Here is a 47,515-nt window from a genome sequence, read left to right as displayed (position 1 = left end):
GCGGTGTCCAGCCCACCGGCTGCCGCGGTGATCTCAAAACCCCGCTCAGCCACCAACGTTTGCGCCTTGGCGCAACTGCGATGCTCGGCGAACGCCAACTCGGGCTCGGCGTGGATCGCATGCGACAACTCGACGAGGTCGGTGCTGCGCCGCCGCACCGTGTCCTCGACGCGATCCAGCACCGGGGTTGGGGCCATCGTCGCAGTATCTCACCGCCGATGACCGGCCGGCACAACGACTAGCGGGGATCGCCGGCCGCGACGGCCGGTTGCCACTGCGGGGAGCGGCCGAGATGAGCCAGGATGCGATCGAGGTCATCGGCCGGCTCCGTCGACGGGATTGCCGGGCCGAACACCGCGCCCTCGGAGGTGCGGAAGTCTCCGTCGGGCACCACGAACGCCAACGGCAATGCGGCCGCGACGACGTCGGCCGGAAGCTCAAAGGACTGCCCCATCGTGCGAGCGACGTCCCAGCCGTGCACGACGTAGTCCACCAAGTGAAAACCGATCGCCACCGAACCCGGGAAGGTTGCGCCCGGTCCGAATTCCGGTAACGCGAACACCGCATCGGGCACATCGGCGCCGGCGAACGCGTCGATCACGTCGGCAGCGGCCGCGGAATAGGCGCCGGCCGGGTCGGCCGCGATCGCGTCGGCGACGGTGCCGGGCTGCCATATTTCCGGGTCAGCACCGTGTCCGCGGGCGGCGGCGGCAAATCCGCGATGCTGCACCGTCATATGGGCGAGCAGCTCGGCCAGACTCCAGCCGACACACGGCGTCACCCTGGACAGGTCGTCGACGGTGACAGTCGAGACCACCTCAACGGATGCCAGTACGGCGCTTCGGTGGAAGGGGCGAATATCGCTATTCGTATGCATACGCGTATCGTATGCGCTCGCGTATAATCTGTCTACCCTTATCATCAGAACGTGGCGCACAAGGCGACGCGTCCAGACCTCGCGGAGATGCTGGCAGAGTTGGCCCGCCAAACCGTGGCCGCCGAGCTGCCCGTGCTGACCGAGCATGGCCTGTCGATGTGGGGCTACATCGTTCTCACCGCCCTGGATCGCTCGCCGATCCGCACCCAGGCCGCACTCGCCGAGGCCATCGGGGCCGACAAGACCCGCATCATTCCCACCCTCGACGAGTTGCAGGAGCGCGGCTACATCCAACGGAGTCCCGACCCCGACGACCGCCGCGCCCGCCTGCTCCAGATCAGCGAGTCGGGCCGCTCCGTCAAGAACGCGGCGCAGGCGGCCATCCAGCGCGGGGAGGAGCGCTGGCTCGGACAGCTGTCGGCCGGCGACCGGGATGCGTTTCTGCGTGCGCTGCGCCAACTCAGCGGCCGCGGCGCCGATTAGGCTGCCGACTGTGAACGACGGTCCGCCCGATTCCGGGGCGCGCGCACGCACGGCGGCCCAATTCATCGCCGATCGCACGGGGATCACCGAGCATGACGCGGCGATCGTGCTGGGATCCGGCTGGGCGCCGGCGCTGTCCGCTTTCGGCCAACCGACCGCGATCCTGCCGATGGCCGACGTGCCCGGATTCAGCCCACCGTCGGCGGTCGGCCACCCCGGTCAAGTGCTCTCGGTGGGCATCGGCGAGCACCGCGTGCTGGTGCTGGCCGGTCGGGTGCACGCCTACGAAGGGCATGGGCTGCGGCACGTCGTGCACCCGGTGCGGACGGCCTGTGCGGCCGGCGCACGCGTCGTGGTGCTGACCAACGCCGCCGGTGCGGTACGCGAGGACTTCACCGTGGGCCAACCGGTGTTGATCAGCGACCACCTGAACCTGACCGCGCGATCGCCGCTGGTCGGGGCCCAGTTCATCGACATGGTCGACGCTTACGCCGGGCGACTGCGCACGCTGGCCCGTGAGGTCGACCCGGAACTGCCCGAAGGCGTCTACGCCGGGCTGCCCGGCCCGCATTTCGAGACGCCCGCCGAGATCCGGATGTTGCGCGCGCTCGGCGGCGACTTGGTCGGCATGTCCACCGTGCACGAGACGATTGCGGCGCGCGCGGCGGGCGCGGAGGTGCTGGGCGTCTCGCTGGTCACCAATATGGCCGCCGGAATCACCGGTGAGCCGCTCAGCCATCTCGAGGTGCTCGCCACCGGCGCGGCATCGGCCGCTCGGATGGGTTCACTGCTGGCCGACGTGGTCGCACGGCTGTAGCGTGACCCCGGAAGATTGGATCGCGCACGACCCGGACCCGGTGACGGCCGCCGAGCTCGCCGGATGCGGTCAGGCCGAGCTGGCGGCTCGGTTTTCCCGGCCGCTGACATTCGGCACCGCGGGGCTGCGCGGCCCGGTTCGGGGCGGTCCCGACGCGATGAACCTCGCCGTGGTGCTGCGCGCCAGTTGGGCGGTGACGACGGTGCTCGCCGGTCGCGGACTTGCCGGCTCGACCGTGATCGTCGGCCGCGACGCCCGACACGGGTCGGCATCATTCGCCGCGGCGACCGCTGAAGTCTTTGCCGCCGACGGCTTTTCGGTGGCATTACTTCCGCATCCGGTCCCCACACCGGTGCTGGCATTCGCGGTCCGGCACACCGGTGCCGCGGCCGGGATCCAGATCACCGCATCACACAACCCGCCGGCCGACAACGGTTACAAGGTGTACCTGGACGGGGGAATCCAGATCGTCTCACCCACCGACCGCGAGATCGAAACCGCTATCGCCGCAGCACCGTTCGCCGACGAGATCCCCCGGAAGCACGTCGAACCCGTCGACTCCGGATTGGTCGAGCAGTACATCGAGCGGGCCGCCCGGGTGCGGCGCTCGTCGACGGGTCCGGTTCGGGTGGCGCTGACGCCCCTGCACGGAGTGGGCGGCGCGGTGGCCATCGAAACGCTGCGGCGTGCCGGTCTGCTCGACGTACACACCGTCGCCAGCCAGTTCGCCCCCGATCCCGACTTCCCGACCGTCAGATTTCCCAATCCCGAAGAACCCGGCGCCACCGACGCACTGCTGACGCTGGCCGCCGCTGTCGATGCCGACATTGCCATCGCGCTTGATCCCGACGCCGATCGGTGTGCGGTCGGAATACCGACGCCAACGGGATGGCGAATGCTTTCCGGTGACGAAACGGGCTGGCTGCTCGGTGATTTCATTCTGTCGCGCATCGATCCGGGCGACCGTGCCGCCAGCGTGGTGGCCAGCACGGTGGTGTCGTCGCGAATGCTCTCCGCGATCGCCGGGCACTGGGGTGCACAATGCGCCGAGACCCTGACCGGTTTCAAGTGGCTGGCCCGCGCCGACGCTGACCTACCCGACAGCACGTTGGTGTACGCCTACGAAGAAGCCATCGGGCACTGTGTCGACCCGGCGGCGGTCCGGGACAAGGACGGCATCACCGCCGCGGTGCTGATCTGCGATCTGGTTGCGACGCTGAAAGACTCGCAGCGATCGGTGCTCGACGCACTCGACGACCTCGCCCGCCGCTTCGGCGTGCATATCGGTGCTGCGGTGTCGCGGCCGGTGCGCGACACAGACGAGGCCGCCGCGCTGATGCGACGTCTACGGGAGTCGCCGCCCACCCACCTCATCGACTTCGATTCGGCTACAACGGATCTGATGCCACAGACTGATGCGCTGATCTTCACCGGCGGCGACGCCGACACGTCGGCCCGAGTCGTGGTCCGCCCTTCGGGCACCGAACCGAAAGTCAAGTTCTACATCGAGGTCCGGGCCGGTGCCCGTCGGCGCGCCGCCGAGCTGTGTGACCAACTCGCGGCTGCGGTGCGGCGGTGGTAATCAGCGCGGTCCGAACTGGCGATCGCCCGCGTCGCCCAGGCCCGGCACGATATAAGCGGCGTCGTTGAGGCGGTTGTCGATCGCCGCGGTGACCAGTCGCGCGTGCGGCGCTGCTTTCTCCAGCGCCGCAACACCTTCCGGGGCAGCCACCACACACAACACGGTGATGTCGTCGGCGCCGCGGCGGTGCAGCAGCTCGATGGTGTGCGTCATCGACCCGCCGGTGGCCAACATCGGGTCGAGGACGATCACCGGCCGGCCACGCAGATTGTCCGGCAGCGACTCCAAATACGGTGTGGGCAGCGCAGTTTCCTCGTCGCGGGCGACACCCACGAAACCCACTGCCGCTTCCGGCAGCAGCGCGTGAGCCTTGTCGACCATGCCCAGACCGGCCCGCAATATCGCCACCAGCAGCGGCGGATTGGCCAGCCGGGTGCCGGCTGCTTCGGCCAATGGCGTGCGCACAGACACATTCTCGCGTGGCGCATCACGAGTCGCCTCATAGACCAGCATCAGCGTCAGCTCGCCCAGCGCGGCGCGAAATGCCGCGTTGTCGGTGCGCTCGTCGCGCAGCGCGGTCAGCCGGACCGCGGCCAGCGGATGGTCAACGACGTGCACGTCCACAGGTCAATCCCACCAGTCTCAGCAGTCCCTCGGTGAGGGAATGGTGCATTCTCTAACTTGAGAGCGTCCGCGATATCACTCTTGCTGAACCGACCCGTGATATCACCTGCGCCATCATTTCCAAAAAGTGGCGCATGCCCGGTTCATGTTGCAGGTGTGACTCGGGTGTCTCACGCGCCGAAGAAGTTGAAGATGTCGAACCCGTACCCGACGAGGTCGACCAGCGGCTGCGCGGAGATTAGCGGCGCACCATCGAGGATGGCGTCCGGAGCCAACGACGGGATGCTCGCGGTCAGATCGGTCCACGTCGTCAGCAGCGACGTGTCCAGCCCGTTGGTCAGGTCGTAGAGCGAGAGCAGCGAGTTGACGAAGGAGGCCGGCAACTCCGGCTGACCGGCGTCCTGCAGCAGGTCGTTGACCGGCCCGATGAACGTCTGCGCCGCGGCGTATTCCACGCCGGCCAGCATCTGCAGCGGGTCCATCTTGGGGATGAAACCGGCGACGCCGGAAGCCACCAGCTGCCCGGTCGCATCGACTTGCCAGGGCCCGGCAACACCGATCGGGTCGATCCCGTCGACCGGGATGCCGGCACCCGGGTCACCCGGGTTGCCGTAGCCCCAGTCGTCCACCAGCGTCGCGAACGGGCTGAAGGAGTCGTAGAAGAACTGCCCGGCGGGCCCGCCGTCGTACATGAACGCCAACATCGGCAGCGGCGCGGGGATCGCATAGAAGTTGGTGTCACCGATCGATCCGAGATCGATGATGTGAGTGGTGTCCAGGTTCACGCCGGGATCGGGGTCCGGGTAATAGGGGTGCACGGTTTCGATGCCGAGCAGTGCGTTGAAGTCGGCGAACAGGTTGCTGGGGTCCGAGGGAAAGTCGGCCCATCCGTCGTACTCGCCCATGTAGATGTCGGTCGATATCCCACTGAGCGGGGTGGTTTCCAGGCTCATCGGGATGTCGAGGAACGGAATGTGCTGGCCTTCCGGGGTCAAGCTGAAAGCGCCGAAACCGTCCGGGAATTGGAAGCGGTCCAGGATGCCGCCGATCGCGCTGTTGGGATCGCCGAGCAGCGTGACGTGCAGGTTGTCCAAATCCACGTTGGGCGGCGTGTTGTTGAGCAGGTTATCCATCTCCACGGTGGCGATCGTCGCGCTCTGCGAGTAGCCGAGTACCGCGACGTTGTCGCCGTCCTGTAGCGCCGGGACCACGACACCGTTGAGGTCGCCGACCCCGGCGTTGACCGAGTCGCCGAAACCCAGATTGGGCTGGCCGGCATCGCAGACGATCGGGCAGAATTGCTCCGGGGTCTCCAGGCCCTGAAAGTTGTACCCGGAGAACTGGCTCAGGTAGAGCCCCTCGACGCTGTTGAGATAGTCCGAGTCGGGTATCGGGTTCCCGGTGCCGCCCATGATCCAGCCGTCGTTGGCGATCAATGAGACCTCAGCCAGCAGCGCACGCACTCCGGACGGTGTCATCATCACCAAGGCCGTGCCCAGCGCGGCCGCCGAGAACGCCGCACCCAGCGAACGAGACCGCACATGCGTCATCGAGACCTCCCTGTCCGCGGGTGGCACCCCCGACTCCGGCGTGGCTGAATCGTAGGGCTTGCAGGTCACGCCACGCGGTAAAGTCACAAAATTTTCTCAGGAACGCGGCGCGCGATGCCGGCGCGCGCGTCCCGAACAGCCGGCCGAACCGTCCATATACTCCCGCCATGCGAGGCCGACTTGGGCGGAATGGCGGGCGAAATCGAACGGTCAGCCTCTTTGGCGTCCTGATTGTTGCCACAGCGCTGATGTCGTGGCCGACGCCCCCAGATGCTCCGGACAGCTCGTGGGTCGACATCAAGGCGGCCGCCGTCCCGACCCCCGCGCACATCGTCATCGTCGTGGAAGAGAACCGCTCGCAGTCCAACATCATCGGGAACAAGGCAGCCCCGTTCATCAACCAGCTGGCCGCCCATGGCGCGATGATGGCGCAGTCGTTCGCCGAAGTGCACCCGAGCGAACCGAATTACTACGCGTTGTTCGCCGGCAACACGCTGGTCAAGGAAAACGTCTGCCCGGTCAACGCCGGCGACGCGCCCAACCTCGGTTCGCAATTGCTCGCCGCCGGTTACACGTTCGCGGGCTTCGCGGAAAGCCTGCCCGCGCCGGGCTCGGCGGAGTGCCGGGCCGGCAAATACGCCCGCAAGCACGTGCCGTGGGCCAGCTTCACCAACATCCCGAACTCGCGCTCGCTTCCGTTCTCGGCGTTTCCGGCTCCGTCCAATTACGCCGGCCTGCCGACCGTCTCGATGGTCATCCCCAACCTCGACAACGACATGCACGACGGCTCGATCGCGCAGGGCGACCAGTGGCTGTACCAGAACTTGTCGCAATACGCCTCGTGGGCGAGGGCCAACAACAGCCTGCTGATCCTGACCTGGGACGAGGACGACAACACCGCCCGCAACCAGATTCCGACCGTGTTCTACGGCGCCAACGTGCGGCCAGGCAGCTACGACGAGCCGATCAGTCACTACAACGTGCTGTCCACCCTCGAGCAGATGTACGGGCTGCCCAAGCTCGGCTACGCAACGCGGGCCCCCGCGATCACCGACATCTGGGGTGCCTGACCCCGGTCCGGCGCGCGGTCGTCGCTATTGTGTGCCGCATGCCTGCTGACCTCGTGCCTATCCGCTTGAGCCTGACCGACGGTGACCGCTACACCGTGTGGGCACCCCGCTGGCGTGACGCCGGTGACGAGTGGGAGGCGTTTCTCGGCAAAGACGAAGACCTCTACATTTTCGAGACACCTGCCGACTTGGTCGCGTTCGTGCGCACCAATACCGACAACGATCTCGTCGACCACCCGGCGTGGAAAGCGCTGACCGAGGCCAACGCGCACAAGTTGGAGCCCGCCGACGACAAGCACTTCGACCTGGTTGCGGTCGAAGAGCTGGTGTCGGACAAGCCGACCGCAGAATCGCTGACAGCGCTGGCGAACACGTTGACGATCGTCGCGTCGATCGGGTCGGTCTGCGAGCTGCCGGCAGTGATGAAGTTCTTCAACGGCAACCCCGCGCTGGGCACGCTCAGCGGGGGCATCGACCATTTCACCGGTAAGGCCGGGCTCAAGCGCTGGAATGCCATCGCCGACGTCGTGGCGCGCAGCTGGGATGACGTGCTCAGCGCCGTCGAGGAGATCGTCAGCATCCCCAAGGTGGACACCGCGGTGTCCGATGTCGCCGCGGCCGAACTGGCCGAACCGGTCGAAGAGGTCGAACCGCTCGAAGAGGATGGGCTCGGGGCCGCCGACGAGCAGGAGACCGTGGCCGTAAAGGACCCTGAAGATGCCGGGACGACCCATGCCGGTGACGGCGACGTGGTGCTCGGCGGCGACGAGGATTTCTGGGTGAAAGTCGGCATCGACCCGATCCGCATCCTGACCGGCGCGGGCACCTTCTACAGCCTGCGCTGTTACTTCGACGATCGCCCGATCTTCTTGGGGCGCAACGGAAGAATCAGCGTGTTCGGCTCGGAGCGGGCGCTGGCCAGATATCTCGCCGATGAACACGACCACGATTTGTCGGACTTGAGCACTTATGACGACATTCGCACGGCGGCAACCGATGGCTCGTTGCACATCGATATCACCGACGACAACGTCTACGTCCTGACCGGGTTGGCCGGCGATTTCGCCGACGGTCCGGATGCGCTGGATCACGAGCAGCTGGATTTGGCTATCGAGTTCCTTCGCGATGTCGGCGACTACGCCGAGGAGAACACCGTCGACGAGGCGCTGGCGGCCGACCAGCCGCTGGGTCACCTTGCGGCCTATGTCCTCGACCCCGACTCGGTCAGCAAGCCCGCGCCCCCGTACGCGAAGGCGGTACGGGCGTGGGAGGAACTCGAGCGGTTCGTGGAGTCGCGGATGAGGCGCGAATAACGCCGCAAGCCGCCGGCTTCAGAACTTCAGGTGCTGGCTGACGTCGCCGAGCTGATCGACGAACATGGTGCGACTGTCGAACCACCAGACGCCGCCCAGACGGTGAAAGGTGTCCTTGTAGTGCCCGGTCACGATGACCTGTAACGGCAGGGCGGCCGTTGCCTGCGTGACGCAGTAGTACGACGTGCTGCGCGCCGCACCGTCGGTCTCGTCGATCTCGAGCTGCACATTGCTGGTGTTGTGCTTGGTCTTCGGGGTGCCATCCTCATAGATCCGGGTGGCCATCTCATACATCTGCCGCACCCCGGCCACTCCGCTGAATACCGTCTCCGGCGGCCCGTTTTCGACTCCGCAGATGTGCCCGTGCGCGAACAACCCGGCCACTCCGTCCAAATCGCCGGCATCCAGGAGTTCGGCGTAGCGGTAAATCAGGTTGGCGATCTCGCGTGCACTATCGGTCATGTCGAGTCCCAATCGTGGCAGACCTGCCCTGCGTCTCGGTCGTTTTGGGTCGAATCGGCAGGTACCTTTCCCGTCATGGGTGAACTCGACAACACCGTCGCCGTCATCACCGGCGCGGCGCGCGGTCAGGGCCGCAGCCATGCCGTCGCGCTGGCCAAGCAGGGCGCCGACATCATCGCGGTCGACATCTGCAGCGATGTCGACGCGATCCCCTACCCGCTGGCGACCAAATCCGATCTCGAGACGACCGTACGGCTGGTGCAGGAGGCCGATCGCAACGTGGTGCCCGTCGTCGCCGATGTTCGCGAGCTGGCAGCGTTGGAGGCCGGCGTGCAGGCCGGCATCGACGAACTCGGCGACATCGACATCGTCATCGCCAACGCCGGAGTGGTGGCGATCGGCGACCCGGACGCGCGCGCCGAACCGGTATTCACCACCATCGTCGACACCAATCTCAAGGGTGCCTGGCACACGATGTTGGCGACCGTGCCGTCCATCATCCGCAAGGGACGGGGTGGGTCGGTCGTTTTGGTCAGCTCGTCGCAAGGCTTGATCGGTCGCGGCGGCGACGGCAGCGCCGCGATGTTCGCCTACGCCGCGTCCAAGCACGGCGTGGTGGGCCTGATGCGCTCAGCAGCGAATGCGTATGCACCACATAAGATTCGGGTCAACTCGGTCAACCCCAGCGGTGTTGCGACACCGATGATCATCAACGACTTCGTGATCAACGGGATGACCGCGAACCCCAACCCGGCCGTTTCGCAAACTCTGCTGCCCGACGTTCCGCTGGTCGAGGCGCAAGACGTTACCGAAGCGGTGCTGTGGCTCGTCAGCCCGCGGGCCCGCTACGTGACCGGCATAGCGGTGCCCGTCGACGCCGGCCACATCGTCATGTAGCCGGCCGCTACCCCACCAGCACGGCGTAGCGCGGTTTGATCACCTCGTCGATGATCGCCAGCCGCTGATCGAACGGGATGAACGCGGACTTCATCGCATTGATGGTGAACCGCTGGAGTTCAATCCAGCCGTAGCCGAATGTGTCGACCAGAACCGACATTTCACGAGTCATCGTCGTATCGCTCATCAGCCGGTTGTCGGTGTTGACGGTCACCCGGAATCGCGCCCGGGCCAACAGGTCGAACGGGTGCTCGGCGATGCTGTCCACCGCCCCGGTCTGCACGTTGGAACTCGGACACAGCTCGAGCGGAATCCGCTTGTCCCGCAGAATCGACGCTAGCCGACCGAGGTGTACCGCGCCATCCCCGGCAACCTCGATATCGTCGGTGATACGCACCCCGTGGCCCAGCCGATCGGCGCCGCAGAACGAGATCGCCTCCTGAATGGACGGCAGTCCGAACGCCTCACCGGCATGAATTGTGAAGCGGGCATTGTTGTTTCGCATGTACTCGAACGCATCCAGATGCCGGGTCGGCGGGTAACCGGCCTCCGCGCCGGCGATGTCGAAACCGACCACGCCCTTGTCGCGGAACCGGATCGCCAGCTCGGCGATCTCGCGGGACACCGCGGCGTGGCGCATAGCGGTGACCAGGCAGCGCACCACGATGGGACGCCCTGCCGCGGCGGCCGCCTTCTCCCCGTCGACGAAACCTGCGAGCACCGCGTCGGTGACGGCGTCGAACGACAGTCCGCGGTTGATGTGCAGCTCGGGGGCGAACCGCACTTCGGCGTAGACCACCGAGTCGGCGGCCAGGTCTTCCACACATTCGTAGGCGACCCGGTGCAACGCCTCGGGCGTCTGCATCACCGCGACGGTGTGCGAGAACGGTTCGAGGTAACGCTCGAGCGATCCGCTGTGCGAGGCGGTGCGAAACCACCGGGCAAGTTCGTCGACGTCGGTGGCCGGCAGGCCGTCGTAGCCGGTCTGGCCCGCGATGTCGATCACGGTCGCCGGGCGCAGGCCGCCGTCGAGGTGGTCGTGCAGTAACGCCTTGGGTGCCCGCTTGATCGTCTCCGGGCTCGGTGGCGTCGTCATCGGGTGATCCGATCGATGATCAGTGGCCGCCGGACCGGCGGCGCATCGGTGACGGTGAAACCCGAATCCAGCTCGGCCATCGCCGGCTGGAAACGTTCCGGAGTATCGGTGTACAGCGTGAACAGCGGCTCACCAGCTGCCACCGGACATCCGGAACGTCGGTGGATCCGGATCCCGGCCCCGGGCTGGACTTGTTCGCCCGGACGGGATCTGCCCGCTCCGAGCCGCCACACCGCCAACCCCACCGCCATTGCGTCGATATCGCCCATTGTGCCGCTTCGGGCGGCGGTGACGGTGTCGGAGTACTTACCAACCGGCAACGGTACGGACAAGTCCCCGCCCTGCGCGGCGATCAGTGCGCGGAACCGGTCCATCGCGGTCCCGTCGCGCAATGTCTGCTCCGGATCCCGCCGGTCGATACCGGCGATCTCGATCATCTCGCGAGCCAGTCGCACGGTCAGCTCCACCACATCGGGCGGGCCACCGCCGGCCAATACCTCCAGCGCTTCGGCGACTTCGACGGCGTTGCCGACGGCCGCGCCCAGTGGACGATTCATGTCGGTCAACACCGCACAGGTCGGCAGCCCATGCTCGGCGCCGAGTGCGACCATGGTTTCGGCCAACTCGCGACACAGCGATTCCGAACGCAGCAGCGCGCCGGAGCCCACCTTGACGTCGAGCACCAGCGCACCGGCCCCCTCGGCGATCTTCTTGCACATCACCGAACTCGCGATCAGCGGCAGCGATTCGACGGTGGCGGTGATATCGCGCAGCGCATAGAGTTTCGCGTCGGCCGGGGCCAGCTGCCCGGCCGCGAAGATGGCCGCGCCGACATCGCAAAGCTGTTGACGCACTTGCTGGCTGGTTAGCTGCCCGGTGAAGCCGGCGATCGACTCCAGCTTGTCCAAGGTGCCGCCGGTGTGCCCGAGTCCGCGGCCGGAGGTCTGTGGCACGGCGCCACCGCACGCGGCGATCACCGACACCAGCGGCAGCGTGATCTTGTCGCCCACCCCGCCGGTGGAATGTTTGTCGACGGTCCGCAGCGGGCTGCCGCCACGCCGCAGGTCGGTGAAATCCATCCGCTCCCCCGAGGCCACCATGGCCGTCGTCCAGCGTGCGGTCTCGCGGTAGTCCATGCCACGCAGGAACACCGCCATCAGCAGCGCCGACATCTGCTCGTCGGCCACCCGCCCGTCGGTGTAGGCGTCGATGATCCAGTCGATCGCGGTGTCCGACAGCCGACCCCCGTCGCGTTTTGCTCTGATCAGCGTCGGTGCATCGTGGCGGTTCATCCGCGGCCCCGGTGGTAAGTCGCGAGGTCATCCGGACCGAACGCGTCGGGCAGCAAGTCGCCGAGCCGCCGGGGCCCGTCGGGGTGATCGATGAGCAAATCCGGTCCCCCGTGCTCCAACAACACCTGACGGCAGCGGCCGCACGGCATCAACAGTGCGCCGGCGCCGTCCACGCAGACGAGTGCGACCAGCCTGCCGCCACCGGTCGAATGCAAAGCGCACACCACGGCGCACTCAGCGCAGAGACCCAGGCCATATGAGACATTCTCCACATTGCAGCCGGTGATCATCCGACCGCTGTCGACCAGCGCGGCGGCGCCTACCGGAAACTTCGAATATGGCGCATAAGCACCGTCTGCTGCTTGGATTGCTTTGTCCCGCAGCTGTTTCCAGTCAACCGCGGCGGGCACGGCCCCGATACCCCGTGTGATCGCAATGCATCCGACTACCCCGTTCAGTCCCATTCAGTGTTGGCTAATTCACAAGGCCAGCCTAGGTTCTGCGCGGACGAAAGCGGCGCCGGACACGAAGCGGCTGATTTGACCGTAAGAATGGGACTAAATTAAGTAGCCCACTGCAGTGACAGAAGTGGAGACGCTGATGACGACGACGACATCTGCGAATCCGGCCAGGCCGGACGGATCATCGCGCACACGGCGTCTGCGCCGCACCCTCTATCGGGGTGATCCGGGGATGTGGTCATGGGTGCTGCACCGCATCACGGGTGCGACCGTCTTTTTCTTCCTGTTCATCCACGTGCTGGACACCGCGCTGGTCCGGATCAGCCCGCAGGCCTACGACGAAGTGATCTCGACCTACAAGACACCGATCGTGGGCTTGATGGAGCTCGGGCTGGTGGCCGCGGTGCTCTACCACGCGCTCAACGGCATCCGGGTCATCTTGATCGACTTCTGGGCACAGGGCCCGCGCTATCAACGGCTGATGTTGTGGACGATCGGCGTGATGTGGCTGCTGGTGATCGTCCCGGCCGCCGTCGTCATCGCCGTCCACATGATCGGGCACTTGCGATGAGTTCCCCCGATCTTCAGCTCGGCCGCGGGAAGCTCGCGCCGATCCGGCAGCGCAGCCACGACCGCCCGGCCAGCCTGGACAACCCGCGCGCCCCACGCCGACGCGCCGGCATGCCGAACTTCGAGAAATACGCCTGGCTGTTCATGCGGTTCTCCGGCATCGTGCTGGTGTTCTTGGCGCTGGGGCATCTATTCGTGATGCTGATGTGGCAAGACGGCGTTTATCGGATCGACTTCAACTACGTTGCGCAGCGCTGGCATTCGCCGTTCTGGCAGACCTGGGACCTGCTGCTGCTCTGGCTCGCGCAGCTGCATGGCGGCAACGGCCTTCGCACTATCATCGACGACTACAGCCGCAAGGATTCCACTCGCTTCTGGCTGAACACCCTGCTGGCATTGTCGATGGTGTTCACGTTGGTGCTGGGAACCTATGTGCTGTTGACGTTCGACCCGAACATCGGAGGCTGACCGGTGATCAGCGAACACCGTTACGACGTGGTGATCGTCGGCGCCGGCGGTGCCGGCATGCGGGCGGCCGTGGAGGCCGGACCTCGGGTGCGCACAGCGGTTTTGACGAAGCTCTACCCGACCCGCAGCCACACCGGTGCGGCCCAGGGTGGCATGTGCGCGGCGCTGGCCAACGTCGAAGACGACAACTGGGAATGGCACACCTTCGACACCGTCAAGGGCGGCGACTATCTCGCCGACCAGGACGCGGTGGAGGTCATGTGCAAGGAAGCCATCGACGCGGTGCTCGACCTGGAGAAGATGGGGATGCCGTTCAATCGGACTCCTGAAGGCCGCATCGACCAACGCCGCTTCGGCGGGCACACCCGCGACCACGGCAAGGCCCCGGTGCGCAGATCCTGTTACGCCGCCGACCGCACCGGCCACATGATTCTGCAGACGCTGTACCAGAACTGCGTCAAGCACGACGTGGAGTTCTTCAACGAGTTCTACGCGCTTGACCTCGCGCTCACCCAGACCCCCAGCGGCCCCGTCGCCACCGGCGTGATCGCTTACGAACTGGCCACCGGAGAGATTCACATCTTCCACGCCAAGGCCGTCGTGATCGCCACTGGCGGCTCGGGCCGGATGTACAAGACCACGTCCAACGCGCACACCTTGACCGGCGACGGCATCGGCATCGTGTTCCGAAAGGGACTTCCCTTGGAGGACATGGAATTTCATCAATTTCATCCGACCGGCTTGGCCGGTCTCGGCATCTTGATCTCCGAGGCGGTACGCGGCGAAGGCGGCCGGCTGCTCAACGGCGAGGGCGAGCGCTTCATGGAGCGCTACGCGCCGACGATCGTGGACCTGGCACCCCGCGACATCGTCGCCCGCTCGATGGTGCGCGAAGTGCTGGAGGGCCGCGGCGCCGGCCCGCACAGGGACTACGTCTACATCGACGTCCGCCATCTTGGTGCGGATGTGCTGGCCGCCAAACTGCCGGACATCACCGAATTCGCCCGCACGTATCTCGGGGTGGACCCGGTCACCGAGCTGGTTCCGGTCTACCCGACATGTCACTATGTGATGGGCGGTATCCCCACGACCATCACCGGTCAGGTGTTGCGGGACAACACCGACACCGTGCCGGGTCTGTACGCCGCCGGCGAATGCGCATGCGTATCGGTGCACGGCGCCAACCGGCTGGGCACCAATTCGCTGTTGGATATCAACGTTTTTGGTCGTCGCGCCGGAATCGCCGCGGCCCATTTCGCGAAAGGCCACGACTTCGTCGACATGCCGCCGAACCCGGCGTCGATGGTGGTCGGCTGGGTCGCCGACATCCTGTCCGAGCACGGCAACGAGCGGGTCGCCGACATCCGCGGCGCGTTGCAGCAGACGATGGACAACAACGCCGCAGTGTTCCGCACCGAGGAGACGCTCAAGCAGGCTCTTACCGACATTCATGCGCTCAAAGAGCGGTATTCCCGAATTTCGGTGCACGACAAGGGCAAGCGCTTCAACAGCGACTTGCTGGAAGCAATCGAGCTCGGCTTCCTGCTGGAGCTGGCCGAAGTCACCGTCGTCGGTGCGTTGAACCGCAAGGAAACTCGCGGCGGCCACGCCCGGGAGGACTACCCCAACCGCGACGACACCAACTACATGCGCCACACCATGGCCTACAAACAGGGCAGCGATCTGCTCAGTGACATCCGGCTGGACTTCAAACCGGTGGTGCAGACCCGTTACGAACCCAAGGAACGGAAGTACTGATGAGCTCGGATGTCTCGGACGTCCCGACCGTGCCGGCCGGAGACCCGCCACTGCCACCGATAGCCGAGGGCTCGGTGATGGTGACCCTGCGGATCTCCCGGTTCAACCCGGAAAACCCGGACCAGTACGCGGATTCCGGCGGGTGGCAGAGCTTCCGGGTGCCCTGCCTGCCAACCGACCGGCTGCTCAACCTGCTGATCTACGTCAAGAGCTACCTGGACGGCACCCTGACCTTCCGGCGGTCCTGCGCGCACGGCGTGTGCGGCTCCGACGCGGTGCGGATCAACGGCAAGAACCGGCTGGCATGCAAGGTACTGATGCGCGACCTGCTGCCGAGCAAGCCCAAAAAAGGGCTGACCGTCACGATCGAGCCGATCCGCGGACTGCCGGTGGAAAAAGATCTGATCGTCGACATGGAACCGTTCTTCGACGCCTACCGCGCGGTCAAGCCCTACCTGATCACCGGCGGCAATCCCCCGACGCGGGAACGGATTCAGAGCCAGACCGACCGCGCCCGCTACGACGACACCACCAAATGCATCCTGTGCGCGGCGTGCACCACCAGCTGTCCGGTGTTCTGGACCGAGGGCAGCTACTTCGGCCCCGCGGCCATTGTCAACGCGCACCGCTTCATCTTCGACAGCCGCGACGAGGCCGCCGCCGAGCGACTCGACATCCTCAACGAGGTCGACGGGGTGTGGCGCTGCCGCACCACGTTCAACTGCACCGAGTCCTGCCCGCGCGGCATCGAGGTGACCAAGGCGATCCAAGAGGTCAAGCGCGCGTTGATGTTCACCCGCTGAGTTTCCTCGGCGAGCAGTCGCAGAATCGCACTGTGCGGGCCCTGAGCGTGCGACTCTGCGTCTGCTCACGGGGCTGTGTCACACATTCGCGGGTCGTCTCGTCTGATGGATATGACACCGAAAACCCGCATCGAACCCTTACCTCCGAAACGGGCCAACTGGCTGATCCGCGTCATGTACCGGTACGCCAAAGGGCGTTTCGGCGAAGTTCCCGAGCCGTTCGCGGTGACAGCTCACCATCCGCGCCTGCTGGTCGCCAACGCCGTGCACGAGACGATGTTGCGGTCGGCGTCACGCAAGCTGCCTGCCAACGTGCGTGAGCTGGCAGTGTTGTGGACCGCGCGCACGGTGGGCTGCTCCTGGTGTGTTGACTTCGGATCCATGCTGCAGCGTCTCGACGGCCTGGACGTAGAGCGGCTCCAGGACATCGACAACTACGCCACGTCACCGCGATTCACCGACGATGAACGAGCCGCCATCGCCTACGCCGATGCGATGACCACCGATCCGCACACCGTCACCGACGAGCAGGTCGGCGATTTGCGTCGACGCTTCGGTGACAACGGCGTGATCGAGCTGACCTATCAGATCGGGGTGGAGAACATGCGCGCCCGCATGAATTCCGCGTTGGGCATCACCGAGCAGGGTTTCAATTCCGGTGACGCATGCCGGGTTCCGTGGCTCGACGAGACCGCAACGGAGAGCCGGTGAATTTATCGGGATTGGCGATATCCCATAGCGCGCAGACCTTTCCGTCTCGCACTGTCACGGCCGTGATCCGCGGCAGCATCTCACGGTACCCGTCGGTGGCGGGACAGCCGGCCGTGTAAACACCGAGTTCGCCATTGACCAATGCCAGCGCAGACTCCGAAAACATCGACGGGCCGTAGCGTTGCGCAAGACCGAACATGAACCGGACCACCTTGTCCGCCCCATGGATCACCTGAACCGCCGTGGGCGCCTTGCCATTCGAATCGCCGGCGAAGCTCACGTCGGGATGCAGCAGCGCTACCACGGCTTCCAGGTCGCCGACGGCCATCGCGGCCATCAGCCGGCCGACCACCTCGTTGTGCGAGGGGTCAGGTTCGGGCGGCGGCGACGCAGTGACGGCCTTGCGGGCCCGCGACGCGAGCTGGCGGGCGGCGCTCTCGGTTGTCCCCAACACGTCGGCCACGTCGGCGAACGGCACCGCGAACCCGTCGTGCAGAACGAACGCGACCCGCTGATCGGGAGACAGGCGCTCGAGCACCACCATCGCCGCAAACCGGGCGTCCTCATGGGCCACCACCACCGACAGCGGGTCGTCACCGGCCAAACCGGTCACCACCGGTTCCGGTAGCCATTGGCCCACATAGCTTTCCCGCCGGTGGGCCGCCGAACGCAGCCGGTCCAGACCCAGCCGGCTCACAACCGTCGTCAACCATGCCCGCAAATCACCGATCTGGTGGCGGTTCTCGGCGGCATCCCAGCGCAGCCAGGCGTCCTGCACGATGTCCTCGGCATCGGCCACTGTTCCGGTCAATCGATACGCCACCGCCACCAGATGTGGCCGCAACGCCTCGAATTCGCTGACCTGATTGCCCGGCTCCTCCTCAGAACGCTGCGCGTTCCGCATCGTCACCGGGCGGCCTGCTCCGCGGAGGTCATGACCCGAGCGTAACCTTCACCAACACGATGCTCGACAACCTCTGGCTGCACTTCGCCCGGCACGGCCCGGGCATCACGCCGCCGATCATCACCCGCGGCGAAGGGGTGACGATCTTCGACGACCGCGGCAAAAGCTACCTCGACGGGCTGTCGGGTCTGTTCACAGTGCAGGTCGGCCACGGCCGCGCCGAACTCGCCCAAGCCGCGGCCCGGCAAGCCGAGACGCTGGCGTTCTTCCCGCTGTGGGGATACGCGACGCCGACCGCGATCGAGCTCTCCGAGCGGCTCGCGCGCTACGCTCCGGGCGACCTGAACCGGGTGTTCTTCACCAGCGGCGGCACCGAGGCGGTCGAGACCGCGTGGAAGGCGGCCAAGCAGTACTTCAAGCTCACCGGCAAAGCCGGTAAGCACAAAGTCATCTCGCGGGCGGTCGCCTACCACGGCACCACCCAGGGAGCGCTGGCGATCACCGGCCTGCCGAAGTACAAAGCTCCGTTCGAGCCGGTCACTCCTGGCGGCTTTCGGGTGCCGAACACCAACTTCTACCGTGCGCCCGAACCGTTCCAGCACGACGTCAAGGCCTTCGGGCGGTGGGCCGCCGATCGGATCGCCGAGGCCATCGAGTTCGAGGGACCCGACACCGTCGCCGCGGTCTTCCTGGAGCCGGTGCAGAACGCGGGCGGCTCGATCCCGCCGCCGCCGGGGTATTTCGAACGGGTCCGGGAGATCTGCAACGACTACGACGTGCTGCTGGTCTCCGACGAAGTGATCTGCGCGTTCGGCCGCATCGGGTCGATGTTCGCCTGTGATGATTTCGGCTACCTGCCCGACATGATCACCTGCGCCAAGGGGTTGACGTCGGGGTATTCGCCGCTGGGCGCGATGATCGCCAGCGAGAAGGTGTTCGAGCCGTTCAACGACGGCGACACGATGTTCCCGCACGGCTACACCTTCGGCGGGCACCCGGTGTCGGCGGCGGTCGCGTTGGCCAATCTCGACATCTTCGAGCGCGAGGGCCTCAACGACCGCGTCAAACAGCAGTCCCCCGCGCTGCGCGCCGCCCTGGAGCGGCTATACGACCTGCCGATCGTCGGGGATGTCCGCGGCGAGGGCTACTTCTACTCCATCGAACTGGTCAAAGACCAGGAGACCAAGCAGACCTTCGACGGCGACGAGAAGCGCTCGCTGTTGAGCCGAGTGTCGGCGGGCCTTTTCGAAGCCGGGTTGTACTGCCGCACCGACGACCGCGGCGACCCTGCGATCGTCATCGCACCCCCGCTGATCAGCGGGCCTGTCGAGTTCGAGACCATCGAAGCCATCCTGCGGGATGTGCTTACGGCGACCCGCGCGCGACTCTAAAGTTTGGGCATGGGGCGCAAACCAGGTATTGACCCGGTCCGGTGGCAACCGCCCCCGGTCGAGCCGTTGCCCGACATGCCGGACGCGGACATTACGGTCGTCCCGCTCCCAGGAAATGGGCCCGAGGACGTCGTCGCCGACTCGGCCGGCCAATTGTGGACGGGACTCGAGGACGGGCGCATCGTGCGAATCCCGGCCGGTGGCGGCGTGCCCGCGGTCATCGCCAACACTGGCGGGCGTCCACTCGGTCTGCACATCGCTGGTGATGGCCGAGTCTTGATCTGCGACAGCTATCGTGGATTGCTCGCCCTCGACTCGGTCAGCGGCAAGCTGGATGTGCTTGTCGAATCAATCGCGGGCAGACGACTCAAATTCTGCTCGAACGTCACCGAAACACGGGATCGCACAATATATTTCACCGAATCAACGCCCGACTTTAATTTCGAGCACTTCACCGCACCTATCGTGGAGGCGCGCGGCCGCGGCTGCCTATACCGGCTCGACAGGGATGGCAACGTCGCCACGCTGGTCGACGGGCTGTACTTCGCCAACGGGTTGACCGAGACGGCGGACGGGTCGGCGTTGGTATTCGCCGAGACCCAGGCGCGCCGCCTGTCGAAGTACTGGCTGACTGGGCCGCAGGCCGGATCGGTGACACCGCTGGCGGTGAACCTGCCAGGAATGCCCGACAATGTGTCCACCGGTGCCGACGGCCGAATCTGGACCGCGATGGTGAGCGAAGCGAACGCGGTGCTGGAATGGATGCTGCCGCGGGCCCCGATCATCCGTAAATTGGCGTGGCGCTTGCCCGATCGGCTGCAGCTCCAGATCAAGCCGGAAGTCTGGGCAGTCGCGTTCGACCCGGACAGCGGTGCGGCCGTCGCCGGCCTGCGCACCAAGCATCCGGACTTCGGCGCCGTCACCGGCGTGGTCGAGGCGGCCGGCAAGCTGTGGATGGGCACGATTAGCTTCCCGGCCGTCGCGCACGTGGACCTGGCAGCCACCGAGCTGTAGATGCCCAGCCTGCGACGATGCAGAGCGCAGCGATGAGGAGGAGCGGCTAGATGCCCAAGCCGAGCATCGACCCGATCCGGTGGCAGCCACCGCCGTCGCGGCCGTTGCCCGCGCCCGACCTCACGGCGGCACCGCACGTGGTCGCGGTGCCCGGCACTGCACCCGAGGACGTCGTCGCCGACGGCGAGGGCAACATCTGGACCGGCGTCGAGGATGGCCGCATCGTCCGGATCAGCCCCGACGCCCGCTCGGTGCAGGTGGTCGCCGACACCGGCGGGCGACCTTTGGGGCTGGCGATGGCCCGCGACGGCCGCCTGCTGATCTGCGACAGCCACCGCGGCCTGCTGCGATACGACCCGTCCACCGGGACGATCGAGGCGTTGGTCCCCGAAGTGGCCGGCCGGGCGCTGACCTTCTGCTCAAATGCCGTCGAATCAACAGATGGCACAATCTATTTCACTGAATCAACGAGCCGGTTCTACTACGAGTACTACAAGGGCTCGGTCATCGAGGGGCGCCCGAGCGGCTCGCTGTTTCGGCGTGCTCCCGACGGCACGGTCAGCCAGCTTGCCCGCGGTCTTCAGTTCGCCAACGGCGTGACGCTGACCGCCGACGAGTCCGCGGTGGTGTTCGCCGAGAGCGCGGGGTGCCGGCTGTCGAAGTATTGGCTGACCGGAGAACGGGCCGGCACGATCACCGCGCTGGTCACCGCTTTGCCGGGCTATCCCGACAACATCTCGACCGGTCTGGACGGCCGGATCTGGGTGGCGCTGGTCTCCGACCGCAACCGGCTCAACGAATGGCTGGGCCCGCGTGCGCCGATCATCCGCAGCCTGATGTGGCGGGTGCTGCCCTACCGCTGGCTGCCCGATCCGAAGCCGACGGTGTGGGTGGCTGCCTTCGACCCCGACGACGGACATCTGGTGACCCAGCTCCGGACCCAGCACGCCGACTTCGGCCTGGCCACCGGTGTAGTGGAGACGCCCGGACGGCTATGGCTCGGCCGCATCGGCGGCACCGGCGTCTGTTATCTAGATTTGCAACTTCCGTAACACCAGTCACAGCGCGGCTCCCGGGAATCGGGCCGTCGATCGCCTAATCTGCACAAACGATGGGACTCTTCAGAACTGCGTCATGCCTGGCAGCGGCGGGTTTCCTGCTGACGGCGCCCGCGCTGCTCGGCATGCCCGCGGCGCTCGCCGAGCCCGCCGTCGTACACGACCTGTGCCCGTACAAAGTGGCGACTCCGCCTGCGGTGGACTCGTCGGAAGTCCCGCAGGCCGGCGACCCACCGTTGCCGCTGCCGTTACCGCCGTCACCGATCGGCGGCAACTCGCTCGGCGGGTGCGGCGTCGTCACCGCCGTCAACACGCCCCCAGTGCCCGGCGACATCTCAGCCGAGGCCTGGGTGATCGCCGACCTGGACAGCGGTGCCGTGATCGCCGCGCGTGACCCGCACGGTCGTCACCGCCCGGCCAGTGTCATCAAGGTGCTCGTGGCGATGGCGTCGCTGCGTGAACTCAACCTCAACAAGACCGTCGACGGCACGCCGGAGGATGCCGCCGCGGAGGGCACCCGGGTCGGCGTCGCCCCGGGCGGCACCTACACCGTCAACCAGCTGCTGCACGGGTTGCTGATGCACTCCGGCAACGACGCGGCGCACTCGCTGGCCATGCAATTGGGCGGCATGCCGACGGCGTTGGAGAAGATCAACATGCTGGCGGCCAAACTCGGCGGACGCGACACCCGCGCCGTGACACCCTCGGGCCTGGACGGACCCGGGATGAGCACATCGGCGTACGACATCGGGTTGTTCTACCGATTCGCTTGGCAGAACGGGACTTTCGCCGACATCGTGCACACCGAGAAGTTCGATTTCCCCGGTCACGCCGAGCATCCCAACTACGAGCTGGAAAACGACAACCAACTGCTCTACCACTACCCGGGTGCGCTCGGCGGCAAGACCGGCTACACCGACGATGCGGGTCAGACGTTCGTCGGCGCCGCAAACCGGGACGGGCGCCGGCTGATGGCGGTGTTGCTGCACGGCACCCGTCAGCCGATCGCGCCATGGCAGCAAGCGGCTCATTTACTGGATTATGGTTTCGCGACCGCGTCGGGAACCCGGGTCGGCACGCTGATCGAACCCGACCCGTCGTTGACGACGCCCGGCCCCGCCGCCGCCGGCGACACCGCCGCTGGACCCGCCGCGGACGCCGCCGCGCTGATACCCGCCGGGGACGCGCTGCCGGTTAGGGTCGGTGTGGCGGTGATCGGTACGGTCGTCGTGTTCGGCTTGATTTTGGTGGCCCGCTCGACGAACCGACGGCCGCAGCACTAGGCAGCGACCACGGACCGGGCGGCTACCCCGGAGGGGAGATCGTGAGCCGCATCGCCGAGTCACTGCGAACGCGACGACGGTTGCTGATAGCCGTCGCTGCAGCGAGCCTGGGTATCGTCTGCGGCTACGACTTGTCCAACATCGCGGGCGCATTGCTGTTCATCAGCAACGAATTCAATCTGACCATCCGCAAGCAGGAACTGCTCACGACGACCGTGGTCATCGGGCAGATTTGCGGAGCGCTCGGCGGCGGCGTGCTGGCCAACGCGATCGGACGCAGACGATCGATGATGCTGGTGGCCGGCGGCTATGCGGTGTTCTCACTGCTGGGCGCCGCTGCGGCGTCGATGCCGTGGCTGATGGCGGCACGAATGTTGCTCGGCATGACCATTGGGCTGTCCGCCGTGGTGACTCCGGTGTTCATTGCCGAATCGGCGCCGGCGCGACTGCGGGGTTCGCTGTTGGTCACTTACCAGGTGGCCACGATTCTCGGGATCATCGCCGGCTACCTTGCGGCATTTGCGCTGGCGGATTCCGGTAGCTGGCGGTGGATGCTCGGGCTGGCCGCTGTCCCGGCGCTGCTGGTCCTTCCGCTGCTGGCGACCATGCCCGATACCGCCCGGTGGTACCTGTTCAAAAACCGGATCGACGACGCCCGTCAAGCGCTGGCTCGGGTCGAACCGAACCGCGATGTCGAGCAGGAACTCGCCGAGATCGCCGAAGCGATGCGCGAAGAACGGGGCGGCTCGTTCCTCGAGATGCTGCGCTTGCCCTACCTGCGCGCCACCGCGTTCGTCGTCGGCCTCGGCTTCTTCGCCGAGCTGAGCGGCATCAACGGGATCATCTACTACAGCCCGCTGCTGTTCCAAGCCATGGGATTCGAGGGCAATTTCTCATTGCTCGTGCTGCCCGCGCTGGTGCAGCTGGCTTCGCTGACCGCTGTGCTGGCCTCGTTGGTTCTCGTCGATCGGGTCGGACGCCGGCCTCTCCTGCTGTCCGGCATCACCGCGATGATCCTTGGCGACCTGGTGCTGATCGCCGTGTTCGCGGCGAAATCGAGCGCCGTGTCGGGTTTCGGGTACGCCGGCCTGCTGTTGTTCACCATGGGCTTCACCTTCGGTTTCGGGGCGCTGGTCTGGGTCTACGCCGGGGAGAGCTTCCCGGCGCACCTGCGGTCGCTGGGCTCCAGCGCGATGCTCACCGCCAACCTGACAGCCAACGCGCTGATCGAATCCGTCTTTCTGACGATGCTCAACACGCTGGGCGGCGCCGGAATGTTCAGCGTCTTCGCCCTGTTGGCGACGGCGGGATTCTTCCTCGTGTACCGGTTCGCCCCGGAAACGAAAGGCCGACAGCTCGAAGACATCCGCCACTTCTGGGAAAGCAACGGCCGCTGGCCTGACGAAACTCCCAGTGCGGCAACGGGTGTCACGGCATGTCGCTGATCGCCGCGGACACCGTCGTACTCGAGCACGGCGTCTGCCGCCCGGGCTGGGTACAAATCTCGGGCGCCCAGATCCTGGGCTGCGGTCCGGGCCCGCCGCCGCACCCCCCGGACTTCGACTTTCCCGACGCGGTGGTTGTGCCCGGCTTCGTCGACATCCACGTCCACGGCGGCGGCGGCGCGACGTACACCAAGGGCGACGGCTCAGAGACCCTGCGCGCGGCGAGGTTTCATCGGGCGCACGGCACCACGACGACACTGGCCAGCCTGGTCACGGCGTCATCGGCCGATCTGCTTGCGGCCGTGTGTGCGCTCGGCGAGTCGGCACGCGAAGGGGTGATCGCCGGTATCCACCTGGAGGGGCCGTGGCTCAGCGCGGTGCACTGCGGGGCGCACGACCCCACGCAGCTGCGTGACCCGACACCGGCGGAGATCGACACCCTGTTGACCGCGGGCGACGGCGCCATCCGGATGGTCACCCTGGCGCCCGAGCGCCCCGGCAGCCACGATGCGATCACCCGCCTGGTCGATGCCGGAGTGATTGTGGCCCTTGGACATACGGATGCGAGTTACCAGCAGACCCGTCACGCCATCGATCTCGGCGCAACCGTCGGCACCCACTTGTTCAACGCCATGCGACCATTGCATCACCGCGAGCCGGGGCCCGCGCTGGCACTGTTGCAGGATGCCAGGGTCACCGTCGAGCTGATTGCCGACGGGGTTCACCTCCACCCAGCGGTGGTCAACGCCACGATCGAGGCGCTGGGCGCCGACCGGATCGCATTGGTCACCGATGCCACGGCCGCAGCCGGAGTCAGCGACGGCGAATTTCGGCTCGGCACAGTACCGGTCGACGTTGTCGAGGGGGTTGCGCGGGTGCGCGGCACGTCGACCATCGCCGGCAGCACCGCGACAGTGGATCAGCTCTTCGATGCGGTTGCGGGCGTTGGCCCGGACCGCGATGTCGCGCTGGCCGCAGCGGTGCGCATGACGGCGACAACCCCGGCCCGGGCGCTCGGCATCGAGGGCGTCGGTAGCGTGCGCGCCGGTGCAGAGGCCAACCTTGTTGTGCTGGAGCAGGATAACCGGGTCAGTGCCGTCATGGCCCGCGGCAGCTGGTCGACCGACCGATAAGGTTTGCTACCGTCGAACGGGTCAGCAGCTGACACCGGACGAGGCGCACCGTACCCGGCCAGGGACAAGACGGCGCGAGGGAGGTGCGCGATGGCCTGGCTGGTGTTGGTGGCGTCCGGAGTTCTGGAGGCGGTGTGGGCGACCGCGCTGAATCGCTCCGACGGTTTTTCCCGGCTGCTGCCCTCGCTGGTTTTCGCAGTCTCGCTGCTGTTCTCGATGGCCGGGCTGGCATTTGCGATGCGCAGCTTGCCGACCGGGACCAGCTATGCGGTCTGGGTCGGCATCGGGGCGGTGCTCACCGTCGGTTACGCGATGCTGACCGGCGACGAGACGGCATCGCCGATCAAGGTGGTGCTGATCGCCGGTGTGGTCGGCTGCATCGCGGGCCTGAAGCTGGTCAGCTGACGGACCGCTGGTCCTGCTCGGCCCAGCCGGACAGCAACGGATAGGCTACTCCTTGTCACGCCTGGCCAATCGGGAAAGGCCCAGCGCCACAACGGCTCCCACCGCGGCCGCGGCCAGTGCTTGCCGCGTGGTGATGCCGTCGTCCACCTGCACTCTGCCCGGGATCACCGTCGGTTCGTGCGTCGGGACCGCGGGCAGGTCACCCGTCGACGTGTCCTCCGTCGATGTCGCCGCCCACGCGGTGGCGAATAGCAGTAGCCGCGCGGTGACATACGCGAACACCATCAGGCCGAGCACGGGCCCGAATGTGGCACCGGCCGGGCTGTGCAGCACGGACTTCAAGTAAATCGATGCGACCAACTTGAACAGTTCGAAGCCGATCGCCGCGAGCAGCGCAGCCCGAATCGAGCTCGCGAAACCGACTGGTTCCCTTGGCAATCGGGCGATCATCCAGCTGAACACCAACCAGGACAACAGTAGCGACACCAATAACGACACCGCGCGCAGGATCGCGTCCAACAGCGGCGCATTGTGCATACCCAGGTGTGCCAACACCCGGGCCATCGGCGCCGCGGTGGCGAACGCGCTGAGCGCGAGCGTGGCCAGCATCGCCGCGAACGACGACACCATCGCCACTAGATCGGAGAACTTGGTCCGGATGTATCCCCGCGAACCGTTCTGCTGCCGCCACATTTCGCTCAGTGCCACCCGAATATTGCTCATCCAGTTCAGGCCCACCCAGGCCGCCGCCGCCAAACCGATGACACCCACCGACGCGCGCGAGGCGATCGCGGAGTTCATCAGGTCGACGACCTGTTGTCCCAATGCGCCCGGGACCGCGGCCCTGACCTTGTGGTCGATTCCGGTCAGCACATCGGGCCGTCGCGACAGCAGGAATCCGCCGGCGCTGAAGCCGACCATCAGCAATGGAAACAACGCGAAGATCGTGTAGTAGGTCAGCCCGGCCGCGAAGAAGTTGCCCTTGGATTCCTCGAATCGGTCGTTGGCGCGCATCGCGTGGTCGAACCATTCGTACCGCGCCCGCAGTCGATCGAGGATTCCTGCTTTGGCCGGCTCGCTCACGACAACCGGCTAGGGACGTCTCGGGAGAAATCCGAGCCGGTCATAGACCCGGTCGACCGTTTTTGCGGCTACTTCGTCGGCCCGTGCCGCACCGGCGGCCAGTACTTCCTCCAGTTCCGTTGGATCTGTGAGCAATTCGTCGACCCGGGTCTTGATCGGGGTCACGAATTCGACGACAGCCTCGGCGGTGTCCTTTTTCAGGTCGCCGTAACCGCGTCCCGCGTATCCCTGCACCAGGGCTGCGATTTCGACACCGGTGACCGCGGACTGAATGCTCAGCAGATTCGACACACCGGCCTTGGCGTCCGGGTCGAAGCGGATTTCCCGTTCGCTGTCGGTCACCGCAGAGCGAATCTTCTTGGCCGACACCGCTGGAGCGTCGAGCAGGCTGATCAGACCGGCGTCGGTGGCTGCGGACTTACTCATCTTCGACGACGGATCCTGCAAGTCGTAGATCTTCGCGGTGGCCTTGGGGATCATGACCTCGGGAACCACAAACGTGTCCGGGAAACGACCGTTGAACCGTTGCGCGACATCGCGCGCCAACTCCAGATGCTGGCGCTGGTCTTCACCGACGGGCACCAACTCGGCGTCGTAGGCCAACACATCGGCGGCCTGCAGCACGGGATAGGTGAACAAACCCACCGTGGTCGCATCGCTGCCCTGGCGCGTCGACTTGTCCTTGAACTGTGTCATCCGCGAGGCCTGACCGAAGCCGGTGAAGCAGCCCAGCACCCAGGCCAGCTGAGTGTGCGCGGGAACGTGGCTCTGCACGAAGATGGTGCTGCGATGCGGATCGATACCCAGCGCGAGGTACTGCGCGGCGGTCACCAAGGTGCGACGGCGCAACACAGCGGGGTTCTGCGGGATGGTGATGGCGTGCAGGTCGACGACGCAGAAGAACGCGTCGTGGTCCTCTTGCAACTGGGCCCAATGAGTCACCGCACCCAGCGCATTTCCGAGGTGCAGCGAGTCGGAGGTCGGCTGCACGCCGGAGAAAACCCGGCGGGATCCGCCGTTACCCATCGACGCCACTCCTCCTCATCGCTCCGCTCTGCATCGTCGTCGGCGTGGTGCGGTACTCATGATGACTTGATCTTTTCACGCGAACACCAGCACTCCTTGCGGTACCGGCGGTACCGCCATAATGTCGGCTTCATGCGTCTGCTCGGCTCCTCGCGCGTGAGCTCCGCTCACTCGCCGTCGCCTTCGGTGACCGTCTGCTCGGCTCCTCGCTCGTGAGCTCCGCTCACTCGCCGTCGCCTTCGGTGCCAACTCGCCCGCCGATTCACCTGGGGTCTGGCGAACCGGTCGTCCTGCTGCATCCGTTCCTGATCTCGCAACTGGTCTGGGAGAACGTCGCCGAACAATTGGCGGACACGGGCAGCTACGAGGTGTTCGCCCCGACGATGGCCGGCCACAACGGCGGGCCGAAGTCCGGTACCTGGTTTCTGAGTTCGGCGGTGCTGGCCGATCACGTCGAGCGACAGCTCGACGAATTGGGCTGGGACACCGCCCACATCGTCGGCAACTCGCTGGGCGGATGGGTCGCGTTCGAGCTGGAGCGTCGGGGACGGGCGCGCACTGTCACCGGCATCGCGCCCGCCGGCGGGTGGAGCCGCTGGACCCCGGCCAAGTTCGAGGTGATCGCAAAATTCGTGTCGGGTATGCCGTTCTGGGCGGCGGCTCGCTGGCTAGGACCGCGGGCACTGCGTCTGCCCTTCGCCCGCCAACTGGCCACGCTGCCGATCAGCGGGACGCCCGACGGCGTCAGCGAAACTCAGCTCGAGGCCATCGTCGACGACGTGGCGAACTGCCCGGCCTACTTCCAGCTGCTGGTCAAATCGCTGCTGCAGCCCGGGCTACTGGAGTTGGCCCAGACCGCCGTACCCGCGCACCTGGTGCTCTGCCAAAAGGACCGGGTCTTCCCGGCACCGCGTTCACACCGCTACTTCCAGGCTCAACTGCCCGCCGGCACACGCATCACCGAGCTCGACGGCGTCGGGCACATCCCGATGTTCGAGGCACCGGCCCGGGTCACGGAAGTGATCACCGCCTTCCTCGACCAGCACAGCCTTGACCAGCACAGCAGTCGGCCGAGCCGCGCTGTCGAGCCGCCCGCCAGCTAGACCTCAGGCGGTGGGCAACCCGGCGCCCTGACGCTGCTCGATGATCGCCAGCGCACGCCTGGCCCATCGGAGGTTTTCTTCCTCGAACGCGATTCCGCGCATCAGCGTCAGGTAAGGCCCCACCCGCGGCGCCGTGGCCAGAAATTCCTCTTCGCTGTGTCCATCGAGAATTCGGTTGCGCAGTCGTTCGTAGCGTTGAACTTTCGCCTCGGCCCATTCGCGCCGTTCGATGACCAAGTCGCGGATGGCGACCGCGTCGCCGGCGTCGAAGGCTTGGACTTTGATCATCAGTTCGTCGCGGATCACCGAGGGCTTCGGCGCCTGCCCGGTGAACTGCCGGATCGCTTCGTGTCCCGCTTCGGTCAGCGAGAACATCCGCTTGTTGGGCCGGCGTTCCTGCTGCACGATGCGTGCCTGGATCAGGCCCTGCTCGGCAAGACGTTCCAGCTCGCGATACAACTGTTGCGGTGTGGCCATCCAGAAGTTCGCCACCGAGGCGTCAAAGTCTTTGGCCAAGTCGTAGCCGGACGACTCGCCCTCGAGAAGAGCGGCCAGCACGGCGTCATGCAGCGACATCGGCCCATAGTACGACATTTGATTAATCAAAAAAGTGACTAATTGCACATAGACGTACGGCCGTCCGCGCTCTAGCGTCAGCTACACCTATTCAACAGAGTTGACGACGCGAGGTGCTCGGTGTCCGCTATCCATCCATTCCGCAAGGCGGTCGAAGAACGCGACGAGGCGGCCATCGCCGCGCTGCTGGCCGACGACGTCGTATTCACCAGCCCGGTGGCCTTCAAGCCCTACGTTGGCAAGCCGATCACCGCGGCGTTCCTGCGCGGCGTGCTGCGGGTCTTCGAGGACTTTCGCTATGTCCGTGAGATCCACGACGGCCCCAGTGGCCATCACCACGCGTTTGAGTTCGAGGCCGGCATCGTGGGCGCTCCCGGCGTGACGGTCAACGGTTGCGACTTGCTGCACGTCAACGACGACGGTCTGATCGACGACTTGAAGGTGATGGTGCGACCGCTTTCCGGTGCGACGGCCTTGGCCGAAGCGATGGGTGCACAGTTCGGCAGAATCCAGCAGGACGCCGTCGAACTGGCCGACCAGTTCACTCGGGCTTAGCGGCCAAAACGGCACAAAGGGAGCGAAGACTCAGACATGCGAATCGGATTAGGGATCAATTACGCGGGCGGCTTCAAAGAGGTAGCCGCCGAGGTGGCCGATCTCGAGCGCGCCGGCTTGGACATTGTCTTTGTCCCCGAAGCTTATTCGTTTGACGCGGTGAGCGCGCTCGGCTACCTCGCCGCCAGCACCGACCGCGTTCAGCTGGCATCGGGAATCCTGCAGCTCTACACCCGGACACCCACGTTGACCGCGATGACCGCCGCCGGTCTGGACTACGTCTCCGACGGTCGATTCATCCTCGGCCTGGGCGCCTCGGGCCCCCAGGTGATGGAGGGTTTCCACGGCGTGCCCTACGACGCGCCGATTGCACGCACCCGCGAGGTCATCGAGATCTGCCGCCAGGTGTGGCGGCGCGAGACGCTGCGCTATGACGGCGCCCACTACACGATCCCGCTGCCCGCTGAACAGGGCACCGGGCTGGGCAAGGCGCTGAAGCTCATCAATAAGCCTGTCCGGGAACGCATTCCAGTCCTGATAGCCGCACTGGGACCCAAGAACGTCGAGCTGGCCGCCGAGGTCGCCGAGGGCTGGCAACCCATTTTCTTCCTTCCGGAGAAGGCGCAAGACGTCTGGGGCAACGCGCTGGCCACCGGCCGGTCCAATCGCGACCCGGCCCTGGGGGAGCTGGAAGTGTTCGCCGGCCCCACCCTGGCCATCGGTGAAAACGTCGAGCCGCTAAGGGAAGTCGTCAAGCCGCACCTGGCGCTCTACATCGGCGGGATGGGCGCCAAGGGGAAAAACTTCTACCACACCCTGGCCACTCGATACGGCTACGGCGCACAGGCCGACCGCATTCAGGAGCTCTATCTGGCCGGCGACAAGGACGGTGCCGCCAAGGCCGTTCCCGACGAGCTGGTGCGCGACGTCTCGCTGATCGGAACGCCCGGGTTCGTCAAGGAACGGGTGGCGGCCTTCCGCGCGGCCGGGGTGACCACCTTGAACGTGGTACCCATCGCCGCGACGGCCGCCGAGCGGGTCAAGCTGATCGAGACGCTGCGCGGCCTGGTGGACTGAGGCTCAGTCCCGCGCCGCCGACAGTGCGGCATTGAGCGTCTTGCTCGGCCGCATCACCGCGGTGACCTTCTCGTCGTCGAGCCGGTAGTAGCCGCCGATATCGACGGATTCGCCCTGCGCCTTGGCGAGTTCGGCGATGATGGTGTCTTCGTCCTGACCCAGCTCATCGGCCAGCGCGCCGAAGTGCTTGCGCAGTTCGTCGTCATCGCTTTGCGCGGCAAGTTCCTGCGCCCAGTACAGCGCCAGGTAGAACTGGCTGCCACGGTTGTCGAGCTCACCGGTCTTGCGCGACGGGCTCTTGTTGTTGTCCAACAGCTTGCCGATCGCGTCGTCGAGCGTCTTGCCCAGGATTTTGGCCCGCTCGTTATCGGTCTTGATGCCGATGTCCTCGAAACATGCTCCCAGAGCTAGGTATTCGCCGAGGGAATCCCACCGCAGGTGGTTCTCCTCGACGAGTTGATGGACATGCTTGGGTGCTGAACCACCCGCTCCGGTCTCGTACATTCCGCCGCCGGCCATCAGCGGCACGATGGACAGCATCTTGGCGCTGGTGCCCAACTCCAGGATCGGGAACAGGTCGGTGAGGTAGTCGCGCAGGATGTTTCCGGTCGCGGCGATGGTGTCCTGGCCGCGCATCACCCGCTCGAGCGTGTACCGCATCGCCCAAACCTGCGGCATGATTTGGATCTCGAGTCCCTCGGTGTCGTGATCCTTCAGGTAAGCCTTCACCTTCTTGCGCAGCTCAGCCTCGTGCGGCCGTTCGGTGTCCAGCCAGAACAGCACCGTCATGCCCGAGTTTCGCCCCCGGGTGACAGCCAGCTTGACCCAGTCCTGGATTGCCGCATCGGTCACGATGGGCATTCGCCAGATGTCGCCTTCTTCCACGTTCTGGGTGAGCAGGACTTCCCCGCTGTCGAGGTCGACGATGTCGGCGACGCCGTCTTCGGGGATCTCGAAAGTCTTGTCGTGCGAGCCATATTCCTCGGCCTCCTGCGCCATCAGCCCGACGTTGGGCACGGTTCCCATCGTGGTCGGGTCGAACTGGCCGTGCGTCTTGCAGAAGTTGATGATCTCTTGGTAGATGCGGGAGAACGTGGACTCGGGGTTGACGGCCTTGGTGTCCTTTTGCCGGCCGTCGGCGCCGTACATCTTGCCGCCCGCACGGATCATCGCCGGCATCGACGCATCCACGATCACGTCGCTGGGTGAGTGAAAGTTGGTGATCCCCTTGGCCGAATCCACCATGGCCAGCTCGGGCCGGTGCTCGTGGCAGGCGTGCAGGTCGCGGATGATCTCGTCGTGCAGCGACGCAGGCAGCGACTCGATCCTGTTGTACAGATCGACCAAACCGTTGTTGACGTTGACACCCAGTTCGTCGAACAACTCTTGGTGCTTGGCGAAAGCGTCCTTGTAGAACACCTTCACCGCGTGGCCGAAGACGATGGGATGCGAGACCTTCATCATCGTGGCCTTGACGTGCAGCGAGAACATCACGCCGGTCTTGTACGCGTCCTCGATCTCGGCCTCGTAGAACTCGCAGAGCGCCTTCTTGCTCATGAACATGCTGTCGATGACGTCGCCTTCCCGTAGCGACACCTTCGGCTTGAGCACGATCGTCTTGCCGCCCTTGGTTTTCAGCTCCATCTTCACGTCGTGGGCGCGGTCCAGCGTCATCGACTTCTCGCCGTGATAGAAGTCGCCGCGCCGCATCGTTGCGACATGCGTGCGCGACGCCTGAGACCAGTCCCCCATGCTGTGTGGATGCTTGCGCGCGAACTCCTTGACCGCCTTGGGCGCGCGCCGGTCCGAATTTCCTTGCCGCAGAACTGGGTTCACCGCACTGCCAAGGCACTTGGCGTAGCGGTCGCGGATTTCCTTGTCCTCGTCGCTTTTCGGGCTTTGCGGATAGTCGGGGATCTTGAATCCCTTGCCCTGAAGTTCCTTCACGGCGGCGACGAGCTGGGGTACCGAAGCGCTGATGTTCGGCAGCTTGATGATGTTGGTGTCGGCCAGCTTTGTCAGCCGGCCCAGTTCGCCGAGGTTGTCGGGCACCTGCTGCTCGTCAGTCAGGTAGTCGGAGAACTCGGCCAGAATCCGGGCCGCCACCGAGATGTCACTGGTTTTGATCTCGATGCCCGCCGGTTCGGCGAACGCGCGCACGATCGGCAAAAAGGCGTAGGTCGCCAGCAGCGGCGCCTCATCGGTCAGCGTGTAGATGATGGTCGGCTGGTCGGCGCTCACGGTCTTTCTCCCGGTCTATTGGACAGATCCTGACGAGCTTCGCGGTGTATCTGGCTGCCACGCTATCAAGCACGTTTCCGCTGTTGTCGACCTCGATCAGGCCGCGCGAAACCGTCGTTCCGCACTTGCCGGGTACCCCGGTCCGACCGCTGGCACGCGATCGGCTTAATGAGATAAGCTTCGTTTCGGTCATGAGCGCCAGCGTCAAGCCCCGGCTTGCTGGCCGGCAACCCTCCAACCGCGGTGGGGTGCCCCGGGTGATGACCAGGTTTCGTAGCTAATACCGGCTACGCGGCAAGCGCGGGTCCGCCGTTATGGGCCCCCCGGAGTAGACAGGGAAACCTGATGCGCACCTACGTGGGCCGGCTCATCGTGCGTCGTAGTTGCTGACTGCCTTAGGCCCGGCTTGACGTCGTCATTCGACGTCGTCCCGCGCCCCGCCAGCACCCGACTCAGCCACATTCCTTCCCAGAAAGCCACTGACTGTGAGTACTGACACCACCACTGACCGCGAAGCCGACACCGATCCGACCGCGGATTGGTCGTTCGAGACCAAGCAGATCCATGCCGGCCAGCAACCGGACCCGGCCACCGGGGCCCGCGCGCTGCCGATTTACCAGACCACGTCCTACGTCTTCGACGACACCGCACACGCTGCGGCGCTGTTCGGGCTGGAGGTGCCGGGCAACATCTACACCCGCATCGGCAACCCGACCACCGACGTCGTCGAACAGCGGATCGCCGCCCTGGAGGGCGGGGTGGCCGCACTGTTTCTGTCCTCGGGCCAGGCCGCCGAGACGCTCGCGATCCTGAATGTCGCGGGCGCCGGTGATCACATCGTGTCCAGCCCGCGGCTCTACGGCGGCACCTACAACCTGTTCCACTACTCGCTGCCCAAGCTCGGTATCGACGTCAGTTTCGTCGACGATCCCGACGAGCTGGATTCGTGGCGGGCCGCGGTGCGCCCGAACACCAAGGCTTTCTTCGCCGAGACGATCTCCAACCCGCAGATCGATGTGCTGGATACCCCCGGTGTCTCCGCGGTGGCCCACGAGCACGGTGTGCCGCTGATCGTCGACAACACCGTCGCCACCCCCTACCTGATCCAGCCGATCTCCCAGGGCGCCGATATCGTGGTGCACTCGGCCACCAAGTACCTCGGCGGGCACGGCGCCGCGATCGCCGGCGTGATCGTCGACGGCGGCACCTTCGACTGGACGCAGGGCCGTTTTCCCGGCTTCACCACCCCGGACCCCAGTTACCACGGTGTGGTGTACGCCGAGCTGGGACCGCCCGCGTTCGCGGTCAAAGCACGAGTTCAGCTGCTGCGCGACCTGGGTTCCGCGGCGTCGCCGTTCAATGCGTTCCTGGTTGCCCAAGGCCTTGAGACGCTGAGCCTGCGCGTCGAGCGCCACGTCGCCAACGCGCAGCGGGTCGCCGAATACCTGGTCGGCCACGACGGCGTGCTGTCGGTCAACTACGCCGGCCTGCCCGGCTCCCCGTGGTATGAACGAGCAAAGAAGCTGGCGCCCAAGGGAACCGGAGCCGTGCTGGCCTTCGAGTTGTCCGGCGGTGTCGATGCCGGCAAGGCGTTCGTCAACGCGCTGAAGCTGCACAGCCACGTCGCCAATATCGGCGACGTGCGGTCACTGGTGATCCACCCGGCGTCGACCACCCATGCTCAGCTCAGCCCCGCCGAGCAGGCGTCCGCCGGGGTGAGCTCCGGTTTGGTGCGGCTGGCGGTGGGCATTGAGGGCATTGACGACATCCTGGCCGACCTCGAGCTCGGCTTCGTCGCCGCTCGCCCATACGCACGCGCCGGCGATCCGCACGCCGTGGCGGCATTCTGAGGAGCCTGAGGTGACAATCTCTGACGTGCCGACTCAGACGCTGCCCGCCGAAGGCGAGGTCGGCATCGTTGACGTCGGCTCACTGACGCTGGAAAGCGGCGTGGTGCTCGAGGACGTCGGCATCGCCGTGCAGCGGTGGGGCGAGTTGTCGCCTACCCGCGACAACGTCGTCGTGGTCCTGCACGCGCTGACCGGAGACTCGCACATCACCGGACCTGCCGCGCCCGGGCATCCCACGCCGGGCTGGTGGGACGGAATCGCCGGCCCGGGCGCGCCGATCGACACCAACCGATGGTGCGCGGTCGCCACCAACGTGCTGGGCGGCTGTCGCGGCTCGACCGGGCCGAGCTCGACCGCGCCCGACGGAAAGCCTTGGGGCTCACGGTTTCCGACGATATCGATACGGGACCAGGTCGAGGCCGACGTGGCGGCGCTGGCAGCGCTGGGCATCACCGAATTCGCCGCGGTGCTCGGCGGGTCGATGGGTGGGGCGCGGGCGCTGGAATGGATGGTCGCCTACCCCGATCGGGTGGGTGCGGGCCTGCTGCTGGCGGTGGGTGCGCGGGCTACCGCCGACCAGATCGGCACCCAGTGCACCCAGATCGCGGCCATCAAGGCCGACCCGAACTGGCAGGGCGGTGACTATTACGGCACCGGACGCAGCCCGGACGCCGGCCTGGAGATCGCGCGCCGGTTCGCGCACCTGACCTATCGGGGTGAGGGCGAGCTGGACACCCGCTTCGCCAACGACGCCCAGGGCGACGAGGATCCATCGGATCCGACGACCGGCGGCCGCTACGCGGTGCAGAGCTACCTCGAGCATCAGGGTGCCAAGCTGGTGTCGCGCTTCGACGCCGGCAGCTACGTGGTGCTCACCGAGTCGCTGTCCAGTCACGACGTCGGCCGGGGCCGCGGCGGTGTCGCCGCCGCGCTGCGCGGCTGCCCGGTGCCGGCAGTAGTCGGCGGGATCACCTCCGACCGGCTGTACCCGCTGCGGCTGCAACAGGAGCTGGCCGAGCTGCTGCCCGGATGCCATCGGCTGCAGGTGGTCGACTCGGTATTCGGGCACGACGGCTTCCTGGTGGAGACCGACGCCGTCGGCGAACTGGTCCGCCAAACTCTCGAATTGGCTGCCGCTGAGGGTGTGTGTCCGCGGTGACCCAGTCCTCCCAGGCCCCCTCACTGTCGTTTCGCTCTGAAGCGGCGGCATACGAACGCGGACGCCCGTCCTACCCTCCGGATGCGATCGACTGGCTGCTGCCGGCCGGTGCTCGCGACGTGCTCGACCTCGGCGCCGGCACCGGCAAGCTGACCACCCGGCTGGTGGAACGCGGGCTGCACGTGATCGCCGTCGACCCGATCGCCGAGATGCTGGAGATGCTGCGCAAGTCGTTGCCGGACACGCCGGCGCTGCTGGGCACAGCGGAAGAAATTCCACTGGCGGACAACAGCGTTGACGCGGTACTCGTCGCGCAGGCCTGGCATTGGTTCAACCCGGCGCGGGCAATCCCCGAATTAGCCCGGGTGTTGCGGCCGGGCGGGCGACTGGGTTTGGTGTGGAACACCCGCGACGAGCGGCTCGGCTGGGTGCGGGAGCTCGGCCGCATCATCGGCCGCGACGGCGACCCGATGCGCGATCATGTAACCCTGCCAGAGCCGTTCACCGATGTGCAGCGTCACCAGGTCGAGTGGACGAATTACCTTACGCCGCAAGCACTGATCGACTTGGTGGCATCGCGCAGCTATTGCATCACCTCGCCGACCCAAGTCCGGACCAAGACGCTGGACCAGGTACGCGAATTGCTGGCAACACATCCGGCGCTGGCGAACGCCGGCGGCCTATCGCTGCCTTACGTAACGGTGTGTGTGCGCGCGACGCTGCACTGACGCAAGGGATTACGGATCTTCGTCGTCGCTGTCCGCGTTGTCTTGTAGGAGTTTTTCGGGGTGGTGGTGGGTGTTGGTGCGGGGTTGGCCACGAACCGTTAAAGCACATTCTAAAGCTTTCACTTTGCGTTGAGTTGATCGGATCGGCCCACCGGCAGTTCCGGCTCGCGGTCGCCGGTGATCGGTGTCACACTCAACCGTGATCGTTGACCCGTTCCGTCCGGTTCCTGCCGCTGCGGCAGCGCTGCTGGTTGCGGCAGCTGTCGCCCACGCTGACTCGCAGGACGACCAGTTTCTGGGTTTGCTTGCCCGGGACGGAATCAGCGCCGGTCCGCCAGAGCAGTTGATCGCCCTCGCGCACGAACGGTGCGACGACGACAGTCTTTCGCGCTCCCAGACGTTCACCCTTCACTTTGGCGCGATGCCGAGCCCGTTCAGCTCCGCCATGTTGCAGCTTGCGGCCAAACTTGAAGGTCAGGGTCTGACGGGGCCGCAGGTCCGGCCGTTCTTGCTCGACGCCATCAGTGTGTACTGCCCAGACGCGCACAGTTGACCGTTCCGCTATGGCCCGTCGTCCTCCTCGTCGTCCTGGAGCAGTTTTTCGGGGTGGTGGTGGGTGTTGGTGCGGGGTTGACCGCGAACCGCTGAAATACCTTTCAAAACAGAACACTCTCGAAACAATCAACTCATCGGTCACCCATGGGGTAGGACGTGGATGAGCTTGTTGGCGTTGTACCAGCAAGCGTCCAGGGCACCCATGGCGCTGTGGTGGTTCAGCAGCCAGTGGCCGCCCTGCTCGACCAGCACGATAGGGCCAGGGGGCTCCATTGGTAGAACCCTCCCGTGGTGGAGATCGTGGCTCCGGCGAAATTGTTGGGCGCGGGCTGGCGACGACCTGATCGACGGTGGGGACTGGTCCGGCGCAAGGGTCTTGTCCGGGGTCGCCGCAGTCCGCGTAAGCCGTTGCAGGCGAGGCGATTAGCGCCACCGTCAACGTCGCGAGAGCAGGAAGCTTGATCCGGTTCATTGCGTTCTCAGGTCATTTGCTGCAGACGGTCACGAGGAGGGGGGTCCCTAAGTTGCCGGGGATAGTCGCGGTGTTTCCCGGTGCGGCGGGCACGACTCCGCTGGAGTGGGTGCCAAATGGGCCGTTAACGTCCTTTCGCCAGTTGACCGCACCGTCCTGATACCAGTAAGTCACGTCGAGGTCGTAGAAGATACCGAGGCTGTTGGTCTCGCTGGCATGGGCGTCGGTTTGAGCTCCGTTCAGGGGCACACAACCCGCGGGGTCGGCAGTCGCGGCGGGGCTTGCGGCCAAAGCGATCGAGACGGCTGCAACCATGGCCGAGGCGGCGGCGAGACTGTGTTGTCTGAGTGTCATCTTGTCTACCTTCATGTCAGAGCCCCGGTGTGGGACGAAATTCGTAGTGCATCAGCACCTCAGATACGGAATTTATGGCGGATTTACGTGTGAGTAGCCAGCGTCCGGACTGGTTGACCAACACAATCGGAAAAGGTCTCGTAGTAGTGCGGTGCCCGTTCGCGTGAGTAGCCACGGTCGCGCCCGCGAAATTGTTCGGTGCTGGCTGGATGTCGGTGACGACGAAGTCGTACGGGAAGTCTCCGTGCGCGTTGAGTCGTCCGTCTAAATATGTGTCGAGATACCCGATGCTCTCCGGACTGAGATCAGGAGTCACCACGTCGTTCTTGTCCTCATTGGGTCTGTTCGGGTCCATGAGCTCCGATAACAGCGCGACCACTTGATCAACCGTGGGCACGGGTCCGGTGCACGCGGGTTGGTCGGGGTCGCCGCAGTCAGCTTGGGCAGTTGCGGGGACAGCCAGTGATGCGGCGAGCAGTATCGCTGCGGCAGCGGTCTTCATGCGCGGAATCTAGTGTTGTTTGCTGAAAACCATCTGTGCGTCCGAGCGGCGGCCCTGGTGGGCGCCGTCGCGGCTTCCTAGGGAAGCTGTAGCGCCGCAACCGCGCCAGCGATGGTGGCCGGGTACTCGTCGCCACTCAGCGGCAAAACCACCTTGATGACCGTCTGGATGTCTTCGAACGACGAGTCGTAGGCCACCTCGACGCGGCGCTGCCCGTGCACGTAAGTGTCGGTGTGGTTCGCAGTGTTGCGGTGGATGCCGTAGTGCAGGTTCTGCGCGGCCCGGACGACAACGTCGTGCTCTGTATCCAGGTACTGGAGCTCGTGAACGTGGACGTTGCCGGTCGGCTTGTCGCTGACCGCCTTCACGGCGTTGCGCAGTTCCTCGACGCTGGCACCGACCATCCGCCCGTTACAGCTTGGGCAGTGGCAGAACTCGCCGTACTCAACCGCATTGGGGTCCGGCGGCCACGGAAGTTCTGGTGCGCCTGAGCCGGCGACCTGGTACCCGATGTGGTCGCCGTGGGTGTGGATCAGGGTGCTGACCCGCTCGGCCACCGGTGCCGGGCAGTAGAGGTCCAGCTTGGCGCCGATGTAAGTGGTTTTCCGCTCCCATACGGTGCCGTATTCGTCTACGTAGGTCATAGCCTTTACCTATTCCGCGGCGCCGAGGCGTCGTCGCCACTGTTAACACTTGAAGGGCTCATGTTATCAGTTGTGGAGGTTTAGTTGTAGTTGGTGGTCGGCAGTTATAGGGTGAGGCCCCGTGAGCGACGACGGTGAAGGTGCGGCTGCAGATGCGGCCAGGGAACTGTTCAACACCAAGATGAAGCGGCGCGCGGCGCTCAACAAGGTGTTCACACCCTGGACGCCGGTGAATACCCGCTCGGCATTTTCTGGTCGGTACGAGCAGATCATGCAAGTGACGAGCGCCATCGTCCAGCCGGGTCGCCATGTCATCTTGTACGGCGAGCGCGGAGTCGGAAAGACATCGTTGGCGAACATCGTCTCGGACTTGATCGTGCAGACCTCGGACGACATGTCGTTCCGGGAAGTGGCCGTACGAATCAACTGCTCCGTGGCAGATGACTTTCGCGCGATCTGGACGAAGGTCTTCCAAGAACTCGGCATCACGCCGGCAATCCCGGAGTACGAAACTCCGAACCCGGACCAGCTTCGCCGGGTTCTTGCCGCGGTCGATCCTTACATGGTCATCGTCATTGATGAGTACGACCGCATCGAAGATGACGATGCGCTGTCCTTGATGGCGGATACCATCAAGGCGCTTTCCGACCATGGAGTGGCCAGCAAGCTTGTGCTCGTTGGTGTTTCAGATTCGATCGAGGCCTTGATCGGTGAGCATGAGTCGGTGCGTCGGGCGCTTGAAGAGGTGCAGATTCCGCGAATGGAGGCGGCGGAGATTCGCGAACTCGTCAATCGTGGCTTCTACGAAGCTGAAATGAACATCCAGGAGTCGGCGTTGGAGCGGATCGTCCGACTGTCCGAGGGTATTCCAACTTACGGGCACCTGTTGTCACTGAAGGCGGGAGAACGTGCGGCCAATGATGATCGCGGCACCGTAGCGCTGCCTGATGTGCTCGAGTCCCTGCAATCAGTGATCAACACCTACTCGGGCGCCGCGAGTTACCACCACGCCGTCGAAAGTTCTCGTCCCGAGAACCTTTACGCACAGGTTCTCGCCGCTTGCGCGCTGGCCGATAAAGATGACCTCGGCTACTTCACCGCTAAGGCGGTCGAGGACCCAATGTCGCGAATTATGGGGAGCCCCTATCGGATTCCATCGTTCTCGCGTCACCTGTCTAATTTCATGCGGCCGGATCGCGGTTGTGTCCTGGAGCGTCGCGGTGAACCAAAGCGATACCGGTACCGGTTCAAGGATCCGCTGATGCAACCGATTGCGATCCTTGCGGCCATCGCTGCGAAGTTGATACCGGAGAAATACGAGCACGATCTTTTCGGCGCAGAGATGAGTGAGACCGCTGGCCATGACTGGGATGGCGCTGCGCGGCAGCTCACGCTGAACGATGCGGTCGTCGTTGAGGATGACGAAGAGTAACGTTCCGCGTTCGGTTTTCGCCGATTCCGTTGCTGTTCCTCAACATCCGATAACATCCCCTGGCCAGCGCAAACCCGCTGCTGCACCGCCACTTCCACAACCCAAAAATCTTCGATTTTTTCGGGGGGAGATGTACCCAGCTGGGGGGAAGTGTTTCTGGCCGGCCGCTTCGCGTGGGAACCCCACCCCCCTGGGTTTGGGATTCTCTCGTAGACCGTGGCAGTCCGCCCGAGACATGTTCGGAACTGCGCGGAACGCGTCGCGAACTCCCGTTAGCATCGGCCTCGTGCAAATCCTCCGATGCCGCAGGACCGAGGCCGATGGGTGAACGCTTCCCTTCGATGCGCGGCGCAGAGCTGGATCGCATCGTCAGAAAGCTCTGCGGCGACCCGATCAGGCAAAAAGGATCTCACCGCACATTTCAAGGTGGCAACGGGCCGTTCACATTCGCATACCATGATGGAGCGGAGCTGAGCGGCAGTATCGTTCGGCGAGTCTTGATCGTCAATATTGGTCTCAGCCCTGAAGAAGCGCGAAACGAGGTGAATTGATGGCGCAACGCCCACAAATCGTCATCTATCGCCCCGCCGAGGACCAAGATCCCACCTGGCAGTTCTATTCGATGCCTGTGAGTATCGTCGGCGGCGGCAGGACCCTCGAAAAGGCGCGCAAACAATACTTCGAAGCTTTCAACTTCGCGCTCGAGGAATCGGACTACCAGCCCGAAGTGGTTCGCGAGTACGTGGAGCGGGAGATTCAGTCGCTCGGCATTTGGATCCGCACGCCGCTAGGCCTGCCGACCGCCGACCGCTCATTCACCCAAGTTGCCAGCCAGATCGTGCAGTACCCGGACGAGGACCGCGAGTGGTTCTACCGTCACATCACCGCCGGCGGAGACCCCGTCGTCGTTCCAAGCTTCGCGGACGCGCCGCTCAACAGCATCTACGACCAGATGACGCCCTACGACTCAGTGATCGTTGTCATGGGTACGCACGACGGCGACAACCTCCGGTTCGCGTGGATCGTTATCAACGGCATGGCCTCCGAGCGCACCGACGGCGACGCTTCGACGCCGCTTGAAAGCTTGGGCTTGACACCCACCTCTTCGCTGGGAGAAGTCTTGGCCGGAGCGCTAGCGATTTTCGGTGATCGGCCCGCGGAGCTGCTGGCTTCGGTCTAGCCCAACCGTTGCGAGGGATGCCTTACGGCAACCGGCACAGCAACCCGCTCAAATCCTGGGGTGTTCGGGATTGCAGGCTGGCCCGTGACCGGGGAAGCCAAGCCCGTGCCGTGACCTGGCAACGAGGGTGGCCCACCATGTGCCCCGGCCACGGGAGTGTGGGGTTCCGTGGACGGGAACGGCCCTGGCGTTGTGGCACCGACCCGCTCGGTTTAGGTGCCGCAACGCTATTCCCGCCCACGGAAGTCATCAGGCAGTCAATACCCGGAATGCGTTGTCCACCAAAACGTCGGAACCCACGCGGGAATACAGCAAGAACCCGCGCTGGCCGGTGGGACGCCGGTTGGGACCGAACAGGTGGGGCACTACCTCGAGCGCTGAAGGCCAACGGTCCACGATGACAAACTGCGACCAGTCTCCATACACCACCACGGAGTCGTTGCCGGCCCCGCCTCCAAGCGTGCCGTCCATGTTGGAGATCTCGCTGACAGGACGCCCGAGCAGCGTTCGCGGCGTGTTCTGCAGCGACGGGAAAGTCAAACTCCCGTTGGCAGTTTGGAACTGGGAAAGCGTGTTGATGATCGACAAATTTGCTGCCCACTGGGCGGCCGCTTGAAACCGCGGCGGCAGCTGGTTTTGCTGGTTGTACACGTCACCGGGGACCAACGTGTCGGCGGTAGCCGTGGCCACCACGCTGCCGCCGCCTGCCAGGGCCGAAATGATGCCCGTAGGTTGGCCGGTGCCCGATCCCGTGGTGAACGCTGTGGCAGTCAGCTGGTCCAACCCATCCAGCAACAGCTTGGACACCTCGGACACAAAGTTGGTGCCGTCCTGGATGATCTCAAAGCTGGCTGGTACGAACGCCGCTGCCTTCCACACCGGGATCGTTTCCTCGGCCAGCGTCGGGCTGTCGTCGGACACCTCGGCCTCTTCAGGGAGCCAGTGGGCGGTCACACCGGCCGAAGTGATTCCCTTCCAGCTGTCGCTGATCGTTTGCACGTTGCGCGCTAGCTGTCGAATCGGGTTGATTGATCCGGCGCTGCTGATCTGAATGGACGGGTCGATGACCACCGGGGCGAGGAATCCACCTTGGTCGTCGGTGCTGTTCATGGACCGCATCTCCTGCCGCAGGCTTTGCACGCGCTGGAAGGCCTCCTGCTCCTTGGCATCCCAGAGCAGGTGGCCGCGTTCGGAATCGGCCATGACCTTGCAGAAGGCGCGCAAATAAGCTTCGTCCCCGGTCGCTTCCACCATCCGCTGAGCCCACGACTGCTCCATACGAGAGCCAGTCTTGGTCAATGCTTCAACGGTTTCCGCAGCCCGAGCCGGCAGCATGTTGGAGCCCACGAGCCCGTCCAAGGTCCTCATGGCACCGTCGCGGTGTTGCGGGGCACGGGATTCTTCCTGGCTTCCGCGCTCAATCCGCAGCGCGCCGCCACGGCCGCGAGCAGCCCCAGCGATGACTTCGCAGCGGTCCAGCTTCTCGACGTGCCGGTGAAGCTCGTCGAACTCCTTGCCTAACTCTTGTTGCTCAATGCCGTCCGCTCGGCCCATTTTCGGCTTACCGGCGAGCTGCTCAAAGCGCTCGTGAATGGCCTGCATTCGATCGATCGCAGCCGGTTTCGTCATGCTCTCAACAGTCGTCATTTCGGGGTCCTTCGTAACGGGTTTAGCGGGCAAAGTGCATGTGAATTGGTGGATGCGACGGTGGCCGTGAGCCCCGCCCACGGCAGAGCGGGGCCAGCGGCTCCGTGCGTGCTATCCATCCAGAGAATCCCCCACTGGTGCGGGGGCGAAATGCGGGCTTGTGGAACCGACTGGTTCGCTGACGGTGTCCCCTCCTGGGCCACACCTACGAGCTCGTAATTCGCAACGCTACAACACGCACCGACGAAGCGCCACAACCTATTTCCGGGGTCTCCCGGACAGCCGGGAATCGACCCACCCGTCGTCGTCGCCGAACCACGTTGCCCCAAGCGGATCTTCGAAAGCCACCCGCTCCAGCGCGGCCTGGTGGTCGTCCAGGTCTCGGAATAGCAGCGCGATCTCCAGCACCTGCCGCTCTTGCTCTTCGTCGGCTCGCCGCTCCTCCGGGGTGCGGAACTCATCGTCGTTGTCGCTCATCTCTGTTCCTCTCGTGATTTCGTTGGTACAAGCCATTTGCGGCAAAACGGCCACTTGAAGCCGCGCTGGCAATGACACGCCCGCTGTACGTAAGCGGCCATACCACTGCCATCACGAGGACTCATCACCAGGCCTCGATGCCGCTGGCTTGTACGCCATTCGGGCTTTCGTGGGTGGTTTCGTTATCCAGGCCTGTCCTAACCCGACCCGACCCGACCCTTTGGGTTTCTACATCGGTTTCCATCTGGGTTCCCACTTGGGTTTCGTGGGGTGCGAATCGCTCTCGCGGGATCTTCGGCGGCCGACCACCGCGAGCACCGTTGCGCTGATTGCGCTCCTGAAGCTTCAGCGCGACCTCGCGGGTCCGCTGATACAGCGCGTGATGGACGATGACGTAGTGCTCGCCCTCGTCGCGCCACCAGCCGACGGCCACCAGTTCCTCAGCTGCAGCGGGATGTTTGGCCCACAACCGCATTTCGTCCTTGGAAAGACGCAGATCCAACAACTTTCGGTTGGACCACAACAGGCCCTCGACATGCAACCGCCAAGCCGCGTCCGACAGCTGCCAGCAGTCATCGCTGAAGTCGTCGCTCAATTTGGTCCAGGTCATCTCGACGCCCCCCAAGGGTCGCGTTTGCCGGACGGCAGGGGCGGCAAACGGTAGGCGGCTTCACGCCGCCGATGTAATTGGGCGGCAATCGACTCGGAACAGACCTGGTTGCTAGGCTCTGTGGTATCGGCTTCTTGGTGGTGGCCGGTTTCGTTGGTTAAGGGCTGACTATGTCGGCCCTTAACTCTTTTAGGCGGATCCAAATTCGCGGCGCTCACCGGGCAGGCCTCAACAGCTCGGCCAGCTTCGCTCTTTGCTCGCTGGTGAGAGGCGGGGCCGTGGCGAGGGTCTTGGCGATGTAGTCAGCTACCCGTGCGGCGTAAAAACCACGGCAGGCACTGACCTGGACGCTCATGCGCTGGCCCGGAGGATGGCAACGATCCGGTCGATCTGGCTGTCCGTCAATGGCGGACTCGCCTCAACCACTTCCTTGACCTGTTCGGCCAGTCGTTCGGCTCGGATATCCCGGCGAAGCTCTTCCAGCTTGGGGTGGCCGGGCGGCAGATCCTTGGATTGCCTGGCCAATTGGCCGCGCTTTTGTTGCCAGGTTGTTGATGTAACGGACAACTTCTCACCTCGGAAATGAGGGCTGAGCCGCCTTGTGGGGCAGCTCTGAGAAGCTGGCGCGGGAATGCGCTGCTACGGGATACGTTGCCCGCTCGCTGGGTAGAACACTAACACTCTTAGCTGGCGTACCGGCGTAACTCCGCGACGGCAAGTCGCTCGAGGTTGTTCTCTGCAAGCTGGTCGAGCACCCGGACCACCTTTTCCCATCGCAGAGTCAGGCCGGGCAGCACAAGATAGAACCGGCCATCTGGCGAGCGTTGCATCCGTGATGGTGTCTTATGCTCGGAGCTGTATTTGACTGCAGCGTCCGACATTTGGCGTCGCTGCTTACCGCTCTGTGGCCTGTTCTCAGGTATCCAGAAGCACTCTTCGCCCGCTGCCCACGGCGGAAGCGTGCCCTGCATGTGCTTGTACCAGCCGAACACGCACACCGTTCGACCGCCCCCATCTACCAGCTTGATCTTTGGCCGACCGGGCTGTGGCAGCCAGTAGTCGGCAGTCGTCAACTCGCTCACCGCCAATTCACCTGCACCCGTTCCGGATTGAACACGCGCCCACTCTTGCCGACAGGTGCCACAATCACGGTCAGCAGCACGTCCAGTACAGCGCGAAAGCGGTCCGGTGACAGCTGGCGCACCGCGTCCAGCACTTTCTCGGTGCCTAGGGGGAGGTCCCGGAACACCTGCACACGTTCGGCGTCCTGCTGCTGGTGTTCGATGGCGGCCAGCTTGGCGTTGATTCGCTCGGTGGCGCGTTGGGCTTGCTTGCCGGTCAGCAGGCCATCGGCGCGTTCGTCGGCAATCTCGTCCAATCGGACCATCAGCGAATTGGCTTGTGCGCGTAGCGACTCGGCTTGCTCGGTGTCGTGCTGCTCGGCCTTGAGCAAGTCCACCGCATCGGCCATCGCCAGCCGCCCGCCAATGATTTCCGTCAGCAATGGTTCCACGTACTCGGCGCGGATGCTCAGGCTCAAACAGTTCTTGCATCGGTAAACCAGCTTGCCCTCACGGTTGCGGATACCCGACAGGTAGTGCGGCGGGCCGCAACGCCCGCAACCCAGAACGCCAGTCAGCAAATGCTTGCGGACGCTCTTGCGGCCGGGAGATCGACTGGGCGCGTCTAACACCGACTGCGCTGCCCAGAACGTCTGCTCGTCCACCAGCTCAGGCCAATTACCCTGGCCCACAACGTCATCGCGGGTGACCCGGCCGTAGCGCACCCCGTAGGTCCGCAGACCCGCGTTGCGGGGCTTACGCAGGAACTTTGACACCACGGTCGGGGTCCACGGCTTACCGTTGACGGTCAGCGCGCCGGCCTCGTTGAACAACCGGCACACGTCGCCCAGGCTGGCCCCGGCCAGGACTGCCGCGTAGGCCTGCTTCACCAGCGGCGCGGTCGCCGGGTCCGGCTGGCGGGTGTCGCCGAGATACCCAAATGCCCGCGTCCAGTTCGGCACCCCACGTTCGGCCAGCTGGCGGGTCGCACGCAGCTGGCGGGCTTTGCGATGCTCACCCTCGTGAGCGGCCACGCTGCCTTTCAGTCGGGCGACCAGACGGCCCTGGGCCGTGGATAGATCTACGTCGCCGGACACGGTGGCCAGTGCCAGGTGCTTCTCGTCGGCCAGCGCCATGAACGCTTCCAGTTCGATCGGGCGGCGGTGCAGCCGGTCCAGGTCCCACACCACGACCGCGCCTAGGCGACCCTCTCGTGCGTCGGCCAGCATCCGCTCGTAGGCACGCCGCGGCTTGCTGCTGGTGGCGCTGGTGTCGTTGTCGCGGTACTCGACGGGCTGCCAGCCCTTCGACTGACACAACGCGAGGCAGTCCTCGCGTTGCCGGGTGACGCCGAGCTGCTCGCCCGACCTGTCTTGACTGATCCGGAGGTAAACCGCTGCGTCCATAGTTAAAGAGTACTTCAGCGGCCCGCAGTTGGCCGTGGTCGAGGTGTGGGGGTGGGATCCATTCGGTGTCGCCGTGGCTGTTTTTGCGGGTGGTCCAGCCTTGTTCGGCGAGTTTGTGGTTGGGCCCGCAGGCCAGGGTGAGGTCGTTGACGTCGGTGACGTGGGTTTTGGCCCACGGGTCGACGTGGTGGACCTCGCAGTAGTAACCCGATACCTCGCAGTCGGGGAATGTGCAGCCGCGGTCTTTGGCGTAGAGCACGATTCGCTGCGCTGGTGAGGCCAGGCGTTTGGTGTGATACAGCGCCAGCGC

General features: G+C 65.2%; 49 protein-coding genes, 3 pseudogenes and 2 riboswitches. Of the genes and pseudogenes, 28 read left to right on the top strand and 24 right to left on the bottom strand.

Translation table 11 applies throughout. From position 1 onward, the window contains the following. A pseudogene (locus VGG53_RS00260) lies at positions 1 to 197 on the bottom strand (amidohydrolase); the annotation flags it as partial. A 41-nt stretch (positions 198 to 238) separates the two neighbouring features. Then, positions 239 to 877 carry a TIGR03086 family metal-binding protein gene (locus VGG53_RS00255; protein WP_331515928.1) on the bottom strand — a complete coding sequence of 213 codons (639 nt, stop codon included), beginning with the start codon at positions 875 to 877 and terminating at the stop codon, positions 239 to 241. Between the two features lie 87 nt (positions 878 to 964). Between VGG53_RS00255 and VGG53_RS00250 the strand changes: the two genes are divergently transcribed. The 3 genes from VGG53_RS00250 to VGG53_RS00240 are packed head-to-tail and all read left to right on the top strand — an operon-like array spanning position 965 to position 3,759. Continuing rightward, positions 965 to 1,360: a MarR family winged helix-turn-helix transcriptional regulator gene (locus VGG53_RS00250; RefSeq protein ID WP_331515932.1), complete on the top strand. Its 396-nt coding sequence runs from the start codon at positions 965 to 967 to the stop codon at positions 1,358 to 1,360. A gap of 10 nt (positions 1,361 to 1,370) precedes the next feature. Next, a complete protein-coding gene (locus VGG53_RS00245; RefSeq protein WP_331515927.1) occupies positions 1,371 to 2,177 on the top strand; it encodes a purine-nucleoside phosphorylase in 807 nt (268 codons plus the stop codon). 1 nt (position 2,178) lies between these two features. Then, positions 2,179 to 3,759: a phospho-sugar mutase gene (locus VGG53_RS00240; RefSeq protein WP_331515926.1), complete on the top strand. Its 1,581-nt coding sequence runs from the start codon at positions 2,179 to 2,181 to the stop codon at positions 3,757 to 3,759. Here the strand turns inward: VGG53_RS00240 and upp are convergent, their stop codons facing one another. Together upp and VGG53_RS00230 are read right to left on the bottom strand one after the other, a co-directional pair. Next, positions 3,760 to 4,383 carry a uracil phosphoribosyltransferase gene (upp, locus tag VGG53_RS00235; protein WP_331515924.1) on the bottom strand — a complete coding sequence of 208 codons (624 nt, stop codon included), beginning with the start codon at positions 4,381 to 4,383 and terminating at the stop codon, positions 3,760 to 3,762. 170 nt (positions 4,384 to 4,553) lie between these two features. Beyond that, positions 4,554 to 5,933 carry a PE-PPE domain-containing protein gene (locus VGG53_RS00230; RefSeq protein WP_331515923.1) on the bottom strand — a complete coding sequence of 460 codons (1,380 nt, stop codon included), beginning with the start codon at positions 5,931 to 5,933 and terminating at the stop codon, positions 4,554 to 4,556. Positions 5,934 to 6,181: 248 nt separating this feature from the next. Between VGG53_RS00230 and VGG53_RS00225 the strand changes: the two genes are divergently transcribed. Together VGG53_RS00225 and VGG53_RS00220 are read left to right on the top strand one after the other, a co-directional pair. Beyond that, positions 6,182 to 7,003 (top strand): alkaline phosphatase family protein, encoded by an 822-nt coding sequence (locus VGG53_RS00225; protein ID WP_331515922.1) that lies wholly within the window; start codon positions 6,182 to 6,184, stop codon positions 7,001 to 7,003. A gap of 38 nt (positions 7,004 to 7,041) precedes the next feature. Beyond that, positions 7,042 to 8,316, top strand: a complete 1,275-nt coding sequence (locus VGG53_RS00220) for a primosomal protein (protein WP_331515921.1) — start codon at positions 7,042 to 7,044, stop codon at positions 8,314 to 8,316. Between the two features lie 18 nt (positions 8,317 to 8,334). On the opposite strand, the gene VGG53_RS00215 is transcribed toward VGG53_RS00220, so the two are convergent. After that, the gene (locus VGG53_RS00215; protein WP_331515920.1) at positions 8,335 to 8,778 is read right to left on the bottom strand and encodes a nuclear transport factor 2 family protein; all 444 of its coding nucleotides are present in this window, start codon (positions 8,776 to 8,778) and stop codon (positions 8,335 to 8,337) included. A 75-nt stretch (positions 8,779 to 8,853) separates the two neighbouring features. Between VGG53_RS00215 and VGG53_RS00210 the strand changes: the two genes are divergently transcribed. After that, positions 8,854 to 9,675, top strand: coding sequence for a mycofactocin-coupled SDR family oxidoreductase (locus VGG53_RS00210; RefSeq protein ID WP_331515919.1), 822 nt, complete (start codon positions 8,854 to 8,856; stop codon positions 9,673 to 9,675). 7 nt (positions 9,676 to 9,682) lie between these two features. Here the strand turns inward: VGG53_RS00210 and VGG53_RS00205 are convergent, their stop codons facing one another. The 3 genes from VGG53_RS00205 to VGG53_RS00195 are packed head-to-tail and all read right to left on the bottom strand — an operon-like array spanning position 9,683 to position 12,473. Then, a complete protein-coding gene (locus VGG53_RS00205; RefSeq protein ID WP_331515917.1) occupies positions 9,683 to 10,771 on the bottom strand; it encodes an adenosine deaminase in 1,089 nt (362 codons plus the stop codon). After that, a complete protein-coding gene (locus VGG53_RS00200) occupies positions 10,768 to 12,063 on the bottom strand; it encodes a thymidine phosphorylase (RefSeq protein WP_331515916.1) in 1,296 nt (431 codons plus the stop codon). Before VGG53_RS00200 ends, VGG53_RS00205 begins: the two co-directional genes overlap by 4 nt. Beyond that, complete coding sequence (locus tag VGG53_RS00195) at positions 12,060 to 12,473, bottom strand: cytidine deaminase (protein WP_331515915.1); 414 nt, start codon at positions 12,471 to 12,473, stop codon at positions 12,060 to 12,062. Before VGG53_RS00195 ends, VGG53_RS00200 begins: the two co-directional genes overlap by 4 nt. A gap of 190 nt (positions 12,474 to 12,663) precedes the next feature. Here VGG53_RS00195 and sdhC point away from each other — a divergent pair, with 190 nt between their 5' ends. From sdhC to VGG53_RS00170, 5 genes and pseudogenes are all read left to right on the top strand, one after another. Continuing rightward, complete coding sequence (gene sdhC / locus VGG53_RS00190; RefSeq protein WP_331515931.1) at positions 12,664 to 13,095, top strand: succinate dehydrogenase, cytochrome b556 subunit; 432 nt, start codon at positions 12,664 to 12,666, stop codon at positions 13,093 to 13,095. Then, positions 13,092 to 13,562 (top strand): succinate dehydrogenase hydrophobic membrane anchor subunit, encoded by a 471-nt coding sequence (locus VGG53_RS00185; protein WP_331515914.1) that lies wholly within the window; start codon positions 13,092 to 13,094, stop codon positions 13,560 to 13,562. Before sdhC ends, VGG53_RS00185 begins: the two co-directional genes overlap by 4 nt. Before the next feature lie 3 nt (positions 13,563 to 13,565). After that, on the top strand, positions 13,566 to 15,320 hold the full coding sequence (gene sdhA, locus VGG53_RS00180; protein WP_331515913.1) for a succinate dehydrogenase flavoprotein subunit: 1,755 nt from the start codon (positions 13,566 to 13,568) through the stop codon (positions 15,318 to 15,320). Then, positions 15,320 to 16,123, top strand: coding sequence for a succinate dehydrogenase iron-sulfur subunit (locus tag VGG53_RS00175; protein ID WP_331515912.1), 804 nt, complete (start codon positions 15,320 to 15,322; stop codon positions 16,121 to 16,123). Before sdhA ends, VGG53_RS00175 begins: the two co-directional genes overlap by 1 nt. 78 nt (positions 16,124 to 16,201) lie before the next feature. Continuing rightward, positions 16,202 to 16,834 (top strand): annotated as a pseudogene (locus tag VGG53_RS00170) (carboxymuconolactone decarboxylase family protein); the annotation flags it as partial. Here the strand turns inward: VGG53_RS00170 and VGG53_RS00165 are convergent. After that, positions 16,773 to 17,738 (bottom strand): sigma-70 family RNA polymerase sigma factor, encoded by a 966-nt coding sequence (locus VGG53_RS00165; RefSeq protein ID WP_331515930.1) that lies wholly within the window; start codon positions 17,736 to 17,738, stop codon positions 16,773 to 16,775. The pseudogene VGG53_RS00170 and the gene VGG53_RS00165 overlap by 62 nt on opposite strands. A gap of 59 nt (positions 17,739 to 17,797) precedes the next feature. Here VGG53_RS00165 and VGG53_RS00160 point away from each other — a divergent pair, with 59 nt between their 5' ends. The 7 genes from VGG53_RS00160 (at position 17,798) to VGG53_RS00130 (ending at position 25,467) form a co-directional block, all read left to right on the top strand. Further along, the gene (locus tag VGG53_RS00160) at positions 17,798 to 19,129 is read left to right on the top strand and encodes an aspartate aminotransferase family protein (protein WP_331515911.1); all 1,332 of its coding nucleotides are present in this window, start codon (positions 17,798 to 17,800) and stop codon (positions 19,127 to 19,129) included. A 9-nt stretch (positions 19,130 to 19,138) separates the two neighbouring features. Further along, complete coding sequence (locus VGG53_RS00155) at positions 19,139 to 20,143, top strand: SMP-30/gluconolactonase/LRE family protein (RefSeq protein ID WP_331515910.1); 1,005 nt, start codon at positions 19,139 to 19,141, stop codon at positions 20,141 to 20,143. Between the two features lie 50 nt (positions 20,144 to 20,193). Continuing rightward, on the top strand, positions 20,194 to 21,195 hold the full coding sequence (locus VGG53_RS00150; RefSeq protein WP_331515909.1) for an SMP-30/gluconolactonase/LRE family protein: 1,002 nt from the start codon (positions 20,194 to 20,196) through the stop codon (positions 21,193 to 21,195). A gap of 59 nt (positions 21,196 to 21,254) precedes the next feature. Further along, positions 21,255 to 22,484: a D-alanyl-D-alanine carboxypeptidase family protein gene (locus VGG53_RS00145; RefSeq protein ID WP_331515908.1), complete on the top strand. Its 1,230-nt coding sequence runs from the start codon at positions 21,255 to 21,257 to the stop codon at positions 22,482 to 22,484. Positions 22,485 to 22,525: 41 nt separating this feature from the next. After that, the gene (locus VGG53_RS00140) at positions 22,526 to 23,929 is read left to right on the top strand and encodes a sugar porter family MFS transporter (RefSeq protein ID WP_331515907.1); all 1,404 of its coding nucleotides are present in this window, start codon (positions 22,526 to 22,528) and stop codon (positions 23,927 to 23,929) included. Beyond that, positions 23,920 to 25,062, top strand: coding sequence for an N-acetylglucosamine-6-phosphate deacetylase (gene nagA / locus VGG53_RS00135; RefSeq protein WP_331515905.1), 1,143 nt, complete (start codon positions 23,920 to 23,922; stop codon positions 25,060 to 25,062). Before VGG53_RS00140 ends, nagA begins: the two co-directional genes overlap by 10 nt. Positions 25,063 to 25,077: 15 nt before the next feature. Further along, a riboswitch (guanidine-III (ykkC-III) riboswitch) is annotated at positions 25,078 to 25,141 on the top strand. Positions 25,142 to 25,152: 11 nt separating this feature from the next. Continuing rightward, positions 25,153 to 25,467 (top strand): multidrug efflux SMR transporter, encoded by a 315-nt coding sequence (locus VGG53_RS00130; RefSeq protein ID WP_331515903.1) that lies wholly within the window; start codon positions 25,153 to 25,155, stop codon positions 25,465 to 25,467. 45 nt (positions 25,468 to 25,512) lie between these two features. On the opposite strand, the gene yhjD is transcribed toward VGG53_RS00130, so the two are convergent. Then, a complete protein-coding gene (gene yhjD / locus VGG53_RS00125; protein WP_331515902.1) occupies positions 25,513 to 26,550 on the bottom strand; it encodes an inner membrane protein YhjD in 1,038 nt (345 codons plus the stop codon). 9 nt (positions 26,551 to 26,559) lie between these two features. Further along, entirely contained in the window at positions 26,560 to 27,576 is a 1,017-nt protein-coding gene (gene trpS, locus VGG53_RS00120) for a tryptophan--tRNA ligase (protein WP_331515901.1), read from the bottom strand. A gap of 242 nt (positions 27,577 to 27,818) precedes the next feature. Between trpS and VGG53_RS00115 the strand changes: the two genes are divergently transcribed. Further along, the gene (locus tag VGG53_RS00115; protein WP_331515900.1) at positions 27,819 to 28,679 is read left to right on the top strand and encodes an alpha/beta hydrolase; all 861 of its coding nucleotides are present in this window, start codon (positions 27,819 to 27,821) and stop codon (positions 28,677 to 28,679) included. A 3-nt stretch (positions 28,680 to 28,682) separates the two neighbouring features. Here the strand turns inward: VGG53_RS00115 and VGG53_RS00110 are convergent, their stop codons facing one another. After that, positions 28,683 to 29,255: a PadR family transcriptional regulator gene (locus tag VGG53_RS00110; RefSeq protein WP_331515899.1), complete on the bottom strand. Its 573-nt coding sequence runs from the start codon at positions 29,253 to 29,255 to the stop codon at positions 28,683 to 28,685. A gap of 129 nt (positions 29,256 to 29,384) precedes the next feature. Here VGG53_RS00110 and VGG53_RS00105 point away from each other — a divergent pair, with 129 nt between their 5' ends. Both VGG53_RS00105 and VGG53_RS00100 read left to right on the top strand, forming a co-directional pair. After that, a complete protein-coding gene (locus VGG53_RS00105) occupies positions 29,385 to 29,810 on the top strand; it encodes a nuclear transport factor 2 family protein (protein WP_331515929.1) in 426 nt (141 codons plus the stop codon). 36 nt (positions 29,811 to 29,846) lie between these two features. Further along, positions 29,847 to 30,887 carry an LLM class F420-dependent oxidoreductase gene (locus VGG53_RS00100; protein WP_331515898.1) on the top strand — a complete coding sequence of 347 codons (1,041 nt, stop codon included), beginning with the start codon at positions 29,847 to 29,849 and terminating at the stop codon, positions 30,885 to 30,887. A gap of 3 nt (positions 30,888 to 30,890) precedes the next feature. Here VGG53_RS00100 and VGG53_RS00095 read toward each other — a convergent pair whose 3' ends face one another. Continuing rightward, on the bottom strand, positions 30,891 to 33,128 hold the full coding sequence (locus VGG53_RS00095; RefSeq protein ID WP_331515897.1) for an NADP-dependent isocitrate dehydrogenase: 2,238 nt from the start codon (positions 33,126 to 33,128) through the stop codon (positions 30,891 to 30,893). Positions 33,129 to 33,315: 187 nt separating this feature from the next. Continuing rightward, positions 33,316 to 33,435: riboswitch (SAM riboswitch) on the top strand. Between the two features lie 178 nt (positions 33,436 to 33,613). Here VGG53_RS00095 and VGG53_RS00090 point away from each other — a divergent pair. The 4 genes from VGG53_RS00090 (at position 33,614) to VGG53_RS00075 (ending at position 37,418) form a co-directional block, all read left to right on the top strand. After that, a complete protein-coding gene (locus tag VGG53_RS00090; RefSeq protein ID WP_331515896.1) occupies positions 33,614 to 34,978 on the top strand; it encodes a bifunctional o-acetylhomoserine/o-acetylserine sulfhydrylase in 1,365 nt (454 codons plus the stop codon). A gap of 10 nt (positions 34,979 to 34,988) precedes the next feature. Further along, positions 34,989 to 36,137 (top strand): homoserine O-acetyltransferase MetX, encoded by a 1,149-nt coding sequence (metX, locus tag VGG53_RS00085; protein WP_331515895.1) that lies wholly within the window; start codon positions 34,989 to 34,991, stop codon positions 36,135 to 36,137. Then, complete coding sequence (locus tag VGG53_RS00080) at positions 36,134 to 36,865, top strand: class I SAM-dependent methyltransferase (protein WP_331515894.1); 732 nt, start codon at positions 36,134 to 36,136, stop codon at positions 36,863 to 36,865. The genes metX and VGG53_RS00080 overlap by 4 nt, the downstream gene beginning before the upstream one ends. A 184-nt stretch (positions 36,866 to 37,049) precedes the next feature. Next, positions 37,050 to 37,418: a DUF732 domain-containing protein gene (locus VGG53_RS00075; RefSeq protein WP_331515893.1), complete on the top strand. Its 369-nt coding sequence runs from the start codon at positions 37,050 to 37,052 to the stop codon at positions 37,416 to 37,418. A gap of 140 nt (positions 37,419 to 37,558) precedes the next feature. Here the strand turns inward: VGG53_RS00075 and VGG53_RS00070 are convergent, their stop codons facing one another. From VGG53_RS00070 to VGG53_RS00055, 4 genes are all read right to left on the bottom strand, one after another. Then, the gene (locus tag VGG53_RS00070; RefSeq protein ID WP_331515892.1) at positions 37,559 to 37,693 is read right to left on the bottom strand and encodes a hypothetical protein; all 135 of its coding nucleotides are present in this window, start codon (positions 37,691 to 37,693) and stop codon (positions 37,559 to 37,561) included. Between the two features lie 211 nt (positions 37,694 to 37,904). Beyond that, the gene (locus VGG53_RS00065) at positions 37,905 to 38,261 is read right to left on the bottom strand and encodes a hypothetical protein (protein ID WP_331515891.1); all 357 of its coding nucleotides are present in this window, start codon (positions 38,259 to 38,261) and stop codon (positions 37,905 to 37,907) included. Position 38,262: 1 nt separating this feature from the next. Beyond that, complete coding sequence (locus VGG53_RS00060) at positions 38,263 to 38,748, bottom strand: hypothetical protein (protein WP_331515890.1); 486 nt, start codon at positions 38,746 to 38,748, stop codon at positions 38,263 to 38,265. 77 nt (positions 38,749 to 38,825) lie between these two features. Further along, positions 38,826 to 39,392, bottom strand: a complete 567-nt coding sequence (locus VGG53_RS00055) for a hypothetical protein (RefSeq protein ID WP_331515888.1) — start codon at positions 39,390 to 39,392, stop codon at positions 38,826 to 38,828. Between the two features lie 121 nt (positions 39,393 to 39,513). Here VGG53_RS00055 and VGG53_RS00050 point away from each other — a divergent pair, with 121 nt between their 5' ends. The 3 genes from VGG53_RS00050 to VGG53_RS00040 all read left to right on the top strand — a co-directional run bounded on the left by VGG53_RS00050 (position 39,514) and on the right by VGG53_RS00040 (position 42,004). After that, positions 39,514 to 40,824 carry an AAA family ATPase gene (locus VGG53_RS00050; RefSeq protein WP_331515887.1) on the top strand — a complete coding sequence of 437 codons (1,311 nt, stop codon included), beginning with the start codon at positions 39,514 to 39,516 and terminating at the stop codon, positions 40,822 to 40,824. Between the two features lie 320 nt (positions 40,825 to 41,144). Beyond that, a complete protein-coding gene (locus VGG53_RS00045; protein ID WP_331515885.1) occupies positions 41,145 to 41,375 on the top strand; it encodes a type II toxin-antitoxin system HicA family toxin in 231 nt (76 codons plus the stop codon). Beyond that, on the top strand, positions 41,375 to 42,004 hold the full coding sequence (locus VGG53_RS00040) for a hypothetical protein (protein WP_331515883.1): 630 nt from the start codon (positions 41,375 to 41,377) through the stop codon (positions 42,002 to 42,004). Before VGG53_RS00045 ends, VGG53_RS00040 begins: the two co-directional genes overlap by 1 nt. A gap of 249 nt (positions 42,005 to 42,253) precedes the next feature. Here the strand turns inward: VGG53_RS00040 and VGG53_RS00035 are convergent, their stop codons facing one another. The 7 genes and pseudogenes from VGG53_RS00035 to VGG53_RS00005 form a co-directional block, all read right to left on the bottom strand. Beyond that, complete coding sequence (locus VGG53_RS00035; RefSeq protein ID WP_331515882.1) at positions 42,254 to 43,606, bottom strand: phage major capsid protein; 1,353 nt, start codon at positions 43,604 to 43,606, stop codon at positions 42,254 to 42,256. Between the two features lie 303 nt (positions 43,607 to 43,909). Then, on the bottom strand, positions 43,910 to 44,128 hold the full coding sequence (locus tag VGG53_RS00030) for a hypothetical protein (RefSeq protein ID WP_331515880.1): 219 nt from the start codon (positions 44,126 to 44,128) through the stop codon (positions 43,910 to 43,912). 124 nt (positions 44,129 to 44,252) lie between these two features. Further along, positions 44,253 to 44,738, bottom strand: a complete 486-nt coding sequence (locus tag VGG53_RS00025; protein ID WP_331515879.1) for a hypothetical protein — start codon at positions 44,736 to 44,738, stop codon at positions 44,253 to 44,255. Positions 44,739 to 45,089: 351 nt separating this feature from the next. Further along, positions 45,090 to 45,305, bottom strand: coding sequence for a hypothetical protein (locus VGG53_RS00020; protein ID WP_331515878.1), 216 nt, complete (start codon positions 45,303 to 45,305; stop codon positions 45,090 to 45,092). A 116-nt stretch (positions 45,306 to 45,421) separates the two neighbouring features. Then, positions 45,422 to 45,820: a hypothetical protein gene (locus tag VGG53_RS00015; protein ID WP_331515877.1), complete on the bottom strand. Its 399-nt coding sequence runs from the start codon at positions 45,818 to 45,820 to the stop codon at positions 45,422 to 45,424. Further along, positions 45,817 to 47,205 carry a recombinase family protein gene (locus VGG53_RS00010; protein ID WP_331515876.1) on the bottom strand — a complete coding sequence of 463 codons (1,389 nt, stop codon included), beginning with the start codon at positions 47,203 to 47,205 and terminating at the stop codon, positions 45,817 to 45,819. Before VGG53_RS00010 ends, VGG53_RS00015 begins: the two co-directional genes overlap by 4 nt. A gap of 22 nt (positions 47,206 to 47,227) precedes the next feature. Then, positions 47,228 to 47,515 (bottom strand): annotated as a pseudogene (locus VGG53_RS00005) (hypothetical protein); the annotation flags it as partial.

The sequence above is a fragment of the Mycobacterium sp. genome, from assembly GCF_036490025.1.
Lineage (GTDB): Bacteria > Actinomycetota > Actinomycetes > Mycobacteriales > Mycobacteriaceae > Mycobacterium.
The sequence above is the reverse complement of the archived record's forward strand: the minus strand, read 5'-3'. Positions and strand labels throughout refer to the sequence as shown.

Excerpts from the sequence above, each read along its gene's own strand:
- VGG53_RS00255 (WP_331515928.1), bottom strand. The coding sequence starts at position 877 with ATGCATACGAATAGCGATATTCGCCCCTTCCACCGAAGCGCCGTACTG.
- VGG53_RS00250 (WP_331515932.1), top strand. The coding sequence starts at position 965 with ATGCTGGCAGAGTTGGCCCGCCAAACCGTGGCCGCCGAGCTGCCCGTG.
- VGG53_RS00230 (WP_331515923.1), bottom strand. The coding sequence starts at position 5,933 with ATGACGCATGTGCGGTCTCGTTCGCTGGGTGCGGCGTTCTCGGCGGCC.
- VGG53_RS00225 (WP_331515922.1), top strand. The coding sequence starts at position 6,182 with ATGTCGTGGCCGACGCCCCCAGATGCTCCGGACAGCTCGTGGGTCGAC.
- VGG53_RS00220 (WP_331515921.1), top strand. The coding sequence starts at position 7,042 with ATGCCTGCTGACCTCGTGCCTATCCGCTTGAGCCTGACCGACGGTGAC.
- VGG53_RS00215 (WP_331515920.1), bottom strand. The coding sequence starts at position 8,778 with ATGACCGATAGTGCACGCGAGATCGCCAACCTGATTTACCGCTACGCC.
- VGG53_RS00210 (WP_331515919.1), top strand. The coding sequence starts at position 8,854 with ATGGGTGAACTCGACAACACCGTCGCCGTCATCACCGGCGCGGCGCGC.
- VGG53_RS00205 (WP_331515917.1), bottom strand. The coding sequence starts at position 10,771 with ATGACGACGCCACCGAGCCCGGAGACGATCAAGCGGGCACCCAAGGCG.
- VGG53_RS00200 (WP_331515916.1), bottom strand. The coding sequence starts at position 12,063 with ATGAACCGCCACGATGCACCGACGCTGATCAGAGCAAAACGCGACGGG.
- sdhC (WP_331515931.1), top strand. The coding sequence starts at position 12,664 with ATGACGACGACGACATCTGCGAATCCGGCCAGGCCGGACGGATCATCG.
- VGG53_RS00185 (WP_331515914.1), top strand. The coding sequence starts at position 13,092 with ATGAGTTCCCCCGATCTTCAGCTCGGCCGCGGGAAGCTCGCGCCGATC.
- VGG53_RS00175 (WP_331515912.1), top strand. The coding sequence starts at position 15,320 with ATGAGCTCGGATGTCTCGGACGTCCCGACCGTGCCGGCCGGAGACCCG.
- VGG53_RS00165 (WP_331515930.1), bottom strand. The coding sequence starts at position 17,738 with ATGCGGAACGCGCAGCGTTCTGAGGAGGAGCCGGGCAATCAGGTCAGC.
- VGG53_RS00160 (WP_331515911.1), top strand. The coding sequence starts at position 17,798 with ATGCTCGACAACCTCTGGCTGCACTTCGCCCGGCACGGCCCGGGCATC.
- VGG53_RS00155 (WP_331515910.1), top strand. The coding sequence starts at position 19,139 with ATGGGGCGCAAACCAGGTATTGACCCGGTCCGGTGGCAACCGCCCCCG.
- VGG53_RS00150 (WP_331515909.1), top strand. The coding sequence starts at position 20,194 with ATGCCCAAGCCGAGCATCGACCCGATCCGGTGGCAGCCACCGCCGTCG.
- VGG53_RS00145 (WP_331515908.1), top strand. The coding sequence starts at position 21,255 with ATGGGACTCTTCAGAACTGCGTCATGCCTGGCAGCGGCGGGTTTCCTG.
- nagA (WP_331515905.1), top strand. The coding sequence starts at position 23,920 with ATGTCGCTGATCGCCGCGGACACCGTCGTACTCGAGCACGGCGTCTGC.
- VGG53_RS00130 (WP_331515903.1), top strand. The coding sequence starts at position 25,153 with ATGGCCTGGCTGGTGTTGGTGGCGTCCGGAGTTCTGGAGGCGGTGTGG.
- trpS (WP_331515901.1), bottom strand. The coding sequence starts at position 27,576 with ATGGGTAACGGCGGATCCCGCCGGGTTTTCTCCGGCGTGCAGCCGACC.
- VGG53_RS00110 (WP_331515899.1), bottom strand. The coding sequence starts at position 29,255 with ATGTCGCTGCATGACGCCGTGCTGGCCGCTCTTCTCGAGGGCGAGTCG.
- VGG53_RS00100 (WP_331515898.1), top strand. The coding sequence starts at position 29,847 with ATGCGAATCGGATTAGGGATCAATTACGCGGGCGGCTTCAAAGAGGTA.
- VGG53_RS00070 (WP_331515892.1), bottom strand. The coding sequence starts at position 37,693 with ATGGAGCCCCCTGGCCCTATCGTGCTGGTCGAGCAGGGCGGCCACTGG.
- VGG53_RS00065 (WP_331515891.1), bottom strand. The coding sequence starts at position 38,261 with ATGAAGGTAGACAAGATGACACTCAGACAACACAGTCTCGCCGCCGCC.
- VGG53_RS00060 (WP_331515890.1), bottom strand. The coding sequence starts at position 38,748 with ATGAAGACCGCTGCCGCAGCGATACTGCTCGCCGCATCACTGGCTGTC.
- VGG53_RS00055 (WP_331515888.1), bottom strand. The coding sequence starts at position 39,392 with ATGACCTACGTAGACGAATACGGCACCGTATGGGAGCGGAAAACCACT.
- VGG53_RS00045 (WP_331515885.1), top strand. The coding sequence starts at position 41,145 with ATGGGTGAACGCTTCCCTTCGATGCGCGGCGCAGAGCTGGATCGCATC.
- VGG53_RS00040 (WP_331515883.1), top strand. The coding sequence starts at position 41,375 with ATGGCGCAACGCCCACAAATCGTCATCTATCGCCCCGCCGAGGACCAA.
- VGG53_RS00035 (WP_331515882.1), bottom strand. The coding sequence starts at position 43,606 with ATGCAGGCCATTCACGAGCGCTTTGAGCAGCTCGCCGGTAAGCCGAAA.
- VGG53_RS00030 (WP_331515880.1), bottom strand. The coding sequence starts at position 44,128 with ATGAGCGACAACGACGATGAGTTCCGCACCCCGGAGGAGCGGCGAGCC.
- VGG53_RS00025 (WP_331515879.1), bottom strand. The coding sequence starts at position 44,738 with ATGACCTGGACCAAATTGAGCGACGACTTCAGCGATGACTGCTGGCAG.
- VGG53_RS00010 (WP_331515876.1), bottom strand. The coding sequence starts at position 47,205 with ATGGACGCAGCGGTTTACCTCCGGATCAGTCAAGACAGGTCGGGCGAG.